Origin of the sequence: Methylomonas aurea, assembly GCF_024505045.1 — a bacterium.
GTDB classification, from domain to species: Bacteria; Pseudomonadota; Gammaproteobacteria; order Methylococcales; family Methylomonadaceae; genus Methylomonas; species Methylomonas aurea.
Genome location: NZ_JANIBM010000025.1, coordinates 1 through 57,671, shown reverse-complemented (window position 1 = coordinate 57,671; position 57,671 = coordinate 1). Strand labels below are relative to the sequence as shown.

At 55.5% G+C, this 57,671-nt stretch carries 50 protein-coding genes (1 of these 50 running past the window's edge); 8 read left to right on the top strand and 42 right to left on the bottom strand.

Annotated elements, in window-relative coordinates; translation table 11 throughout:
• From NP603_RS15915 to NP603_RS15860, 12 genes are all read right to left on the bottom strand, one after another.
• A protein-coding gene (locus NP603_RS15915) for an EAL domain-containing protein (RefSeq protein ID WP_256611935.1) crosses the window boundary here: on the bottom strand, positions 1 to 457 show its start. It extends 3,983 nt beyond the left edge of the window; the window shows 457 of its 4,440 coding nt (coding positions 1-457); its start codon is at positions 455 to 457; its stop codon lies off the left edge, out of view.
• A 5-nt stretch (positions 458 to 462) separates the two neighbouring features.
• A complete protein-coding gene (locus NP603_RS15910; protein ID WP_256611934.1) occupies positions 463 to 1,392 on the bottom strand; it encodes an ABC transporter substrate-binding protein in 930 nt (309 codons plus the stop codon).
• Between the two features lie 63 nt (positions 1,393 to 1,455).
• Complete coding sequence (locus NP603_RS15905) at positions 1,456 to 3,606, bottom strand: TonB-dependent receptor plug domain-containing protein (protein ID WP_256611933.1); 2,151 nt, start codon at positions 3,604 to 3,606, stop codon at positions 1,456 to 1,458.
• A gap of 275 nt (positions 3,607 to 3,881) precedes the next feature.
• Positions 3,882 to 4,553 (bottom strand): NAD(P)H-dependent oxidoreductase, encoded by a 672-nt coding sequence (locus tag NP603_RS15900; protein ID WP_256611932.1) that lies wholly within the window; start codon positions 4,551 to 4,553, stop codon positions 3,882 to 3,884.
• A gap of 3 nt (positions 4,554 to 4,556) precedes the next feature.
• Positions 4,557 to 5,309, bottom strand: a complete 753-nt coding sequence (locus tag NP603_RS15895; RefSeq protein ID WP_054763480.1) for a DUF5765 domain-containing protein — start codon at positions 5,307 to 5,309, stop codon at positions 4,557 to 4,559.
• A gap of 174 nt (positions 5,310 to 5,483) precedes the next feature.
• The gene (locus tag NP603_RS15890) at positions 5,484 to 7,685 is read right to left on the bottom strand and encodes a primosomal protein N' (protein WP_256611931.1); all 2,202 of its coding nucleotides are present in this window, start codon (positions 7,683 to 7,685) and stop codon (positions 5,484 to 5,486) included.
• Between the two features lie 353 nt (positions 7,686 to 8,038).
• A complete protein-coding gene (locus NP603_RS15885; protein ID WP_305891459.1) occupies positions 8,039 to 8,545 on the bottom strand; it encodes a disulfide bond formation protein B in 507 nt (168 codons plus the stop codon).
• On the bottom strand, positions 8,526 to 9,230 hold the full coding sequence (locus NP603_RS15880) for a potassium channel family protein (RefSeq protein ID WP_256611930.1): 705 nt from the start codon (positions 9,228 to 9,230) through the stop codon (positions 8,526 to 8,528). The genes NP603_RS15885 and NP603_RS15880 overlap by 20 nt, the downstream gene beginning before the upstream one ends.
• On the bottom strand, positions 9,227 to 10,828 hold the full coding sequence (locus NP603_RS15875) for a potassium channel protein (RefSeq protein ID WP_256611929.1): 1,602 nt from the start codon (positions 10,826 to 10,828) through the stop codon (positions 9,227 to 9,229). Before NP603_RS15875 ends, NP603_RS15880 begins: the two co-directional genes overlap by 4 nt.
• Positions 10,829 to 10,830: 2 nt before the next feature.
• The gene (locus tag NP603_RS15870; RefSeq protein ID WP_256611928.1) at positions 10,831 to 11,544 is read right to left on the bottom strand and encodes an SDR family oxidoreductase; all 714 of its coding nucleotides are present in this window, start codon (positions 11,542 to 11,544) and stop codon (positions 10,831 to 10,833) included.
• Positions 11,532 to 12,524, bottom strand: coding sequence for an SPL family radical SAM protein (locus tag NP603_RS15865; protein WP_256611940.1), 993 nt, complete (start codon positions 12,522 to 12,524; stop codon positions 11,532 to 11,534). The genes NP603_RS15870 and NP603_RS15865 overlap by 13 nt, the downstream gene beginning before the upstream one ends.
• 98 nt (positions 12,525 to 12,622) lie before the next feature.
• A complete protein-coding gene (locus tag NP603_RS15860) occupies positions 12,623 to 12,910 on the bottom strand; it encodes a hypothetical protein (protein ID WP_256611927.1) in 288 nt (95 codons plus the stop codon).
• Positions 12,911 to 13,220: 310 nt separating this feature from the next.
• Here NP603_RS15860 and NP603_RS15855 point away from each other — a divergent pair, with 310 nt between their 5' ends.
• Positions 13,221 to 13,379, top strand: coding sequence for a hypothetical protein (locus tag NP603_RS15855; protein ID WP_256611926.1), 159 nt, complete (start codon positions 13,221 to 13,223; stop codon positions 13,377 to 13,379).
• A gap of 158 nt (positions 13,380 to 13,537) precedes the next feature.
• On the opposite strand, the gene NP603_RS15850 is transcribed toward NP603_RS15855, so the two are convergent.
• The 5 genes from NP603_RS15850 to NP603_RS15830 all read right to left on the bottom strand — a co-directional run bounded on the left by NP603_RS15850 (position 13,538) and on the right by NP603_RS15830 (position 19,969).
• The gene (locus tag NP603_RS15850; RefSeq protein WP_256611925.1) at positions 13,538 to 16,171 is read right to left on the bottom strand and encodes a sensor domain-containing protein; all 2,634 of its coding nucleotides are present in this window, start codon (positions 16,169 to 16,171) and stop codon (positions 13,538 to 13,540) included.
• Positions 16,164 to 16,622, bottom strand: a complete 459-nt coding sequence (locus NP603_RS15845) for a hydrogenase maturation protease (protein WP_256611924.1) — start codon at positions 16,620 to 16,622, stop codon at positions 16,164 to 16,166. The genes NP603_RS15850 and NP603_RS15845 overlap by 8 nt, the downstream gene beginning before the upstream one ends.
• Positions 16,623 to 16,640: 18 nt before the next feature.
• Positions 16,641 to 18,158 (bottom strand): nickel-dependent hydrogenase large subunit, encoded by a 1,518-nt coding sequence (locus tag NP603_RS15840; protein ID WP_256611923.1) that lies wholly within the window; start codon positions 18,156 to 18,158, stop codon positions 16,641 to 16,643.
• Complete coding sequence (locus NP603_RS15835; RefSeq protein ID WP_256611922.1) at positions 18,158 to 19,099, bottom strand: NADH-quinone oxidoreductase subunit B family protein; 942 nt, start codon at positions 19,097 to 19,099, stop codon at positions 18,158 to 18,160. Before NP603_RS15835 ends, NP603_RS15840 begins: the two co-directional genes overlap by 1 nt.
• A gap of 252 nt (positions 19,100 to 19,351) precedes the next feature.
• On the bottom strand, positions 19,352 to 19,969 hold the full coding sequence (locus NP603_RS15830) for a hypothetical protein (protein ID WP_256611920.1): 618 nt from the start codon (positions 19,967 to 19,969) through the stop codon (positions 19,352 to 19,354).
• Between the two features lie 259 nt (positions 19,970 to 20,228).
• Here NP603_RS15830 and ribF point away from each other — a divergent pair, with 259 nt between their 5' ends.
• From ribF to NP603_RS15815, 3 genes are read left to right on the top strand one after another with little or no spacing between them, the layout of a single operon-like run.
• Positions 20,229 to 21,155, top strand: a complete 927-nt coding sequence (gene ribF / locus NP603_RS15825) for a bifunctional riboflavin kinase/FAD synthetase (RefSeq protein ID WP_256611919.1) — start codon at positions 20,229 to 20,231, stop codon at positions 21,153 to 21,155.
• Positions 21,156 to 21,169: 14 nt separating this feature from the next.
• On the top strand, positions 21,170 to 21,370 hold the full coding sequence (locus tag NP603_RS15820) for a DUF1289 domain-containing protein (protein WP_256611918.1): 201 nt from the start codon (positions 21,170 to 21,172) through the stop codon (positions 21,368 to 21,370).
• Between the two features lie 16 nt (positions 21,371 to 21,386).
• Positions 21,387 to 22,250, top strand: coding sequence for an HDOD domain-containing protein (locus NP603_RS15815; RefSeq protein ID WP_256611917.1), 864 nt, complete (start codon positions 21,387 to 21,389; stop codon positions 22,248 to 22,250).
• Here NP603_RS15815 and NP603_RS15810 read toward each other — a convergent pair.
• The gene (locus NP603_RS15810) at positions 22,247 to 23,722 is read right to left on the bottom strand and encodes an MATE family efflux transporter (RefSeq protein WP_256611916.1); all 1,476 of its coding nucleotides are present in this window, start codon (positions 23,720 to 23,722) and stop codon (positions 22,247 to 22,249) included. The genes NP603_RS15815 and NP603_RS15810 overlap by 4 nt on opposite strands.
• 55 nt (positions 23,723 to 23,777) lie before the next feature.
• Positions 23,778 to 24,365 carry a TetR/AcrR family transcriptional regulator gene (locus tag NP603_RS15805; RefSeq protein WP_256611915.1) on the bottom strand — a complete coding sequence of 196 codons (588 nt, stop codon included), beginning with the start codon at positions 24,363 to 24,365 and terminating at the stop codon, positions 23,778 to 23,780.
• A gap of 109 nt (positions 24,366 to 24,474) precedes the next feature.
• Here NP603_RS15805 and NP603_RS15800 point away from each other — a divergent pair, with 109 nt between their 5' ends.
• The 3 genes from NP603_RS15800 to NP603_RS15790 all read left to right on the top strand — a co-directional run bounded on the left by NP603_RS15800 (position 24,475) and on the right by NP603_RS15790 (position 27,025).
• Positions 24,475 to 25,125 (top strand): glutathione S-transferase family protein, encoded by a 651-nt coding sequence (locus NP603_RS15800; protein ID WP_256611913.1) that lies wholly within the window; start codon positions 24,475 to 24,477, stop codon positions 25,123 to 25,125.
• A gap of 360 nt (positions 25,126 to 25,485) precedes the next feature.
• Positions 25,486 to 25,992, top strand: a complete 507-nt coding sequence (locus tag NP603_RS15795; protein WP_256611911.1) for a hypothetical protein — start codon at positions 25,486 to 25,488, stop codon at positions 25,990 to 25,992.
• A gap of 241 nt (positions 25,993 to 26,233) precedes the next feature.
• Complete coding sequence (locus NP603_RS15790) at positions 26,234 to 27,025, top strand: C40 family peptidase (protein WP_256611909.1); 792 nt, start codon at positions 26,234 to 26,236, stop codon at positions 27,023 to 27,025.
• 110 nt (positions 27,026 to 27,135) lie between these two features.
• Here the strand turns inward: NP603_RS15790 and sodB are convergent, their stop codons facing one another.
• The 23 genes from sodB to amoC all read right to left on the bottom strand — a co-directional run bounded on the left by sodB (position 27,136) and on the right by amoC (position 56,668).
• On the bottom strand, positions 27,136 to 27,717 hold the full coding sequence (sodB, locus tag NP603_RS15785; RefSeq protein ID WP_256611908.1) for a superoxide dismutase [Fe]: 582 nt from the start codon (positions 27,715 to 27,717) through the stop codon (positions 27,136 to 27,138).
• Between the two features lie 238 nt (positions 27,718 to 27,955).
• Complete coding sequence (locus NP603_RS15780) at positions 27,956 to 29,950, bottom strand: type VI secretion system Vgr family protein (RefSeq protein ID WP_256611907.1); 1,995 nt, start codon at positions 29,948 to 29,950, stop codon at positions 27,956 to 27,958.
• A gap of 46 nt (positions 29,951 to 29,996) precedes the next feature.
• Positions 29,997 to 30,287 (bottom strand): PAAR domain-containing protein, encoded by a 291-nt coding sequence (locus NP603_RS15775; RefSeq protein ID WP_256611906.1) that lies wholly within the window; start codon positions 30,285 to 30,287, stop codon positions 29,997 to 29,999.
• A 13-nt stretch (positions 30,288 to 30,300) separates the two neighbouring features.
• The gene (locus tag NP603_RS15770; RefSeq protein WP_256611905.1) at positions 30,301 to 30,894 is read right to left on the bottom strand and encodes a DUF6931 family protein; all 594 of its coding nucleotides are present in this window, start codon (positions 30,892 to 30,894) and stop codon (positions 30,301 to 30,303) included.
• A 645-nt stretch (positions 30,895 to 31,539) separates the two neighbouring features.
• The gene (locus tag NP603_RS15765; RefSeq protein WP_256611904.1) at positions 31,540 to 32,157 is read right to left on the bottom strand and encodes a YopT-type cysteine protease domain-containing protein; all 618 of its coding nucleotides are present in this window, start codon (positions 32,155 to 32,157) and stop codon (positions 31,540 to 31,542) included.
• A gap of 106 nt (positions 32,158 to 32,263) precedes the next feature.
• Complete coding sequence (gene tssH / locus NP603_RS15760; protein ID WP_256611903.1) at positions 32,264 to 34,957, bottom strand: type VI secretion system ATPase TssH; 2,694 nt, start codon at positions 34,955 to 34,957, stop codon at positions 32,264 to 32,266.
• Between the two features lie 33 nt (positions 34,958 to 34,990).
• Positions 34,991 to 36,046 (bottom strand): type VI secretion system baseplate subunit TssG, encoded by a 1,056-nt coding sequence (tssG, locus tag NP603_RS15755; protein ID WP_256611902.1) that lies wholly within the window; start codon positions 36,044 to 36,046, stop codon positions 34,991 to 34,993.
• Positions 36,028 to 37,914, bottom strand: a complete 1,887-nt coding sequence (tssF, locus tag NP603_RS15750) for a type VI secretion system baseplate subunit TssF (RefSeq protein WP_256611901.1) — start codon at positions 37,912 to 37,914, stop codon at positions 36,028 to 36,030. The genes tssG and tssF overlap by 19 nt, the downstream gene beginning before the upstream one ends.
• 6 nt (positions 37,915 to 37,920) lie before the next feature.
• Positions 37,921 to 38,421, bottom strand: a complete 501-nt coding sequence (gene tssE, locus NP603_RS15745; RefSeq protein ID WP_256611900.1) for a type VI secretion system baseplate subunit TssE — start codon at positions 38,419 to 38,421, stop codon at positions 37,921 to 37,923.
• Positions 38,421 to 39,230, bottom strand: a complete 810-nt coding sequence (locus NP603_RS15740; protein WP_256611899.1) for a type VI secretion system accessory protein TagJ — start codon at positions 39,228 to 39,230, stop codon at positions 38,421 to 38,423. Before NP603_RS15740 ends, tssE begins: the two co-directional genes overlap by 1 nt.
• A gap of 57 nt (positions 39,231 to 39,287) precedes the next feature.
• The gene (locus NP603_RS15735; protein WP_256611897.1) at positions 39,288 to 39,770 is read right to left on the bottom strand and encodes an Hcp family type VI secretion system effector; all 483 of its coding nucleotides are present in this window, start codon (positions 39,768 to 39,770) and stop codon (positions 39,288 to 39,290) included.
• A 165-nt stretch (positions 39,771 to 39,935) separates the two neighbouring features.
• Positions 39,936 to 41,423 carry a type VI secretion system contractile sheath large subunit gene (gene tssC, locus NP603_RS15730; protein WP_256611895.1) on the bottom strand — a complete coding sequence of 496 codons (1,488 nt, stop codon included), beginning with the start codon at positions 41,421 to 41,423 and terminating at the stop codon, positions 39,936 to 39,938.
• 3 nt (positions 41,424 to 41,426) lie between these two features.
• Positions 41,427 to 41,957 carry a type VI secretion system contractile sheath small subunit gene (gene tssB, locus NP603_RS15725; RefSeq protein ID WP_256611893.1) on the bottom strand — a complete coding sequence of 177 codons (531 nt, stop codon included), beginning with the start codon at positions 41,955 to 41,957 and terminating at the stop codon, positions 41,427 to 41,429.
• A 38-nt stretch (positions 41,958 to 41,995) separates the two neighbouring features.
• The gene (tssA, locus tag NP603_RS15720) at positions 41,996 to 43,030 is read right to left on the bottom strand and encodes a type VI secretion system protein TssA (protein WP_256611892.1); all 1,035 of its coding nucleotides are present in this window, start codon (positions 43,028 to 43,030) and stop codon (positions 41,996 to 41,998) included.
• Positions 43,031 to 43,766: 736 nt separating this feature from the next.
• The gene (gene tagF, locus NP603_RS15715; RefSeq protein WP_256611890.1) at positions 43,767 to 45,299 is read right to left on the bottom strand and encodes a type VI secretion system-associated protein TagF; all 1,533 of its coding nucleotides are present in this window, start codon (positions 45,297 to 45,299) and stop codon (positions 43,767 to 43,769) included.
• Entirely contained in the window at positions 45,296 to 48,853 is a 3,558-nt protein-coding gene (tssM, locus tag NP603_RS15710; RefSeq protein ID WP_256611889.1) for a type VI secretion system membrane subunit TssM, read from the bottom strand. The genes tagF and tssM overlap by 4 nt, the downstream gene beginning before the upstream one ends.
• 9 nt (positions 48,854 to 48,862) lie before the next feature.
• Entirely contained in the window at positions 48,863 to 50,029 is a 1,167-nt protein-coding gene (icmH, locus tag NP603_RS15705) for a type IVB secretion system protein IcmH/DotU (RefSeq protein ID WP_256611888.1), read from the bottom strand.
• 162 nt (positions 50,030 to 50,191) lie between these two features.
• Positions 50,192 to 51,532, bottom strand: a complete 1,341-nt coding sequence (gene tssK / locus NP603_RS15700; protein ID WP_256611887.1) for a type VI secretion system baseplate subunit TssK — start codon at positions 51,530 to 51,532, stop codon at positions 50,192 to 50,194.
• Between the two features lie 54 nt (positions 51,533 to 51,586).
• A complete protein-coding gene (tagH, locus tag NP603_RS15695) occupies positions 51,587 to 52,972 on the bottom strand; it encodes a type VI secretion system-associated FHA domain protein TagH (RefSeq protein WP_256611886.1) in 1,386 nt (461 codons plus the stop codon).
• A 188-nt stretch (positions 52,973 to 53,160) separates the two neighbouring features.
• A complete protein-coding gene (locus NP603_RS15690) occupies positions 53,161 to 53,559 on the bottom strand; it encodes a hypothetical protein (RefSeq protein WP_256611885.1) in 399 nt (132 codons plus the stop codon).
• Positions 53,560 to 53,716: 157 nt separating this feature from the next.
• Positions 53,717 to 54,961 carry a bacterial ammonia monooxygenase, subunit AmoB gene (gene amoB, locus NP603_RS15685; RefSeq protein WP_256611884.1) on the bottom strand — a complete coding sequence of 415 codons (1,245 nt, stop codon included), beginning with the start codon at positions 54,959 to 54,961 and terminating at the stop codon, positions 53,717 to 53,719.
• 88 nt (positions 54,962 to 55,049) lie between these two features.
• Entirely contained in the window at positions 55,050 to 55,799 is a 750-nt protein-coding gene (gene amoA / locus NP603_RS15680; protein WP_256611882.1) for a bacterial ammonia monooxygenase, subunit AmoA, read from the bottom strand.
• A 116-nt stretch (positions 55,800 to 55,915) separates the two neighbouring features.
• On the bottom strand, positions 55,916 to 56,668 hold the full coding sequence (gene amoC, locus NP603_RS15675; RefSeq protein ID WP_256611881.1) for a bacterial ammonia monooxygenase, subunit AmoC: 753 nt from the start codon (positions 56,666 to 56,668) through the stop codon (positions 55,916 to 55,918).
• A 752-nt stretch (positions 56,669 to 57,420) separates the two neighbouring features.
• On the opposite strand from amoC, the gene NP603_RS15670 reads away from it, so the two are divergent.
• Positions 57,421 to 57,671: hypothetical protein (locus NP603_RS15670; RefSeq protein WP_256611880.1), on the top strand; the 251-nt coding region annotated here is incomplete at its 3' end.

Here is a 57,671-nt window from a genome sequence, read left to right as displayed (position 1 = left end):
CCTCGAACGGCGAAGCCCGTTCGCCACCGCTGCGGGCAAAAACCGGCGCGGCAAAAAACCAAGCCTGCTCGGTTTCCTCGACCAATTGCAACGTTTCCGGCCAAACCGCAGCGGTCGCGCCGACCGGCTGGGTCGATTCGCCCAGTTCGAGCAAGGCTTCCCGGTTGGTGTTGTAAATCGCCACCCCCAATACGTCGGGCGAGTCCAGAAAGCGCCTGGCCGGCTCGTCGGCGTTCTCGCGGCTGGCGTAGAGCAAGGCCAATGCGCTTTGCGCGGCGAAGACCTCGGTCGACTGCCGGCCCTGCGCCAGCCACTTGTCGCGGACCACGCCGTACGACAACTCCGAGATGCCGAACGAGGACACCAACGAGATCACCAACAGACCGCAGGTAAACGTTACGGTCAATTGTTGCAGAAAACTCGTCCGCCCGAGGCGGAACCGCGCTAACGACGCCATCGGCTCTACGGGGCGGGGAAAACCATCGCGAACTCCCGCCGCGTCTGATTCGAAAACTGCAGGCCCAGATGCTCGGCCGTGCGTAAATTGACGGCCACCAGCAAATCGCGCAGCAATTTGACCGGCTCCAGCTTGCCGCCGGGCTGGACTTGTTGCACGGCCAAACTGGCCAGACTGCGGCCCATGCCAAAATTATCCGGGTATAACGAAAACAACGCGCCCTTGCGCACGTGGTCCAGGTTGCTGGAAAACACCACGAAGTTCTTTTCCCAGGCCTCGCGCAGCACTTCCGGGAACAAGGATTGTTCGTCCAGCGCCGCATTTTCCCGCGGCAGCCACAATGCAATCGAGTTGTCCTTGATGTCGATCAGGATCTGGCGGAAGGAATCCGACGCGTCGCGCAAACTGGCGGTGGGTTGCGCCTGCAACACCAAACCGCGTTCCTGCGCGGCGCGCTCGGCGTGGCGAATCTCCCAGGCGGTTTGGCGAGGATCGTAAATCACGGTGATTTTCTTGACGTTGGGCACCAGTTTTTTCAGTTGGTCGAACATCGCTTCCGGCGCCGGCGTCAGGCTGATTCCGGTCAGACCTTGCGGCGCCTCCTCCGGCCGGACGATAGTCGCGCCTATCACCACCGGCAACACGCCAACCAGGCCCTTGGCCATTGCCAACCCGGCCCGGCCCAGCGTGACCACCACATCGATGCGGTCGTTCTTCAAGTCGGCGATCAGCCGTTCCGGCGAGGTATCGCGCTCGCTCAGCAAATAATGGGCAACCGGCCTGCCCAGTTCCTGCTCCATGCCGCGGGCGATTTCCAAGAACACCGAACGGTAAGGTTCGCGCACTTCCGGATAGACGATGCCCACCGTCGGCGTTTGCGCCAACGCATTCGCGTAGCTGCACGTCAAAACCAGCGTCAGCCAAATCGGTAACATTAGTCGGTCGAACAAATTCACTCCTGGGTTGTACGTCTGCAGGCCGGGGCGCCGGCCGGCCGCTTAAAAGTTCACGCTGATTTCGCCGTAGAAACTGCGCGGCGCCAACGGCAAGTCGTTGGGGATGCCGGGCTGCGGACTGCCGGCCAAACTCGGCTCGCGGGCGCTGACGTCGAATAAATTGCGCACCGAAAACGCCAGTTCCACATGCTTGGCCAGGTTTTGCCGGCGCAGGGTCAAATCGACCCAGGTATAGTCGGCAACCGGCTCGCGGCTGTCGCCGAAACTGCGGCTGCGGCCGACGATCCATTTGGCCTGCGGGCTGAAACTCCAGTCGGGTAAAAACTGCCAGTTCATCCGCAGATAAAGCTGATGCTGAGGCCCGTAGCCGGCATCGTGGTGCAAAGTTTCGTCGCGGCTGCGCTGGTAGGCGTAGTTGCCGACCAATTTCAGGCTATCGGCCGCCTGCCATTCCGCTTCGAATTCGCCGCCGTAACCCTGTTGCGCGCCCCGGTTCTGGGCCGTGGCGGTGGTGGCATTGCTATCCGGCACGAAGCGGATGATGTCTTTCCACCAGTAGCCGAAAAAATTCAGGCCAAAACGCAAACCGTCGGCCGGGCGGTAATCGAAGCCCAATTCCAGATTCTCCATGGTCTCCGGCTTTAGTTGCGGATTCCCGATCTGGGCCGGATTGTTCAGGATATACATTTCCTGGAACGACGGCGCCCGAAACGCCGAACCGTACATCAATTTTGCGGTCAGGTCGTAACCGGCCTCCCAGATCAAGGCCGCCCTGGGATTGAAGGTATTGCCGAAATCGGAATAGCGGTCGTAGCGGGCGCCGGCGGTCAGGGTCCAGTCGTTGGCGAAATTCCACTGGTCCTGAAAAAAAAGGTAGGCGATTTTACGGTCCACCTCCGGAATGAAGGTCGACGCAGTCCCGGACACGTCGATTAGCGGAATGCCCGGCAACGACGGTATCGGCAGCCCGGACCCCGGATCGATGCCGAAGTTCTGGCTGACGCGGGCCTGGAACAGGCTGTCGTAATTGAATCCGATCCCGCTGCGGATCTGGTGCCGGCGAAAACCGCTATAGGCCAGCATCTGGCTGACCCGGACGTGGCGCTCCCAGACTTCCGGATTGCCGATATAGCCGTTCGGAAACGTGACCGGTGCGCCGGCGCCGATTTGGCCATTGGCGCCGATCGGCAACGTGGAGCCGGGCGGGAATAAGGTCAGGTTGCGTTCGATTTCCTGGCTGGTTTCGAAATAGCTGGCCTGGCTGGTCCATTCCCAATTCTCGATATCGGTATTTTGGTAGGTGATATCGGCGTTCCAGCGGTCGCTGCCGTAGCGGGCCGTCGAATCCAGCGCCTGGGCCACGCCGGAACCGACACCGAAATTGCCGCGGTGTTGCAGGCCGCCGCGAAAACGCCAATGGCCGCGCGCCAAATCGATACGGGCGTCCAGATTCTCGCGCGACAAACTCAGCGGCCCCGGCGCCAGCGAGGCGCTAGTACCGAACAGCCGGTCGAACTGGCTTTGCAAATCGGCATCGACCACCGCGTTTTGTCCGGCGGTATTGTGGTATTCCACCGCCAGAGCCACGTCGAAGCCAGCCCACTCGGCGCCGTGCAAGGCCCAACCATCGTAGCTATCGAAACTGCCGACGCGGCCGCCGATCTCGCTACCGTCGATGTCCCGGCGGGTTTTGGTGATGACGTTGATCACGCCGGCGAAGGCGTCGGCGCCGTAAACCGCGGAGCCCGGCCCACGCACCACCTCGATCCGGGCGATATCGCGGATCGGCATGCCGCCCCAGACTTCGCTGCGGCTGCCGGTGTAGGAATTGGTGATCGGGATGCCGTTGACCATCATCAGCACCTGTTGATTGAACTGCGAGAAGATCCCGCGGAAGGTGTAGATCGGGTTGTAACCGATAGTATTGCGCTGCACGTGCAAACCGGGCACGGTTTCCAAGACTTCGTCGATATCGGTGGCGCCGATGGCTTTGATATCGGCGGCGGTAACCACCGTGGCGATCGACGGCGCTTGCGAAATCGGCTGTTTGTAGCCGGAGGCGATACTGACCATTTCCTCGCCGCCGTAGATCTGCGACAACGCCCGCTCTTCCTCTTCGGTCGAAACCGGCTGCGCCGTAGCGGCCGTGCCAAAACATGCGGCGCAGGCGGCGAAAAACAGAAAGCGGAACATGGCTAACTCCTGGGTGAAATCTTTTTTAGATTAATTGTTATCGATCACCACAGCCAGCGAGGATACAACAAAGATCCCGCCGAGTGTAACTGCGGGCAATATTAGACCAAATCGGCCGAGCCCGAGGCCGGCGGCATCGGTGGCCGGATGCCGGCTGCTATCGGAGAACCGGCGGATTTGCCGGCTGCGCCGCCATCGGCGGCGCTGGAGGGGAGTTAAACGCCCGGCGCAGGTTGGCGGCCGGGCGGGAAAGCAATGCGTTCGGCTAGCTCAAGCTACGCTAGCCATTCGACCACTTGCTCCAGGCATTGCCGGGTTTTCGGCCGCGGCGGCGGATTTTTCCGGTAACCGAAAGCCACCATATACGCCGCCGCCCACTGGTCGAGATCGACACCGGCCTGTTCGGCCAGAATCCGCTCGACTTCGGCACGCTCGAAGCCCTCGATCGGACAGGAATCGATACCGATCAGCGCCGCCGCCGTCATCATATTGGCCAACGGCAGATAGGTTTGCCGGGTGGCCCAATCGGTCAGCGTGCGCTCCGACCCTAGCAGATCGAAATCGCTGCGCTGGAATTTTTCGATCAGGCCGCTGCGCAACTGAATGATGTCTTCCGGATAGTGCTGGACTTCGCGCATCATGTATTGCAGATAGGCACTGTCGTAACGCATGAAGTGGCTCTTGCGCACCAGGGTCAGTACCACGTGGCTGGCCGTGGGCAATTGCTTTTGTCCGCCCCAGGTGAATTGGCGCAGCTTTTCGCGCAATTGCGGATTTTGCACGACCAGAAACCGCCACGGTTCCAGCCCGAACGAACTCGGCGACAGCCGAGCCGTTTCCAGGATGAACTCGAAGTCGGCGCCGGGGATTTTGCGTTCGGCGTCGAACTCCTTGCAGGCGTGGCGGAATTGGAAGGCGTCGAGAATGTCCTGTTTGCTGGTCGCCATGGCTTACAAGCTATCGCCCACTTCGCGTTGGTAGAACGGCCATTTGGTCACATGCAGATGTTTGCGGATCGGCGTCTTGATTACCGACACGCACAACGCAATCGAAAACAGGCACCAGACCGCACAATACTCGTTGGGATCGTCGGTGGTAATGTCGGAAATCCACGGCCCGATCAGGTAGTGGAAGGCGACGAAACGCCAGGAACCGTAAATGATCGGCAAATAAAACGCCGCCAGGATATAGGCAAACGCATGCAAGCCCCAGTTGAAACCGAGCAGCCATTCCACCGGCTGCGACATCAACCCGTTCAGCGGCATTTGCCAGGCGATGTGCCAGGCGCCGGATACCGAGCAGGTTTGGGTGCCGCAGAAGCCTTCGGTGCCCGGTACGCAATCGCCGGCCCAGGCGAACGGGTACATTTTGATCAGCATCGCCAACGAACTGATCGCACACAGCGTATACACCGTAGTTTTGATCTTCAACTTGACGCTTTCAGGCACGAAGTACATCGCCACCATATTCACGAAGAACGGCTGAAACGCGATATGCAGATAGCCGAGCAGCGTCAACACCTGGTTGTTCGGGTTATCGCATAAATCGATATAAACGTATGTCGCCGCCTGCAACAGCTCCATCAATGCAAAATAAGTCAAAGGAATCCACAGCTCCTTGGATTCGCCCTTGTACGCCACGTAAACGGCGGTTGCCAAACCCGCGGCAGCCAAAACGCCTGACGCCTCTCCACTCCAGCACATCGGAAAATACCCCTTTTTTATACTTTATAGTTATAGGTATGGCTACCTGCGCCAACTCGGCGCCTTACGGCGCCGCAACGGCCAAGATAGCCATGGCTTTAATTGCGACCGGGTCACAAAGGGGCGAAATTATTACATAAAACCGTAGCCGTTAAGCCGGATTTTGCCGGCGGCTCAGTACAAATCCAGCGGGTCGACGTCCAAAGACCAACGCACTTTTTTTGCCTCCGGGAGCTGGTAGAACCTGGGTAGCAGAGCGTCCAACAAGCGGTGCAAATCCTTGCGCCGCGGACTTTGCAACAGCAATTGGTAACGGTAGGCGCCGGCGCGGCGCGCCATCGGCGCCGCAACCGGCCCCAAGACTTGGGTGCTGCCGGCACCCAGCTCGGCGATTGCCGCGCAGACGGCCTGCAGAAACCGGCGCGGCGCATCGCTGCCGCCCGCTTGCGCCCGCAACAGGGCCTGGTGGCTGAACGGCGGCAAGCCGGCCTGGCGCCGCTCCTGCAAGGCGCTGTCGGCAAAGGCGCGGTAACCCTGTCGCAACAACGTGTTCAACAGCGGATGTTGTGGCTGGCGGGTCTGCAAAATCACCCGGCCCGGCCGCTCGGCCCGCCCGGCCCGCCCGGCGACTTGCACGATCAACTGCGCCAGACGCTCCGCACCGTGAAAGTCGATGCTGAACAGACCGCTGTCGATGTCCAGAATCGCCACCAACGTCACGCCCGGAAAATGGTGGCCCTTGGCCAGCATCTGGGTACCGAGGATGATTTCGGCCCGGCCGGCGTGGATTTGCTCCAGGTAACCCTCCAATGCGCCTTTGCGCTGGGTCGTGTCCTTGTCCAGCCGCACCAGGTTTCGTTCCGGAAACAATTCGGCCAAGGTCTGCTCGATACGTTCGGTACCGAGCCCCAGCGCCTGCAATTCGCCGGTGCCGCAAGCCGGGCAGAGTTTGATCAACGGATGTTCGGCGCCGCAATGGTGGCAGCGCAACAGGCGCTCGCCGGCATGGATCACGAGGTTGGCGTCGCAACGCCTGCAGCGCGATACCCAGCCGCAACCGTGGCAGATCTGTACCGGAGCGTAACCGCGCCGATTCAGAAACAGCAACACCTGCTGCCCGTCGTCCAATGCCGCGCGGATTTCCGCCAACAGCGGTTCGGACAGGCCGGATTGCAGCCGCTTGTTGCGGATATCCAGTAACTGAAAGCTGGGCGCCACCGCCGTGCCGGCCCGGTTCGGCAAATGCAGCAGGCGGTAGCGACCGTCGGCGCCATTGGCCAGACTTTCCAGCGACGGCGTGGCCGAACCCAGCAATACCGGAATATTCAGCATCTTGGCGCGGGCCACGGCCACGTCGCGGGCGGAGAAGCGGAAGCCCTCCTGCTGTTTGAACGAGCTGTCGTGTTCTTCGTCGAGAATGATCAGGCCCGGCCGTTGCAACGGCGTGAACAGCGCAGAACGGGTACCGAGCATGATCGCCGCCCGCCCCTGCTGCATACTCAACCAGGCCTGCAACCGCTGGCTGTCGGTGAGTTTGGAGTGGGTCGCCACCATAGCTACGGCGAAGCGGCGGCGAAAGCGCTGTTCGAGTTGCGGCGTCAGGCTGATTTCCGGCAACAGCACCAAGACCTGCTTGCCCTGCGCCAACACGCTGGCAATGATCTGCATATAAACTTCGGTCTTGCCGCTGCCGGTCACGCCCTCCAACAGCGACACCGAAAACCGGCCGAGCCCGGCCACCACCCCCGCTATCGCCGCCTGCTGCTCGGCGTTGGCGGCCAACGCCGGCTCGGCAACCGCAGCTGCCGCGCTCGGCGGCAGCTCGCGGCGTTCGGCCAGGCCTTTGTCCAATAAGGCCTTCAACGCCGGCCGGCAATCGGCCAGGTCAGCCTCCGGCAAAACCCCGGCCTGCAACCGTTGCAGCAAGGCCTGTTGCTTGGGCGCACGGCTCAAAGCCTGCAAATCGGTTTCTCGTCCCGCCGGGCTGAGCCCGTAACCGTAAGGCAGGTCCAACACGGCCGGCTTGCCCTGGCGCAGCGCCACCGGAAACGCGGCGGCCATCACTTCGCCGAGCGGATGGTGGTAATAGCGGGCAGCCCAATGCAACAGCTTCAGATCGGTCTCGGCAAGCAGGGGAGTTTGGTCCAGAACCGCAATCGCCGGTTTCAAGCGTTCGACGGCCACTTCCGAGTCGGCTGCCACAGCCAACAGCACGCCGACCTGGCGCCGGTTGCCGAACGGCACCAGGACCCTGCTGCCTGGGCGCAAACTTCTCCCGTCGCAATCTTGCGGAGGCAGGTAATCGAAAATGCGTTCTAACGGAACCGGGGCTGCAACTTTCAGAATTAATTTGCCGGAAACGTCACAGTTGGACATATTTGATGAGGCGTTTTTGATATTGCACCGCTAAGTGTTTAACGACATTGGAAAAAACCGAGTTACCCACAAAATCTGTGGATAACTCTGTGGATTAGGTTTATCCGCCGTCGCTTAGTGTCGGTTTTTATTACAGATTCTTTAAATTGGGCAAATTTCAGCCAACTTTATTTGACACGAATAATCAATAACTTACGTCAAAAACTAATCTATGTTATGTCTCGGCGGGTCCAAAATACGCCGGCTGCGGCACCTGCCCCGATTTTGTGCATAACCTGTTGAGAGACTGTATCGATACGACGCAATCGAGTGACGGTTACCGCTCGCCTCAGCCCTGGGCCGGCACAACGCGTCTATTCGTTTTCCGGCTGCTCCTCGCCGTTAACGAATTGCAATCCGCCCCATGTCGCCAACAACAAAAATGCGAGCAAGGTCCAGGCCGGGATGCTGAAGCCCAATAAGGTCCAATCCACTTTCGCACACTCGCCGGTACCGGTCAGCATCAGTTTGATCGTGTCGGCCAACGGAAAATGCTGAAACACGTACTCCAAACCGGGACTGCATTCCGGCACTTCTTCCGGCGGCAAGTGCTGCAACCAAACGTGGCGAGCCGAAATACTGGCACCGCTCAAGGCAGTAACGGCACTCACCACTGCATAAACCTTACGGCCGCGATTGTGCAGGCCGGCCAGCAAAAACACGACGCCGGTGGCCAAGATTGCCAAGCGCTGGGAAATGCACAGCGGGCAAGGCTCCAGTTCCTCCACGAATTGCAAATAAGCGCCGACACCCAATAAAGAGGCGCAGGCGACAAACCCCAACAAAAAGCAGATACGCGGATTAAATTTTGCAATATTCATTTTCGACGTCTTTCTTGAATGCTCTAATTTCCCGAGACGGGCCCAAAATTACCAAAATGTCGCCGACGTTGAGTCGGCGGTCGATCTCCTCGCCGACAAAATGCAAACGGTCGCTGACCTTTTTATTGACGATGCCGATCAGCAGCAAATTGTATTGCGACCTCAGCTCCAACTGGCTGACGTGCATGTTTTCCAGAAAGCTGTTATCCGGTATCGCCACTTCGGCCAGATGCAAATCGTGGCGGCCGAACACAGTATGATCAAAAATCTCGGTGATGTCCGGCCTTTTCAACATATCGTGAATCTTGCGGCCGCAGATTTCGTAAGGGTCGATAATTTTATTGGCGCCGGCCGCCAACAACTTCTCGGCCGACTCCGGGCTGTCGACAATCGCAATGATGTTCAAACTCGGGTCCAGTGCCCGCGCCGACAGGGTCAGGAACACATTTTCCGAATCGGTATCGAAAAAACAGAACAAAGTATCGATGTGTCCGCCGATGCCGGCCAGCCGCAGATCGTCGTCGCTGCGAAAATCGATGTTGGCGGTCTCGAAGCCGTTTTCCCGCGCCAGGGCGACCTTGACCGGGTCGTGGTCGATTACGACGATCCGGTAAAACTCCTTATCCAAACGGCTGATCGCTTCGAACGACAGCCGGTTATAACCGAACACGGCGATCTGCTTCATGCCGACCTCCGGGCGAACAGCCGACGTTGTTCGACTTGGTCGCGAAAGTGGTCGATGCCGTATTTACGTCCCAGCAGCACCAGGATGTCGCCGCGGCGCAAAATGAACTGGCAGGCCGGATTGAAATAAAAATGCTGCTGGTTCACCGGATACTTGTTCTTGTGTTTCAAATGAATCGGGTTGGCGCTGATCACGCCGAGCAGGGTTAATTTGCGCTGTTCCAGATCGAGTTGGCCGATATTCCGATCCTCCAACGCCGATTTCTCGCTGACCAGGACAGATTCCATGACGATATCGCTCTGGCTTTGCAGAATGCCGGAAATGGCTTCGAACGCCACCGGCTGGCCGACGAACTCGGCGGCCAGCATGCCGGCGATTTCGAACGGCCGGATTACCTGGTTGGCGCCGGCCTGGTACAACTTGTTGACGTTGTCGTGGCGGTTGGCGCGGGAAATGATCCGCAGGCCCTTATTCAAATGCCGGCTGGTCAGCGTGATATAGACGTTGACCACGTCGTCGCCGGTAATGCACAAAATCGCCGAGGCGCCGCGGCAGATGCCGGCATTCAACAAGACTGCGTTATTGCTGGCATCGTTTTCAATGGCCAAGTAACCGCGCGATTTCGCCGCTGCCACTTTCTCCGGCGATTTGTCGATGACCACGAATCGGCTCTGCTCCTCCTGCAAATGGCGGGCGATTTCCTGGCCCACCCGGCCGAAACCGCAAATGATGATGAAATTATCGTAATGCTCCAACGCCGCATAGGTGCGGCTTTCCCGCACCGACAACATTTTCTCGCTGAAGGCGGCAATCAGAATCGAGGTAAAGAACGACAATACGCCCAGACTGGCCAGAATCAGAAAAATCGTCACCCAGCGCCCGCCGGCGGTTTGCGGGGTAATGTCACCGAAACCGACCGTGGCCAGCGTGACGATGGTCCAATAAAACGCATCGAACAAAGTGTTGATGCTAGCGTTGTTCTGGTATTCGAACATGTAGATCGATACGCTGGCGATGAACACCAAAAAGCAGGTGAAGATCAGCAGCGTGGTCAATTCGAAGCGCTTGCTGGCCAAGGCGTCGGCGAACAGTTTGGCGCTGTCCGAGTAACGGAACAGCTTGAACAGACGGAAGATGATGAAAATCCGCAGTATGTCCAACGGCCGGTAGCTGGGCAGTATCGCCAACACATCGATCACGGCAAATACCGAGCTAATGTATTCCAGATCCTTGGCGATCAGTTTTTTATATATCCCTGACAGTTTGAACGGTAAATTCAGATACAGGGCTTTTTCGTATTCTTCGATAACGATTTTGTAGGTATCGGAATAAATCCAGCCTCTGAGCAAATACTCGACGATGAACACCATCAAAATCGCTAGCTCGAAATAGCCTCCCATCTTGCTGTCCGTGTGCTCGATGTCGTAAATCAAAAAAATCACGCTGAGCACCAGCAACATGATCATCGTCGCATCGAAGTATTTCTTGCGCCGGCTCTGCCGGTTTTCCAACAGGTCGAAAAAGAAGGCTTTGCTGGCCTTGTACCAATCGGCGGCTTTCAGGTAATACGCGCAATAAACGACGAGTTTGGCAAACATGTTTATTTCTTGAATTCGATGACTTTGCTGGCAGGATTCAGGTTGATTTCGTCGACCACGCAATGCGAGCCGGCCTGCAGAATGTAGAGCACCGCATCGGCCACATCGTCGGCTTGCAGGGCTTGACCGGCCTGCTTGCCGGGCATGAAGCTCAGACACTCGAAAAACTCGGTATCGACCATGCCCGGGTTGACCAGCGAGACCCGCACCGAACTCTTGCCGCATTCGTCGCGCAAAGCCTGGCTGAAGCCGCGCAACGCGAATTTGCTGGCGCAATAAATGCTGCCGTTACGGCTGCCTTTCAGGGCCGCTTCGGAACCGATGTAGACCAAATTGGCGAACGGCCGCTGTTTCAGCTTGGGTAGCAACAAGCGGCTCAGACAGGCTTGGGCAGTAAAGTTGACCGTCATCATCCGTTCGATCTGCGCGGCGGAAAATTGCTCCAAGCCGCCGAACTGGCCGTAGCCGGCGGCAAATATCGCCGTATCCAGCTGCGGCGCCAGTTCTTGTATTTGCTTGGCGGCGGCCGGTAATCGTTCCAGATCCGCCAAATCCAGTTCGACCGCGGCAAAACCGGGATGCTCGGTCTGGAACCGCCGACCATCGCGCGACACACCGAGCACGCGATGGCCCTGGGCCAACAAACGCCGGGCTATCGCCCGGCCGATACCGGAGCTGGCGCCGGTGACCAGCACGTTGCGCTTCACAGCGTGCATGGAAAAAACGCATCTTGCGGTATGTATTCCAGCAGCATCCGGCTGCAGTCCGCCGTCATGGCCTGCTCCAGATCGGCCCGGTAGCTCACCATGCCCGCCGCGGTTTGAAACGGGCTGGCAAACAATTTTTCGTCCGGGTACAACTTATGGATTTTCTTGAAGTACTGTTCCGGTAAGCGAAACACGCCCAGACTGACCGAATGCAGTTTGGACCCATCGACCACGGCAAACACCTGGTCGAATAGCTCGCGGTAAATCTGCCGGTAGTCGTGTTGGTAGATCACCGGATCGAAACGCAAACCGATCGGCCAGCCCTGCCGCTGCAGTTTGGCCGCCGCTTCGATGCGCTTGGCGACAGGAGGCGCCTTGGCCTCGACTTTTCCGGCCACCGCGTCCGGCGCCAAACTGAATGCCACCACGCAGCGCGCCACTGGCTGCCGGTTCAGCAAGGTTCTGATCTGGGTACTCTTGGTGCGCAGTTCCAACCAGGCGTTCGGCAAATCGGCGAAGAGCGGCAAGAACTGTTCGGCAAAACCGGTGACCGGCTCGAAGGCCAGGCTGTCGCAATCGTAGCCGGAGAAAAAATACACGTCGTCTTCCGGCGTCTCGGCGCAAATCTCGCGAATCCGGGCCTGAAAATCCTCGTAATTGACAAATAACACGTAATTGGCCGACTGGTACATGCCCTGCAGGAAGCAATAACGGCAGTCGTACAGGCAGTTCAGCATGTGGGAAAAGTAGTAATTGCGGCGGCCGCCGATGCCGTAGCCGACTGGCGCCGGCAACACGAACTTCTGGAATTTCTCGGCCAGAATCAGCGCCGGATGTTGCTTTTGCAGGCGAAAATTCTGCGCCTTGGGATTGAACACCTCGCCGAAGCGCTCGCAAAACACGATCCGCGCCTTCGGAAAACGGGCCCGAATCGTCTGAGTACGCGGATGGCATTCGACGGCGGATTCGATGTACAAGGTGTCTATCATCGCTAGCGGCAAGGAGGGGGATTGGCTGGGCATTATAAGGGATGCACGGCCCGCGGGAGCGGAACTTGCCGCCTGTTGGCAGCGGCAGTGCGGCAAGCTTAGCTGCCGGCTTGGCCGTCGTCTTCAGCTGATAGCCCGGACAAACCGGATGCGCTTGCCCGTGCGGCCGTTTGCTTCCGGAAGCGGCGTTTCTGCCATTGCGCGATGAAATATGCGGCACCTGACAAGGTGCCGGTTGCAGTCGCCAGCCAACCGAATATCGGCGCCAGCCTGACGATCAACGGCTCGTCCACCAAGCCCAGCCAAACTCCGAATGCGCTCAGTCCGGTAGGTTCCGCCATCGCTGCCGCCGCGGCAGACAAGCCGGCGACGATACCGGTTGCCATAGAGACGTGTTCTATCCGGGCGGCGATACGCTCGTGATCCATCGCTGAAAAAAGGAGACTGAAGAAAAATAGATGGGTTTGAGTTCAAACCGTCGGCAACGGCAACCCCGGCCAAAACGCTAAGGCCCGGCCGGACGAATGCCGGCTAACTTCTTAATCTTACTCCAAATAATCGGATCTGCAATAGCGCATTTGTTTTATATAAAGAAATAATAAATGAATTATTTGCACCATTGTAAACCGAATCAACAAGACATAAAGTTAAGCCAACGCCAACATTTACCGATCCCGCCGATCGAAGGAGCCCAAAATGAACGCATCGACTTTGTATCGCGACATTGCTACCGGCCTGTTCGTTATCAGCGGTGTGCTGAGTTTCGTTTCCGGACAATTCATCTTGTCCACCATGCTGTTCGGCACCGCGTCGTTGACAGCCAACCTGCAAGCGGCCAAGCCGGTACGCATCTGATTTAGTTGTGCCTCCTCGTTGTGAAGAAGTAACCTCGACGGCCCCCACTTTTGCTCAGAGTGGGGGCTCTTTTTGTCGTTTCCGCCAGGCACCAGCGAAAGCCATTCCTGGCTCGATCCGCACTCCCGAAAATAACGGTTTCACGGACCAAATCGACTTTATCTCACGCCCCCATACAACAACTCGCTAAAACTTGCCGCATCCAGCGGCCGGCTGAAGTAATAGCCTTGAGCTTCGTCGCAGGCCAGTTCCTTCAAGAACGCCAGTTGCTCGGCGGTTTCGACGCCTTCCGCCAATACCGTCAACCGCAGGCTGTGGCCCAGAGCCAGTATCGAGCGGGTGATGGCGCTATCGTTGGCGTCTTGCGGAATGTCCATCACAAAGGAGCGGTCGATTTTCAGCTTGTCGACCGGCAAGCGTTTCAAATAACTCAAGGAAGACTGGCCGGTACCGAAATCGTCGATGGCCAGCGTCACGCCGAGGTCGCGCAGCGCCTCCATGACCCGAATATTGCGCTCGGCTTGGCGCATGATGTAGGTCTCGGTTATTTCCAGCTCCAGATGTTGCGGCGCCAGGCCGGTTTCCGCCAAAATCCGGTCGACCGCAGCCAATACGTCGCTGCGTTCGATCTGTGCCCCCGACAGATTGACCGCCATGCGCCGGAAACTCTTGCCGGCTTCCGCCCAAATCCTGGCCTGGCGGCAGGCGTTGCGCAACACCCATTCGCCGATTGGTACGATCAAGCCGGAATCTTCGGCGATCGCGATAAATTTGTCCGGCGGGATCATGCCTTTGTCCGGATGGCACCAACGCAGCAAAGCTTCGGCCCCAATCAAACTGCCGTCCGCCAGCGAAAACTGGGGCTGGTAGTGGACTTGCAATTCGCCGCGATGCAATGCCTCGCGCAATTCGCCTTCTAAAAACAGTCGTTCCCTGGCCCGCTCCGTCAAGTGCGCTTCAAAAAACTGAAAATTGCCGCGTCCGCGCTCTTTCGCCTGGTACATCGCCAGATCGGCATGCTTGATCAGCGTCGTATAATCCTCGCCGTCGTCGGGATAAAGGCTGATCCCGATCGAAGTGCCGATTTCCAGCTTATGGCCATGCACCGAAAACGGCTGCGCCAGCGCCTGCAAAATCTTGGCGGCGACTTTTTCGGTATCGCTAATGCTGGGATGGTTTTCCAACAGAATGATGAACTCGTCGCCGCCCAGACGCGCCACGGTGTCGCCGTGGCGCAAACTGTCCTTCAAGCGTTGCGCGGCCATCCGCAGCAGTTCGTCACCGACCGGGTGCCCCAGGCTGTCATTGACGTGTTTGAACCGGTCCAAATCCAGGAATAGCAAAGCCAGGGTTTGTTGGTCGCGGCGCGCCCGTTCCAAGCTATGTTCGCAACGCTCCTGGAAATGCTGACGGTTGGGCAAATCGGTCAATGCATCGTAATAAGCCAGATAATGGATGTGTTCGGCATTTTGTTTCTGTTCGCTCAGGTCGTAAAACACGCTGATATAGCGAATCACCCGGCCCTCGCTGTCTCGCACCGCGGAAATATTCTGCCACAGCGGCACCAGTTCGCCGTCCTTGCGTCGATCCCAGATCTCGCCTTGCCATTTGCCCTCGCGTTTCAACGAACTCCATAGATCCTGGTAAAAGCGCTTGCCGTGGTGGCCGGATTTGAACACGTTGGGCTTGCGGCCAATCACTTCGTCCGGCTTGTAGCCCATCACCTCGCTGAAAACCCGGTTGATTTTCAGTATCTGGGCCTTAGCGTCGGTGATCAGAATCGCGTTCAGGCTGTTGTCGAACACGCTGGCGGCCAAACGCAATTGTTCGTCGACGATGTGTTGCTCGGTAATATCCTGCACCGTACCGACCGAACGCAGCGGCCGGCCGTCGGCTGCGTAATAGTTCTGCGAGCGTTCATGCACCCATTTGATGCGGCCGTCGGCAAATTGCAGACGGTGTTCGATATCGTATGGCTGCCGGTTATCGAGCGCTGCCTTGTATGCGCGATCGACCTGCTCCCGATCATCCGGGTGCACCAGCGCCAGAAACGCTTCGTAACTGTGGGGCGGTTCGGTGCGATGCAGTTCGAAAATCCGGTATATCTCTTCGGACCAGGTCAAGCGGCCGTTCGTCAAATCCAGCTCCCAATGGCCCAGTTGGGCGATATGCTGAGCTTCTTTCAACAGGCTCTCGCTGCGGCGCAAGCGTTCCTGCTGTTGTTTCAACGCGGTGATGTCTGTTGCGCAGATCACGGCGCCTTCTTCTTTGCCCTGCGGACTGTGCTGCATGCTGGCCTTGACCCAATAGTAGCGGTAACGCCCGTCGCGGCCGCGCAATCGGTGCTCGGCCGCATAATCGCCCTGCTTCCGCACCGTCTCAAACAACGGCGAATATACCGTCCAAGGCAGGCTGCCCAGATCTGCGGCCAGGCGTTGGCGCTCCGCCGGATGCAACCAGGCATCGGCGACACCCGGTTCCTGCTCGATGTCGGCGGCGGCCAGTTCCTGCGCGCACTGCTGGTTGATCCTGAGCAAGCGCCCGTCCGGGTCGAGTACGATCATCAGGGCGCCAGTACTATCCATCACCCTTTGAATGAAATTACTTTGATTCTGGTAACGCTGGTTGGCTTCGCGTAACGCATTGCCGTGCGATTCCAACGCCCGCAACATCGCGTCGGTACGCTCCGCATCCCGGCTCATCTGCTGTTCCAACGCCGCGTTGGCCAGCCGCAAAGCCTCCACTTCGGTCCGCAACCGCGCCAGTTCCTGCTTCAATTCCGCTTCATTCATGGTGTTGCGGAGCGAAATAAATGCTAAGCAATGCCACGGCGCGTTCCACCGCGGCAGCGACAGGCTCCGACAGGCCCGGCCGGTAAGGCTCTATTACAGCGGCTTCGGCAGCGACGATGCGTACCGCCGGCGCCGGTTCCGGCAACACCGCCAACGCCGCGAGCAGATAGCCGACTCCGTAGCCGTGGCCGGCTGCCGCTTGCTCCAGGGGAATAGCTTCCGGCGGCAGTTCCACCAGTCTGCCGGGTTGGCCGGCAGGAGCCAACGCATCGACGACGACTGCCTCGCAACATTCTTGAAACAGCGCCAGCGCCGCAAGGCCGGGGGTGCCGGCATCGAACAGGCGCACGCCGTCCGCCAACGGTAACTGCGCCAAGCGGCGGTAAACGGCCGGTCCGAAACCGTCGTCACCGTGCAAGGGATTACCGAAACACAGGATATGGCGCATCATCGCGGCAACCGGCGGCAATCAGGGCGCAAAACGCAGCCTTTTTCCGCTGTCCAGCATGTGCACGGTACAGACCAGACAGGGATCGTGGGAACGGATGATATGGCCGATTTCTATCGGATCGTCGGGATCTTGCACCGCCACGCCGACCAGGCTTTGCTCCCAGTGGCCGGGTAAGCCGTTGCTGTCGCGCGGCGACGCGTTCCAGGCGGTGGGGGTAACGATTTGGTATTGGGCTATGGCGCCGTCTTTGATTTTCAGCCAGTGCCCCAGGGCGCCGCGAGCGGCCATGATTAAACCGAAACCCTCGCCGTCGATCTCGGCGGATTTCGCCGGATTCAGGATATGCGGCTGGCCGATAGCGGCACTCAATTCGTCCAACATACGCCGGGCGCAGGCCAATTCGTAGCCGATGCGGCGCACTCTGGCAAACTGGCGCAGCCAGGCATTGCCGCCTTCCGCCGCGTGCAGAGACCGAATCAGCGCATCGCCGCCGATCATCAGTTCCGCCAGCGGCCCGGTCTGCACCGCCTTATCGCCGTAGCGCGGCGCCTTGGCCCAGGTATAGCGGTCGCTGTTGGGCTGGAAATCCGGCACCGTTTCGCCGTTCAGCGGATGCCGCCCGCCCGGGTAAGGCCGAAACCAGGAGTGGCGTACGTGTTCGTTGACCAATTGCTGGTCGAAGGAGCTCAGCGTGGCGCTGTCGCCGTCGTAGAAACCGCCCGGCAGCAGCCGGCCTGACGCCTGCTGCGGATCGCACCAGGCGCCGAAACTCAACATGTGCGGGGTACCGGCGGCCATGGCGTGCAATCCGAGCGAGCGGGCACTGCGGCTCAACAGCCCGAGCGCACTATCGGCATGGGCCGGCGTTTCCAGCCAGCCGAAATAGGCATCGGCATTGTCCAACGCCAACCATTCGTCGAGTCCGGCACCGACGATAACCTGTTCGTACCAACGCTGGATATCGTCCAATACCGAGCGGCAGGCCAAAATCCGCCGCAGATCCGGTGGGGTCGTGACGCCGCCCGGCAGCATGTAGGACGAGTGCGGCCATTGCCCGCCGAATTGGGCGACGATCTCGACCGCCTGCCTACTCTGAGCCAAGGTCTGCCGATAAACCGAGCCGCGGAACGGTTCGAAACGCGCCATCAACTCGTCAAACCAGGGCCGATCCCGGTAACGCGGATTGCAAAAATCCGGCGTGAAAAACAGAAAAGTCTGGCGCAGGTCGTTTTGTATGCCTTCGGCGATCAGGCACAGGTTGCGGATCCGCACCGCATTCGGCGGAACCGGCAATTGCCAGATCTGCTCCAGCGCCAACACCGACGCATAGAGATGCGCGGTACCGCAAATGCCGCAAACCCGCGGCGTAATCACCAAACCGTCGCGCGGCGCCCGGCCCAGCATAATTTGTTCGAAACCGCGGTACAACGTGCCTACGGTCCTGGCCTCCGCGACGACGCCGTCTTCCAACACCACGGCAATTTCCAGATCGCCTTCGACCCGGTTCAGATTCAGGTTGAGCTCGACCCTCGCCATCAGACGTCCATCTCTTTGTCGCGCACCCGGGCCGGTGCCGCGGCCCGGGCCAGGTTTTTGTAGGCCATGTAGCGGGCGCGCTCTACTCCGAGCGGGAGCCGCACCGGAATGTCGCCGATTTTCGGGGTACTGAACAAATCGGCGTCGCGCGGAAAGGTCGGCGAGGTACAGCCGAAGCAGGGCACGCCAGCCCGGGTCTTGCTGCTGACGCCGTTCCACAGATCGCTGTTGCACACCGCTTGCGTCATCGGTCCCTGGCAACCCAAATTAAAAAACAGGCAGGCGCGGCCGCCGGGCTCCAATTCTTCGATATCGTATTCGTGGTACTCGTTGCGGGTGCAACCTTGGTGGACGACGGTATTGAAAAACGCCTGCGGCCGGTTCAACCCATCCAACGGCAGCGGCCAGCCGGCGGCCAGACCGGCCAACGTTTGCGTCATCGAATGCGGATGGGCCGGGCAACCGGAGACGTTGACCACCGGCAAGCCGCGCCGGGACCGCCATTCCGGCGGCAACAAACCGCCCGGCCGGTCGCGGTCGAATTGCAGCCCGAGGCAGTCGCCGGGATTGGGCGCCGCCGCATGTACGCCGCCGAACGCGGCACAGGTGCCCATCGCCACCACGACGCCGGCCTGTTGCGCCAATTCGCGCACCATTTCCATTTTCGCCCGCCCGCGGTAACTGTCGTACAGTCCGGTGCCGCGCGGCGCCGTAACGATACTGCCTTCCACACATAAAATATCCAGCGTTTGCTCGCCGCTGACGATGCGCTGGTAGATCGCATCGTGCTGGCGCATCGGCTGGTGGGACAGGGAGGGATGCCACAGGATTTCGACGCCGTGGTCGGACAACAACTGCTCCAGACTTGGAGCTTCGGCCGACAAAATAGCCAACGAATCGCCGCCGCAAGCGCCGGTTTGCAACCAGAATAATGTAGCCATCGTTCGCCTCGAGCACGGATTCAAAGCCACATCTTAATAAATCGGGCATTTGAGTGCCAACGGAAACGCAACTAGGCTTTATAACGCCCGTTGAACGCGGCAACGCGAAACACGCCGCCGGCTCGGCCCGGCCGTCACAAGCCGGACCATGCCGAGGCCAACGCTGTCAAATCGAGAACGGCGCAGCCCAAACAGGGAAAGCCCGCGGGCAGTCACCGCGGAAGGCAAGGGCCTTCGCCGTTGCCGCCGGCGCTAGCCTTTCAGCACCCAAGGGAAATAGGTCAGCACTAGTTCGGCAATGGTCTTGTTCAATTCGGCATTCTGGGCGTTGACGTATTCCACTTTCTCGTAGAGTTTCAACGAATCGCCAACCGCCGGCATGCTGAATTCGCACATCGTAAACAGCGAATAACACCAGGCATAAATTACCGGGATATTCGACTTTAAATGTTTTTGGGTTTCTTCTTGCAACCACTTAACCTGGTCGGTTTTGCTTTGTTGGGTATCGATAATGTCGATCGTGATATCGGTAAACTCTTTCAGCGCCTTGGCCCTGACTTTGTTGTCTTCGTCGATGTGCTCTTTCGCAAACACATTCAGCGTCATGCCCTTTCTATCGACGATATTCGGGATGTCGCCGTGGCGCCCGGAAAAGACTTTGAAATTTTTATGACCTTGAGAGCGCAACAACGCGACCAGCGGCAGCCAGGAGTTTTCGCCGGTAATCGTCACCGACAGGTAAAGCTGGCCGACCTGGACCCAGGGGCAATCTTCGTCTTTGACCGGGCCCGACAATAGATTTTTACTGACCACGCTCGGCTTTGCGGTGGAGTTGTGGTTGTACAAGGTATTGGTCGGTTTCGTAGCCATACGGCAGCCCCCTGAAAATTGATTAAAGTTATTGAAGTCTAGCCGGAAGCTTCCGAAAAGCTATCCCGACGCCAACGGCAGCCGGTGACCGCAGATTAGCTGCGAAACCCAGTGCCGCGCTGCGCCTGACCGGCCTTGCTGCCGCAGAATTGAACACGGCGCGCTCGCAACCGGCGCCCGGGCTTTGCACACGCCTTAGCGATATAGGCCAGTACCGACGCATGCTGGTAGAATTGCGGTTTTTGACTCGTTTGCGATCATGCGTCTAATCCGAGGGCTGAACCATCTCGACCCATTGCGCAACGGCTGCGTGTTGACGATCGGCAATTTCGACGGCCTGCACCTGGGCCACCGGCTGGTAATCGAAAAACTAGCCGAACACGGCCGTCGGCTGAATCTGCCGACCGTGGCGATGGTGTTCGAACCGCAGCCGCTGGAATATTTTCTGGGCGACCACGCGCCTTCCCGCCTGACCCGTTTGCGCGAAAAAGCCATCCAGTTCGCCAAACTGCCGATCGACGAATTATTGGTCATGCCGTTCAACCGCGCCCTAGCCGATTGCGACGCCGAGCAATTTATCGCCGACATCCTGGTGCGGCGGCTGAACGTCAAACATCTGGTGGTCGGCGACGATTTCCATTTCGGCAAGGCGCGGCGCGGAAACTTCGCACTTCTGCAGCACCGCGGCGCAACTCATGGCTTTAGCGTGGAAGACAGCCATTCCTTCGAGTTGGCAGGGCTGCGGGTCAGCAGCACCTTGATTCGCGACGCGCTGGGCGAAGGCGATCTGGCTCAGGCCAAATTGATGCTGGGCCGGGATTATTCGGTCTGCGGCCGGGTCGCGCACGGCGACAAACGCGGCCGCGAGCTGGGCTTTCCGACCGCGAACGTACGCATGCAACGCAAGAATACGCCGATCGTCGGCGTCTATGCGGTGACGATGACCGGGCTGGACGGCAACGAGTACCAGGGCGTCGCCAACGTCGGCTCGCGGCCAACCGTGGACGGCGGCGCCAAAGTGGTGTTGGAGACGCATTTGTTCAACTTCAATAAAGACATTTACGGCCATTACGTCGAAGTGCATTTCAAACATAAACTGCGCGACGAAACCCGCTTCGACTCGCTGGACGCGCTGAAACGGCAAATCGGTCTGGATGTGGCGCAAGCCAAACGGTTTTTCGGCTGAAGGCGGAGACGATGATGGCCGACGACACCCCGATCCCGTCCCCTTGCATCCGCAATTGCTGCCTGGACGACAGCGATATCTGCCTGGGCTGTTTTCGTTCGCTGGACGAAATCCGTATCTGGAGCAACGCCGATAACGCCAGCCGCGAACAGATATTGCGCCGGGCGACGGAACGACGCCAATCCCGCTCCAATCCTACTTTTTTATCGAAATAAGGCCCCCAACGCCGCCATGACCCAGGACGCCGAAGACGAATTGGTCCGCAAGGCCTTGAGAAACATTAAAATTCCGGCGGCGCCGCACGTGCTGGATAAGTTGCACAAAGAATTGCAGCAAGACGAGCCCGAGTTGGAGACGGTCGCCGAAATTCTGGCACAGGACCTCGGCTTGTCGGCCCTGGTGCTGCGCTGCGTCAATTCCCCCTATTTCGGTTTGCGCACCAAAGCCGTGTCGATTCAGCATGCCACGTCGCTGTTCGGGCTGCGCAATATCGTCAATATCGTGGCCGGCTTGGCTTTGCGCCGGGCATTCGAAGAAACGGAAGGCGCCAATCCGCCGAATTTTTGGGATTCCCCGCTGAATGTGGCGATGTCGGCTACCGCAATCGCCCGCGCGGTGTTTTATTCACGGCCGGACGAAGCCTACATGCTGGGATTGTTCCATAACGCCGGCCACCCGTTGCTGACCCAGCACTTCCCCGGCTACGCCGAGTTCATGGCGCGATACATCAACACGCCGGAGCTCTCGATCTGCGCCGCCGAAGACCGCCAATACCGAGTCGAGCATGCCGTACTCGGCTATTACCTGGCCCGAGCCTGGGGACTGGACAAACGCATCGCCAATGTGATCCGCGACCACCATCAGGTCAAGGAGCGTTTTGCCGCGCGCGACCGCGGCGACCCAAGCGAGCTTAGCCTGCTAGCCATCCTGAAAATGGCCGAGCATATCGATAAATTGTTTTGGGGCTACCAGCCGGACTACGAATGGCTGGAAATCCAAGATCTGGTTTTGAACTTCGTCGGCCTAAGCGAGCAGGATTTCGCGGAACTGCACCAGGACATCGCCGACAACGTGCTGGGCGGTTTCACCCGCTAGATGCGACCTTTACGGAACAACGGCCGCAGATCCAGCCAATATGTAAGTACCAGATAAACCAGCATGCCGAAGCCGCCGCAAAGCCAAACATCCCATTGGTAATGCGCCACTGCGTAACGGTCGGCACCATAGAGGCCCAAACCCAGCAGGAAGTAATACCCGATCTTGGCCAACGGGTAATCGACCGGATAATAAATCCGGCCCAAGCCCCAGGACAGCAATACCATAAACCCGTAACAAACCAGCGTGGCCCAGGCCGCGCCGACATAGCCATACTCCGGAATCAGCAAGATATTCAACGCCACTGTCACGCCGGCGCCGGCCAGCGCCACCCAGGCGCCAAGCCCGGTGCGGTCGCTCAGTTTGTACCAAACCGACAGATTGACGTAGATACCGAGCAACAAATTCGCGATCAACAAGATCGGCACAACAGTCAACCCCTCGCGAAATTCGGCGCCGATGAAATATTTGAACAGGTCGATGAACAAAGCCACCAACAAAAAGATCGACACGCCGGCGATAACGAAATACTGCATCACCAACGCATAAGCACGTTTGGCGTCGGCCCGGCCGGCGTAGGAGAAGAAAAACGGCTCGCCGGCATAACGGAAGGCTTGTACGAACAAGGTCATCAGAACCGATAATTTGTAACAGGCGCCGTAAATGCCCAACTGTTGCAGATTGGTTTGCAGATCGTACGGCAACAGCAGCTTCAAAATCGCCCGGTCCAGCATCTCGTTGACCATGCCGGCCAAGCCGATCACGATCATCGGCAGCGAGTAGCGCAGCACCGGCGCCAATACCGCCCGCTCCAAAACAAACGGCACGGCACGGAACTGCGGCAGCAGCAGCAGCAACTTAGCGGCGCTGGCCGCCAGATTGGCAATAAAGATGTAACCGACGCCGACTTGCGGGTCGTAGTAACGGGCGATCGCGCTATCCGGCCAAATTGCCGCCAGTTTGGGCCAGAGCAGTAACAACAATAAATTCAAACCGATGGCGATCAGAATCTCGGCCATTTTGATGCCGGCAAAGCGCCAAGCCCGATTCTCGGCGCGCAGCTTGGCGAACGGCAAAGCCGACAACGCATCCAGCGCCAGTATCCAGGCAAACCAGAGCGGATATTCCGGATGTCGCGGGTATTGCAGCCAGGCCGCCAAATCTTCCTGCCAGAACCAAACGCCGCCGGCAAAAGCCAAATTGGCGAGCAGCAGCAGGCTCAGCACGTTGCAGTAAACCCGTTCGCCGTCGAATTCCGGCCGCTGCCGAAAGCGGAAATAGCCGGTTTCCAGGCCCAATACCAGCAACACGGCAACAAAGCCGGCGTAGGCGTAGAACTCCGAGACGACGCCATATTCGCCGGTACTGAAGGTATAGGTATAAAGCGGCACCAGCAGGTAATTCAGGAAGCGGCCGACGATACTGCTCAGGCCGTAGACGGCGGTTTGGGATACGAGTTGGCGTAATGACATGGATCGCTTGTGTCGACGAAAGCCGCGGTGCGGCCGGTGCGGCTATTGTATGCGGTTACGCCGGTTCGGCGGCACGGGCCTGCGCGCAGGCATGGCCGATCAAGATCTCGGCGGCTTCGCGGGCGGCGCGCATCGGCGCCGAACCGCGCTGCATCTGCTCCCGCACCAGTGCACCGGCAATCAGCATCGATAAATGTTTGGACAAATTATCCGGGTCGCGGACGCCGGCCTCGGCGGCCAGCGTCGCCAGCAAGCGGCGAAAACCTTCGGAAAATTCGGCCGCCGCCTGCTGTACCGGGCTGCCGATCTCGGCGAATTCGGCCGAGGCATTGATGAACGGACAACCGCGAAAGGCCGGGCTGGCTTGCAGCCGTTCGAACACGTCGAATACTGCCAGCAGCTTCCGTTGCGGGTCGTCAGTGGCTTGGGCCAATTCCGCTTCGATAATGCCCTGCAATTTGGCCCGGCTTTTATTCAAATGCGCGACCACCAAGTCGTCCTTGGACGGAAAATATTTATACAGACTCATCTTGGTCGTGCCGGCAGCCTTGACGATGGCATCGACGCCGGTGGTCTTAATCCCTTGGCTGTAAAACAGTTCCGAAGCGACGTCGAGGATATGTTGCTGAAGATTACGGGCCATACGCGGATATTTGCAAAATCGGAGTTGCAACTATACCGACCGGTCTGTATTATTGCAACAGACTGACCGGTCTGTTCTGAAAACACTTTTACTTGATGGAGATCATTCGATGATTACTTTATACGGCATAGCAATCAGCAACTATTACAACAAAGTCAAACTGGCGTTGATGGAAAAGGAAATCGCCTTCGTCGAGGAAGCGGTGCGCCCGAGTCAAAACGAAGCGGTGTTGAAACGCTCGCCGCTGGGCAAGGTTCCGTTCATCAAAACTCCAGAGGGCTATTTGTCGGAATCGCAAGCGATTTTGGAGTATCTGGAAGATGCGTTTCCGCAACAGCCGCTGTATCCGGCCGATGCGTTCGAACGCGGTAAATGCCGCGAGTTTATCCAGCACATCGAACTGAACGTGGAACTGATTGCCCGCCGTCTGTATGCGGAAGCGATTTTCGGCGGCAGCGTGTCGCAAGAAACCAAAGATGAAGTCCGACAAAAACTCGATACCGGTTTGACCGGTTTGGCAAAACTGTTGAAGCTGGCGCCTTACGCGCTGGGCGATTCGTTCACCGCCGCCGACGTCGTGGCCTGGCCTCATCTGCAACTGGTCGGCTTCGCCACCCAAAAGATTTACGGCGAAAACCTGGTTAACAGCCACATTCCGGGTATCGAAAGCTATATGCAACTGATCGAAAGCCGGCCTCACGCGCAAACCGTAGCGGCCGACCGCGCCGCAGCGCTGGCAGCGTTTTTCGGCAATCAGTAAATATTCCATTCAACCCGCCGGGTTCGAGAGCGTCCGTCCCGGCGGCGCATGTCAACCGCCTTATCCGATATCCAAAGGTTCGAAGCTTCTTTCCGGTCACTGCCGATCAGGAATTGCGCGATAACCCATCCAGCCCGGCATCGACCGGGTATTTGTGCTTATTGCACCCCTACAGTTTCCCTGGTATTTGTGACGCAAGCTTCTCGTTGCTAGTCGAACAATAATAACCAACAAGATTAGGAGGTTAACGAAACAGCCATCGCCAAACAAATGGTACGCACAATACGACAACAAATAAGTCGCCAACTCATTTGACTTTTTGTTGAACGGCTAGACCTTTTGATCAGTTTGGAGACAACCATGAACCACAAAAACAGATCGGCAATCCGCTGCGTATTTGCATACATGATCGCCGCCGCGCTCGGATACAGCAATTCTGCCGCCGCAGCCACCCCGGACTTCACGCTAGAGCTCCCGACCGGAACTGCGTGTAACTTCGATCTAAAAATTGAAGGCTGGGGCGGCAAACGAAACGTCAGGGAGTTCAAAGACGCAAACGGCAACCTGGTACGCAGCCTTGATACAGGTACCGGTGCAGCGCTGCGTTTCACGAATCTGTCGAATGGAAAAACGCTCTCGACGAAATCGAACGGAGCGGTATCGGCAAAACGGTACAACCCGGACGGCTCTTATACCGAGACAGACACCGGACACAACCTCCTGATTTTATTCCCGACCGACGTGCCAGCCGGGCCGTCCACGACGCTGATTGCGGGTCGCGTCGTCTTCACCGTCGACACCAGCGAAGTCTTTACAGTGCTAAGTACCAGCGGAAAGACAACCGACATCTGCGCCGCGCTGCTCTAATCTCACTCGCCCGCTGCGGAGACCGGTTAACGGCCGTAGCGGGTTTCCTGGGCAGTGCGTGTCGGAACGAGACATTAGCGCCACCGTTATCGTCACCGCACATTTCGCTGATGCAGTAGCGACATCCTGTTGCATCGCGATCGAACTACCCCCTCAAGCCCAACAGCCTTGCATTGCCTCTCCGGCCGGAGGAAGATAACAATGCATCCGCTTCGATATAACAACAATAAGGAGACCCGGCATGACTACACTCGAGAAAACCCGCGAAAAGAATCTATGGGAAAAGTTTTTGACTTTTTTCGGCGACATCAAGATTTATCCTCACCCGCTGTTCATTGTCTACGACCCTGGTTCTTACCGGATCAAGGGTCCGGATTTGCGAGAGATTCTCGAGATTCTGCAACCCGGCGATATCCTGCTGCGCGGCTATGATAATTATCTGGACGGCAAATTCATCGGCGGCACCTTCAGCCATGCCGGTTTCTACTTCGGCGAAGCTACCGAGGCCGACCGACCAGCAGCGCGGGCAGGAACCCAGGAAAACGGCAAGGACTGGTTCACGCCCGGCAAGCAAATGGTGGTGCACTCCATGGCTGAGGGCGTGTTCATGGAAGACATTCTGACCTTCACCCGGTGCGACAAAATTGCCGTCCTGCGTTTACCGGGACGCATCAGTAAAAATACCGAACACAAACTGCATGTGGTCAGCAGCGAGATGCCTGACTTCAGTCCGGCGGAAGAGCGTATATACCAAGCCTTGAAAAACGGCAAAACGGTTGCGAGCGCGGAAGCGGTGGTCCAGGCCAAACGGCTAGCTCTCGCCCACCTGGGTTATGCCTACGATTTCGGTTTCGATTTTGAAACCCACAAAAGCTTTAGCTGCACGGAATTCGTTTATTTCATTTACCGTTGCGTCTGTCCGTTCGTCGATATCAAACTGGTGGAACAGCGCCTACTGTTTTTGACGAAAAAAGTACTGCGTCCGGACGATTTTCTACAGACCGGTTTAGAGCAGGTTTGGCTGAAGAAGTAAGCCGAAAAGGCTAAAGGTTATCGAAGGGAGAATTGGCACCAGTAAAGACCGGTCAGCCAAGGTCGGCGCGGGCGGGCCTGTGAGGACGCCGGTCCGCGCCGGGTTAAAGCTTAAGCTTCGTAATTGGCGCTGGCGAATTCCCAGTTAACCAGGGCCCAGAACGCTTCCAGATATTTAGGGCGCAAGTTGCGGAAATCGATGTAATAGGCGTGTTCCCAAACATCGCAGGTCAAAATCGGGGTTTTGCCTTCGGTCAATGGGCAGCCGGCGTTGCTGGTGCTGACCAATTCCAAGCCACCCTTGTCGTTTTTCACCAGCCATGCCCAACCGGAACCGAAGGTGGTGACGGCGCATTTGGTGAATTCTTCTTTGAATTTCTCGAACGAACCGAAGGTTCTTTCGATCGCGTTTGCCAAGCCGCCGGTCGGTTCGCCGCCGCCGTTGGGAGACAGGCAGTTCCAGTAGAAGGTGTGGTTCCAGACTTGCGCTGCGTTGTTGAACACGCCGCCGGAGGATTTTTTGACGATTTCTTCCAGAGACAAACCTTCGAACTCGGTGCCCGGAACCAGGTTGTTCAGGTTGGTGACGTAGGTTTGGTGGTGTTTGCCGTAGTGGTATTCGATGGTTTCGGCGGAAATGTGCGGCGCCAAAGCGTCTTTGGCGTACGGTAATGCAGGTAATTCAAAACTCATCTTTAATTCTCCAGATTGATTGAACAGCAGCAGTGACTAGGTGCGGACCGGGTCCGACCTAATTACCTAGCATTATAATAAAGAATTATTCCGAATTTAAAAGCACATTTAATTCAATGGCTTAGTATTTCTCGCCGCGGCACGGCCGCATCCCGATTTCCGGTCCCGCTACGCAAGCGAAAAACCTTAAAGAATCAAAGTGTTATAAGATTGCAACCCGTCGCTTGCGCTGATGCCGTCAGTTGATCATCACCATGCCGCCTTTCAGTGTCAGCATGCCGTCGCCGCTAACGGTAGTCTGCAGACCTTTCAGTTCGGCCTGGGTATCGGCTTGGATTTTGACAGTCATGCCCTTGATCGTCACGCCGCTCTGGTCGATCTTGATGCTGTTGGAACCGACTTTGAGTTCTATCGATTGCGCGGCTTCTTCCGAAATGGCGCCGGCATCGAGTTTCACCGTCAGATTGCCCGATCCCAAACTGACCGTGCGGTTGCCGGAACTGACGGTCAATTCGTCATTGCCTTGTTGGATTTCCACAGTGCGATTGCCGGTCTTGACCGTCAGTTTATCGTTACCCTGATCCAGGGTCACGGTGCGGTGGTTATAGATATCTATGGTTTGATCGCCGGCATCTTGTTTATCGAACCCGATTTTCTGCACGTCGTTGTTCTCGACGATACGGGTAAAGTTTTTTTCCGCGTGCAGATAGATTTCCTCTTCGTCTTTCTTATCCTCGAAACGCAATTCGTTGAAGTTCTCGGCGGCACCGTTTGGCGTGCTGCGGCTCTTGATACCACTTTGAGTTTTATTGGCATCCAACGTGTAAGGCGGCATGTTGACGCTGTTATAGACCCGGCCGGTGATAATCGGATTGTCCGGATTGCCTTCCAGAAAATCGACCACAACCTCCTGGCCGACTCGGGGTATGAACATGCTGCCCCAGTTCTTGCCGGCCCAAATCTGCGCGACCCGCACCCAACAGGAGCTATTCTCGTTTTTGGTGCCGAGCCGGTCCCAATGGAACTGGACTTTGACCCGGCCGTATTGGTCGGTCAGGATTTCGTCGTCCTGCGCCCCCACCACCACGGCAGTTTGCACGCCTTGTACCACCGGCACTCGGGTCAATCGGGGCGGGCGGTAGACGTAGGACGTGTTGATCACCGAATAGGTACACAGATATTCTTCTTCGCCGCCGGTGCCGGAGTCGAAACCGTTGTTGCGGATACTGATATCGGTCGACAACACCATGTACTGGCAATTCTGGTCGGCGCGGGGATATTCCGACAGCGTGAAAGTCAGGCCGGTAGCCAAGCCCCTTACGTTGCCGCCGGCGAAAACCTGTTCGTGCTCGGAACGGGCCTGTTCCATCCGTAACCGGGCGTAGCGCTCGCCTTCCGTAGCGGTTTTATACTCGCCCGGATAATCGTAAATTTCCTTGCCGGATTCCGCATGTTCGCCGGCAATCAACGACGCCACCTTCAAATCGGCAGTGGCGGCTTCGAAATCGTACTCGTTCAAGCGGTAACCGCCGCTTTGAATTTGCCGACTGAAAGTCCAGTCGAAGATATGCTCTTCGTCGCGCACGCCCTGATTGTCGGGCGGGTAATACTTGACCGTGGCATTGCCGGCAAGCGCCTGGTGCGCCTGCATGTTGTCGCACAACACCATGGTGTGGCTGCCGTTCTGGTGTTGGAAGTAGTAATAGATCCCCTCCTCTTCCATCAAGCGACTGACCAAATTGAAGTCGGTTTCCCGGTATTGCACGCAAAACTCGCGTTCCGGGTAGGTTTCGTTCAGATTCAGGGTCGGCACGATGCCGTATTCGCCAAGTATGCTCTTGACGATCTCGGACGCGGTCGTCGGCGCGGCTTGGTTGCTTTCGCCGACAGAAGGCGACAAAACTCGGCAATTGCTGGCCCTGGTCAGCAACCAGGCTTTCGGATGCAGCCACAGCCGGTAGTTGTACAAGTCGCCCAGCATGCCGAGTTGATTGACCCGGGTGACGATCCCGTTAAACCAACGGCTGCCGCCGTTCTCCAGGGCCAGTTCGACGGTCAGGCTGGTGCCCAACAAGGCTTTCAAATCGACGGTTCCGCTTTCGCTCAACAATTCCAATTCGTATTCGAACAAGCGGCTGACGGCCTCGCTACCGGTCATCCGATACAGCACGAAAACACCGTCGCCCAGTGCCGTGGTCACCTTGGCTACCCGCTGATCTTGAGAGAGGGACATGTCGATATCCTAAATGAAACTGTTGAAGAACTGGGCCCGGCCGGTGTCAACCGATCAATACCGTCGGATAGCCGACAACTATGGTTCCGCCGTGGGCGCAACTGTCGCCCATGCGGGCGGCGGGCATATTGCCGATTAATACGGTCGCGGATCCCATGGCGATGGTATCGGGAGGCCCGACGCAGACCGCCATATCGGTGGCTCGCGCCGCAGGCATGTTGCCGATCAAAACCGTCGGCGCGCCGGGGCCCGAGATCGGACCGCCGACATGAGGCACCGGTCCGTTGAACATCGGGCAAACATGCATGTCGGTCAAGCGTGCAGCGGGCTGTCCCATAGCGATCCCTCTCTCAAGCCGCTTGCCAAACTCGGCCGTTGCCGCCGTTGGCAATATCGATGCCTTGCTCCAGGAAAAATTGGTATTTTTCCTGGGATTTTTCCGGCAGTGTCAGTACTGCCGCCAACATCACGGCGCCCGCCGCGGCCTTACCGGTCAAGTTATCGGCCGGCGGCACGGCCGGTGCATTTTCCGGCGCCATGCTGCCGTCGCTCCAGAACGCCGCCATCGCCGCCCAAGCGGCGGGGTTTTCGAACGACGCCTCGTGCGCGGCGCTATTCGCCAATCGGCGATTGGGCTCGGTGGGTTTGAACACCCACAATTCTGCTGCTTCCAGCGCTTTGACTACTTCCGGCTTGGTTTCCGGCCCGACCACGCTTCGGGCGCTAATGCAGGCCCACCAGGTCGCTTCGCGCTTGGGCAGCGCCCGCGCCAGAAAACGCACGGCGTCGGGGAACAATTTGAGCTCGATCAAGTTGCGCAAAAATGCCGCCGGCGCCAGATCGTCCGCCAAACAGCGCAGCGCATCGGGCTCCAACTGAATGTCCCGGCAAATTTGCGCCGCCGTAGGCATCGTCACCTTGCGTAAACTTACCGCGCTTGTCATGCTGTCTCCCATCTCCAACGTGTCTGATTTCGGATTTGCTCTATCGTGATTACGCGTCTTCCAAGTAAAAATCTTAACCGTTGAACGCCGAGTTAGCTACCGGATTCACAACGCTTCGAACAGGTTTATATTGGCCCAATCCGTTTGCAAGACAGCCTGCCAACAATTACCCTCACCGGTGCGCGTACCGCCACCTAAGGAATGTCCGGTCACCGATATTCTTCTGCCATTGGAAATTTGGCGGCCTTCAGCATTTTGCCGCGCCGACGAGCATTGGTTGGGCAATTAGACTCATGCTGTTTTCCAAACAACAGTTCGCTGAACCGAGAGCCGTCAGGCTTTTGGAGGTTTTTTAAAACCCTAGCCGTTAGCTCTCATTCAGGCAGGTCGACGCAGAGGCTAAACGCCTGCGCCGCAGCCGCGTTTTGTGCAATTGGCACTAATGTATGGCTACGGCTCAACAATGTTGATCCCGCATTTACCGCAAACATGTTTATAAGCCATACTTAATTGAGCGCCCCCTACTTTAGAAATTTTCCCCATACGGAACGAATGCCTTCAATTCTTTCGCCTACATACACCTGAGACATTCGAACTGAAGACATTAAATTCTCCAAATTTACCCACCACAAACATAAAGTTTCGTTAGTCAGGATTAAATCCCTGAACGTAAAACCCCGTATAAGTTGCCCAATATCCTTGCCCGGTAAGGTACCATTTTAGCCATTCAGTAAATTCCCCGATACTATCTCGACGAAATGCGAACTCCCCCGCGTTAGGATCGAAAAATGACAAGTAAAGCTGGGAATAATGCACCCCTAAGGCATGAGCACCATCACCTGCGATAGTGAGAATGAAGTAAGTCGCCTTATTGCACTGTAGCTCTGTCACAATTGAACTGGCGCTTTGCTTCAATATTTCTTCGGAAAAAAACTCCTGCTTCAAACCATACGGCTTTAGAAGCAGTGCTGAATCTTTGTATTTATCGGCCACTCCTCCAAGTTTACCGCCACTGACCGGTTTTTTTGCTAACGCCTGAAAAGCCATCGGGTAGCGAATCTTGGCTTCAGCATCAGCCGTATTGACCCAGGACCAAAAATCTACAGCCTGTCGTTTGCATCGCAACCATTGGAGGACGATACCGTAGCACCAACCTTCCTCCGTTAAAGCGTCCTTTCTGGTTCTCGCATCCTCAGATTGGTTATATTCATGCACAATTTCGACATTATGCCGAACACAAAGCCTAGCCAACCAGTCTTCCATCTTTTTCTCCTAAAGTTACTCGGACAAAGCGAAACAAAAGCGGAGTCCGATAAGTTTGTTTTGATATTAGTCTCGATTCCGCAGCGCTCCACCGAGATTAAACCACTTAGTCAAATCCATACCCAAACTCCCCACCCTCAACCTTCACTTGTACCCGCTGGATCGGCGCACCGTCCATCATCCGGGTCAAAAACTCCTCGCTGATTTTCGGTAACACGGTGTTGGTCAGGATCGCGTCTATCATCCGGCCGCCGCTTTCCAGTTCGGTGCAGCGGCTGGCGATTAGTTTGATCACCTCGTCGTCGTAGCTGAACGGCACTTTGTGGGTTTCTTCGACGCGTTTCTTGATCCGGTTCAGTTGCAATCTGGCTATAGCGCCTATCATTTCGTCACTGAGCGGGTAATAAGGAATCACGACCAGACGGCCCAGCAAGGCCGGCGGAAACACTTTCAGCAACGGTTCGCGTAGCGCTTTGGCAATGCCTTCCGGTTCCGGCATCAGATCCGGGTCCTTGCACAGATTGGCGATCAGGTCGGTACCGGCGTTGGTGGTCAACAAAATCAGCGTATTTTTGAAGTCGATGACCCGGCCTTCGCCGTCTTCCATCCAGCCCTTGTCGAACACCTGGAAGAAGATTTCATGCACGTCGGGATGAGCTTTTTCGACCTCGTCCAGCAACACGACACTGTAAGGCCGGCGCCGGACCGCTTCGGTCAACACCCCACCCTCGCCGTAACCAACGTAGCCGGGAGGCGCACCTTTCAATGTCGACACGGTATGCGCTTCCTGGTATTCGCTCATGTTGATGGTAATGACGTTCTGCTCGCCGCCGTACAAGGCTTCGGCCAAGGCCAGCGCGGTTTCGGTCTTACCGACGCCGGAGGTACCGGCCAACATGAACACGCCGATCGGTTTGTTCGGATTGTCCAATCCGGCGCGCGAAGTCTGAATACGTTTGGCGATCATCTCCAACGCATGGCGCTGGCCGATGATGCGCTGTTCCAGATTGTCGGCCAATTTCAGCACGGTTTCGATTTCGTTCTTGACCATCCGCCCGACCGGAATGCCGGTCCAATCCTGCACCACCGCAGCGACAGCCTGATGGTCGACGGTTGGCAAGATCAACGGCGACTCGCCTTGTTGCTCATGCAATTGCGTTTGCAAGTCTTTCAATTCGGCCAACAACGCACCGCGGTCTACCTGCGCGGGAGTCGAATCGGTTGCCGGTTCGGCTGCGCCGTCCACCGCATGTCCGGCCGAACGCAATTTGCTGCGCAGGGCCAGAATCTTACCGACCAATTCTTTCTCGGCGTTCCAACGCTCCTCCAAACCCACTAGGCGCTCGCGTTCGGCCGCCAATTTTTCGTTGGCCAACTCTTCGCGGCCAACCACTTCGACACCGACCGCTTTTTCGCGGCCGATGATCGCCAATTCGGTTTCCAACGCCTCGATACGCTTGCGGCAGTCGTCGACCTCGGCCGGCACGGCGTGCTGGCTGACGCCGACGCGGGCACAGGCGGTATCCAACAGGCTGACCGCCTTGTCCGGCAGTTGTCGGGCCGGAATGTAGCGGTGCGACAATTTCACAGCCGCTTCCAGCGCTTCATCCAGAATCAGCACCTGATGGTGTTTTTCCTGCACCGAGACCACGCCGCGCATCATGCGGATAGCCTTGGCTTCGTCCGGTTCGTGGACTTGCACGACTTGAAAGCGGCGGGTCAAGGCCGGGTCTTTTTCGATATGTTTTTTATACTCGGCCCAGGTGGTCGCTGCGACGGTACGCAATTGGCCGCGCGCCAACGCCGGCTTCAACAGATTGGCGGCATCGCCGGTGCCGGCTGCGCCGCCGGCGCCGACCAGCGTGTGAGCTTCGTCGATGAACAAAATGATCGGTTTCGGCGAAGCTTGGACTTCTTCGATGACTTGGCGCAGACGGTTTTCGAATTCGCCCTTCATGCTGGCGCCGGCTTGCAGCAAGCCGACATCCAACGTGCGTAAACTGACGTCGCGCAAAGAGGGCGGTACGTCGCCGGCGACAATTTTCAACGCAAAGCCTTCGACAACCGCCGTTTTGCCGACGCCGGCCTCGCCGGTCAGGATGGGATTGTTCTGGCGGCGGCGCATCAGGATGTCGATGACCTGGCGGATTTCCTCGTCGCGGCCGACAATCGGATCGATCTTGCCTTGGCGGGCCTGTTCGGTGAGGTCGACGGTGAATTGTTTCAGGGCCTCCTGCTTGCCCATCGCCGCCGGCGCCAGCGCACCGCTGGCCTCGCCCGGCGTCGCGGCGATATGGCTGCCGTCGGTTGCCGCCAGGCCGTCTTCCGGCGAACCGGCAACGACATTAGGCAATTCGTCGGAGACGCTATCGGGTTTCAGTTTCTCGAATTCGCGGGAAATGCCGATCAGCTCGTTGCGCAGACCTTTGGTTTTCAACATGCCGACCAGCAAATGGCCGCTACGCACTTGGTTTTCGCCGAATAACAGCGTGCCGTAGACCCAGCCACGTTCGACGCTGTCCTCGATATGCGGCGAGAAATCGGAAATCGAAGTCGAGCCGCGCGGCAGCTTGTCCAGCGCTTCGGTGACTTCTTTCGCGATCCGCGACATGTCCAGGCCGTAATGCTTGATCGCCCGATGCAAGTCGGAATCGGGCAATTGCAGCAATTGGCTCAACCAATGCACCAATTCGACATAGGGGTTACCCCGCAGCTTGCAGAACACCGTCGCGCTCTCGACGGCTTTGTAACAAACCCGGTTTAATTTCCCAAACAGCTTGACTCGGCTAATTTCTGCCATCGCTACATTTCCTGTTCAAAAGTTAAGGTTGGTTTAACAGTTCGCCCCAACGGCGATAAATGGGTCGAGCAATAAATCGTCGGCATCGCGTTCGCTGTGGCGCGGTCCCAGCCACATACTCCAGCCCAGTTGCGCATAACCGTTCATACTGCGTTTATCCTGTTGCTGCGGCACACCCAAGGCCAATTCCGCCGGCACTTCGGAGTGTTTCAAAACCAATTGCGCATCCCACACATATTCGTCGCCGACATAATTGCGCACGCTGGCTTTCAATTGTTCGAACAACACCGCGCCCGGTAACAGCGCCAGATAGTCGGCCAGCGCCATCGGCCCCAGCACGACCTTGAATTTGTGCTGGCAGCCCCACACCGACGCGCCCAATAAGGCCGTCTGGCCCAAACTAGCGATATCGGCACTCACGCCCAAGCGGGTTTGTTCCGCCGGTTGGATATCCATCCATTCGCCGACGAACTCCTCGATTCTGACTCCCAGCCTCAGCACATCGGCAATTACGGCGCGCAATCCGTCCGGATGTTTGGTTTGTGCCGAAAAATGGCCGGCATAAAACAGTTTCGCCCGATCCGCCAGCGCATCCCGCTGCTGGAACGCCTCTCCGGCAACGCCCGCCAAGCTACCGACGTAGAAAGCGAAGCGGTCGGTTTGCGGCCGATCGTAATGCACCTCCGGCCGGGCGTTGGCCCATGCCCGGTAAAACAGGCTGATCATGCGATGGTGAAACACATCGGCAAATCGGGCCAGGGTCGGGTCGTGATGGTGGCGGGCGCGTTGCCGGGCGTATTCGGTCAAATGCAACGGCAACGGACCATGCGGGCCGAACAGACCCATAAAGTTCACCGCCAGCCGCGGCGTCGCGGATTTGGCGCCCGCCGCGACGTAGGCCGAGACGGCCGAGGCCGGGAACTCCAGTTCCGGTTCCTGGGACAAGCGAATCGCATCGTCCCCGGCTTTCAGGCTTTCGCCCAAGCGCGGTTTGTCCGGATGCAGGGTTTCGATCAAGCGCAAGGCTTCGAAAAAATCGAAGCGGTAAGCAGCCCGCTGCAATTCGTCTATCAGAACGTGTGTCGGCATCCCATCCTCACCGGCCATCTGGCCACTTCGCCGCGGTCGGTAGTCCGAATCGCGGTTTCGACGAAGGAATTGATCGACACGTAGCGGGCGAAAAACTGCTCCAGCACGGTACCCATCAAGAAGTAACCGCCGCCTTCGAAGGCCGATTCGTCGAGCAATACCGATATTTCCAGGCCGCGGCCGAACACCATCGGCCCTTTGGAATCGATGCGCCTGACTACATTCTTGGAACCCACCGAAATCACGCCCTCGATCTGTTTTTTGATCGCCGGCTCGCGGCTATCCGCATACAGGCCCAATAATTCCCGCAATGCGGCGGCGCCGGTTTTCCGGTCGCTGTCGATCAAGGACAAGTAATTCAGCGATAAATGGTTAATCAAACGCCACACCGTATCCGACTCGTAGGCTGCCGGTAGCGGCCGGGTCGGCCCGGCAATACAGCGGATCGATTTAACCGGCGCACTGATCTGGAGCGTAAAGTCGGTCTCGCCCAAGCCAACCGGCATGACCAAAGGCAAATCGCGGTTGGTGCATAGCGTCTCGACGCCCAACTGCGCCAATTTGGTGGAATAGGGTGCCTCGGCCGCGTCGACCAAGGCGATAAACACTTCACTGCCGATATAACTGGAACGCACGCCTTTGCGGCGCTGTTTGGACGACAACACCCGTTTCGTCCGTCTTAACGCATAAAACGCGGTTTCAGTGTGGTTCTGGTAAGCCGATTTGGAACCGTAGAACGGCAGAAATGGCTGCTCGCCGGCCTGGTCGTTACCGTAACCGCAAACCTCGTTAACGCTGTACACCTCGTAGTCCATCGGCCGGCTACGGTCGACTACCAAATGGTATTCGGACTGGCGGTGGTCGACGTGAATCCGGTCGGCGCGCTTAGGGAACAAATTGATGGCCGGCGCGCAAAACAAAGCCAAATTGTTCTGGTCCAGCGCGTTGACCAGTTGCAAATCGCTGCGGTCCAACAACACGAACAGTTCCAGTTCCTCGCTGTCGCAAGCAGCGGTCAACTGGTTCAGCCGCTCCAATTCGACAAACAGGTAGCGGTCCGGGAACGCGAAATATTCCTGCAAGATCCGGTAACCGTCAAACGATCGCGGCGTTTGCCTGAGCAGCGCCTCGTCCTGATTGAAGCCCATGCCACGCGCCACCCGGCCGTTGGCATATTCGAAAACATGGGACGCGCCGGCTTTGAATTTGCCGGCCAAGCCCACCGCGTTGGCCAGAAACTGCTCGTACAAGCGGTAAGGAATATTGCCGGAACCGCGCAAGAACAGCGGCAAGCTTTGCAGCGGCATCTTGCTGAATTTAATGCCGCCGACCGTACGCAACACGATGCGAAATGCCGCCTTGACCGTCGGCGGATACCGCCCCGGCGCCAACCCGCTGCTGGAAATCGCCGCCAAACTGGGCAAATATTCCAATTGCGCCAGTTGCAGCGGCCAAAGTTGCACTGGTTGCGAAGTCCGGTATTCGCAGGCGGTTTGCTCGCCTTTCGCAATCAGGCTGCGCAGCACAGTATCCTTCGGAATGGTCAATCCTTCCGCCAATGCCGCTTCGGCCAGATCCGGCTTGAATTCCACTACCGCCATCGAAGGCGTCGCCGACAAATAATGCGGATAGACGATTTGCAGCAGTTGCTGGGTAAAATTCGGAAACTCGGCGTCGACTTTAAGCTGTACCCGTGCCGCCATGAAGGCAAAGCCTTCGAACAGCCGTTCGACGTAAGGATCGGAACATTCGAAGGTATCGAGGCCCAGGCGGCCGGCAATCTTCGGAAATTCGGCGGCAAACTCGGCGCCGACTTCCCGGACGTATTGCAATTCGCGGTTGTAATATTTCAGCAGTTTCGGGTCCATCGCCGCTCAATCCAATTCCTGAATGGTCATTTCCCCGGTCTCCAGATCGAGGTCGCTACGGATAAACAAATGAATCGGCAACGGCTGTGCCCATAAATCGCCTTCGATGGTAAAAGACAGGGCTTTGTTACTCATCTGCTCGTCGTCTTTCACCAGTTCAACCGACAGCGAATCCGGCAAAATGCGCGGTTCGAAACTGGCTATCGCCTGTTTAACCTTTTTCTGGATCTGTTTGGCATCGATTCCGGTTACCGAAACGCCGGAAAACACCGGCGAACCGAAGTTCAAAACCGAATTAGCCACGAACGGGTAATCGCCGAGATCGGTCATGCTTTCCAGGGCTGCCGTGTTCAGCAGCCAGCTTAAATCGCGCAGCACGCTTTGCCTGAGCTGGCGCATCGACATGACGCGCTGTTCCCGGCTTTCTTTTTGATTCTCCGGCGCATCGTCGGTCAGGCGGTCCAACAAGGACGGCTGCAAACGCTCGGAGTGAAGCAAATCGGCCATTACTGCGATTCCGTCGCGCCAGTCGTCAGTTCGATAGCGCGCACATCCAATAACGCATAATCGTCGGCATCGGTTGCGAATAAGCGCTGACCAAGACCGTGAACCGTTTCATCGGCAACCGGCAGCCAATCGGTCAGCCGCGACAGGCGAATTCGTGTATCGGCCGCCAATTCCGAACCGGGATAACGCGTTGGGATAAAGCCTTCGGCTTCGCCGCCATTGATCCAGGTAAAATGCGCGGGGAGCCAGACCAAATCGCGCAAGTCGGTCGGCTTTTCCAACTGAATCTTGCTGATTTGCATGAAGGGAATCCAATAATAACGGCCGTTGATAACGGCCTCCAGGCAGGGGCCGAGCCGAACGTCGGCGTCCGCGATCCAGGCGAACGGGGTACCGTCGATGGAACCGGGCGTAGCCGGCGCCTGTTGCATGGCTTGGCTGCGCAATTCGGCGGCGTGGGAGTGATTGCCGTCGCTTTCGAGTTTCAACGCTTCCAGCATCAGAGCCATCCATTCCTGCGGTTGGCCGAAAACCAAAGGTGTCTTGCGGGCGGCAAACACTTCCTTGCGCAAGGCCTCGCACTGTAAAACCTGTTCGTAGGTACTGACCATCAGCAGAGTGGATGCATCCAGATCGCGCAACACATTGAGTTGGTTGAGGGCTTTGTCCCACAAGCCCGATATGCAATACAACTGGAACAATAAAACCCGCAGCTTGGCGTCCGCCGGACTCTGGCGGATCTGTTGCTGGGTTTGCTGCAAAGCGGGCTCCAATTCTCCGTTTGCGATCAGTTGCGAAACAGTGAGCATGACTTCTCCAATAGGTCGGAAAGATATCCCCGGCAGCCCCGCCGCCGGGGACGGCGATTAAAGCGCTTGGTTTTTCTTCAAATCCCAGCCTTTGAATGCACCGGCGGTGGCCGACTTGCCTTCGCCGAAGGTGCTGTACTTCATTTTGGCCTGGTTGAAATTGATGGAAATCGATTCGTTTGGACGTTCGCCGCCGCTGCTTTGGCTGTAGCTGCTGACGATGGCTTCCGACAGCTCGATTTCCAAAAAGACTTGCTGTTTGGTATCGGCGCCGGCGGTTTGAATGAAATGAATCGTCGCGGTGCCCAAGCTTTTGCCGCAAATGGCTTGCATCCACAGATCGACGGACGCAACGTCCATGCTCTTGGACATGGTCACTTCCGAAAAAGACGGATTGCTGGTATCCCGGTCTTTACCGGCACCGCTGGTGCTGATCGCGCGGCCGACACCCCATTGCAGAGAATCGATCGTGATCCAGTCCGCATGGCCCTCGACGGTGCTGTCGCCTTTAATTTCGGTTGCAAATTTCAATAAAATCATACTGCTCTCCTTTCCACTTTAGTCATTAAAACAAACGGGTATGCCACCCGGGATTTATAGGTCCCGGCGATCCGGGATTTATAAAATTTCTTGCCGCTAGCCGCGGCGGGCCGAATGCCCGGCATTACCAACCGAACAGCATCCGGCACGATCGAATAACGCTAGTTACCCTTTCTGTGACGGTAATTTGGACGTCAGACGCAAAGACACGGTCAGACCTTCCAATTGATAGTGCGGCCGCAGGAAAAACTTGGATTGGTAATAGCCGGGATTGCCTTCCACTTCCTCCACCACCACTTCGGCACCGGCCAACGGCCGTCTGGCTTTGTCTTTCTCGGTGGCGACCGCCGGGTTGGTCAGCACGTATTGGCTGATCCAGGTGTTCAACCAGGACTCCATGTCCTCCCTTTCCTTGAAAGAGCCGATTTTGTCGCGGACGATACACTTCAAATAATGAGCGAAGCGGCAGGTCGCGAACAGATACGGCAGGCGTGCGGCCAAGTTGGCGTTGGCGGTTGCGTCCGGATCTTCGTATTCGGCCGGCTTTTGTAAGGATTGCGCCCCGATAAACGCGGCAAAGTCGGTATTCTTCTTATGCAACAACGGCATGAAACCGCTTTTCGCCAGTTCCGCTTCGCGGCGGTCGGTAATCGCGATCTCGGTCGGGCATTTCATATCGACGCCGCCGTCGTCGGTCGGAAACGAGTGCACCGGCAAACCTTCCACCGCACCGCCGGACTCGACGCCGCGAATCTGCGAACACCAGCCGTAATATTTAAACGAACGGTTGATGTTGACCGCCATCGCATAGGCCGCGTTAGACCAGGTATATTTGCTGCTATCGGCTCCGGAAGTATCTTCTTCGAAATCGAATTCTTCGACCGGATCGGTTTTGGAGCCGTAAGGCAAGCGGCTCAGGAAGCGCGGCATTGCCAAACCGATGTAGCGCGAATCTTCCGATTCGCGTAGCGACCGCCACGCGGCGTATTCCGGAGTCTGGAAGATTTTGGTCAAATCGCGCGGATTGGCCAATTCCGACCAGCTTTCCATTTGCAGAACCGACGGCGCCACGCCGGAGATAAAAGGCGTGTGCGCCGAAGCGCTGATTTTGGCCATCTCGCCTAACAATTCGACGTCTTGCGGACTGTGGTCGAAATGGTAGTCGCCGACCAAACAACCGAAAGGTTCGCCGCCGAAGGTGCCGTATTCTTCTTCGTACAGCTTTTTGAACAGCGGACTTTGGTCCCAGGCGGTACCCTTGAATTTTTTCAGAGTTTTGCCCAGTTCGTTTTTCGAAATATTCAACACCTTGATTTTCAACATCTCGTCGGTTTCGGTGTTGTTAACCAAGTAGTGCAAGCCGCGCCAGGCACCTTCCAGTTTTTGGAAATCGGGGTGGTGCAAGACCAGATTCAACTGCTCGGTTATTTTTTGGTCCAGGCTGGCGATGATGGCCTGGATCGACTTGATGGCATCGTCAGAAACTTTTGTTACGTCCTTCAAGGCGTATTGGGCCAGGGTCGCTACCGCGGTGTTGACTTGATTCGCCGCCTCGGTGCCCGGTTTGAATTCCTTGGCCAGCAATGCGGAAAAATCGTCGAACTCCAGGGTTTGGGTTGCACCTTGCGCGCTTTGCGATTCTAATTCTGCCATGGCTTATTCCCCTTGCCCTTCGGTGGTTTCGGCGCCGGACTCGGCTGGCTTGGCGGATGCCGCCAAGGTTTGCAACAAGGCCGGATCGTTGATCAGCTTGGCAATCAGTTCTTCGGCGCCAGTCTTGCCGTCCATATAAGTAATCAGGTTGGACAACTGGGTTCTGGCCTCCAGGATTTTGTCCAAACCGGCAACCTTTTTCGCCACGGCGGCCGGCGAGAAATCGTCCATGCTTTCGAAGGTGATATCCACGCTCAAATTGCCTTCGCCGGTCAAGGTATTGGCGACCTGAAACGCAACGCGCGGCTTCATCGATTTCAGACGGTCGTTGAAATTGTCGACGTCGATTTCCAGCAATTTGCGGTCGGCCACGGGCGCCAGCGGTTCGGAGGGTTTTCCGGACAAGTCGGACATCACGCCCATCACGAACGGCAACTGCACTTTCTTTTCCGAGCCGTACAATTCGACATCGTATTCAATCTGCACCCGGGGCGCCCGGTTTCTCTGTATAAATTTCTGACTACTCTCAGCCATGTTTCTCTCCAGTTGAAATAGTTAACAACATTAAAACTTTAGTTCAGATCGGGACCTTTGATTAAATCTATTTGCGACAGCGCATCCGGCATCAGGTTGTTGACTATGCTCAGGAAATCCGCAGTGGCGAGATATTTGGCGCGTTGCAACAAAATAGGCACCGGACTGGACGGTTCGTATTCGGCGTAATATTTGCAGAGCAAATCCAAAGTTCTAACCACATCCGCCCGCGTCTCTATCGTCCCGGCCGCCTGTTTTACCTTGGTCGGCGCTTTAGTACCGGCTTCGGTTTCAGCGTCTTCGCCGGCGTCCTGTTCGGTGTCTTCGGCTTCGCCAGCCAGCCGACCACCGGCCAGTTGCTCGAATTGGTAACTGATTTCTTTCAACAACGAGCGGAGTGCGGATAAATTCGCCCCTTGCCCAACCCCGACTTTTTCGCTGACAAAGTTCTCAAGCTGAGCAACGCTGGCGATGCCGTCGCCTATCGCCCGGAATGTTGCTGCCAATTCCTCGCCGTCCACATCCAAAAACGCAGCCTTGATGGCATTGATATCCGGTTTGGCGACGCCTTCCGGCGGCTCCAATTTATCCGTGGCGTACTGAATGTCACGCAAACAGAAACGGCCCACGGCTTTGGATTCGACCAGCGGCGTCAAACTCAACGGCCGGATGATCCAGTCGAAATTCACCAATTCTTCGATGATGTTGATGCGCAAGGTCGGATCCAGGCCGTCGTCGGGATCGAGTTGCGGATGAATGCTATCCCAGTACCGATTCACCGACTCCTGCAATAAACCGAGGCCGTCGCGAAAGCCGGCCAAACCCTCCAGCGGAATCAAGGCCCGGATCAAGTACAAAATGACCTGCAGATCCCTGGATCTTTCCAACAGCGCCAGGGTTTGTTTTTGGATATCGCGCCAGTTGGGCGGCATCGCTTTTTCGCCGGTAAATTGGTTTTCCGGCGTACCTTGAATATCCGTGTCCAACGCAATCCGGGCGGCGTCGTATTCCAAATTGTCGCCGCACGGGTTATCCGGGCTTATCTCGTTCAACAAGCCTGATAAATCTGCCATGTTCTATTCTCCAATCTAAAAGTCCCGCCAACGGCACCGGCCAGTTGGCAAATGCGATTCCAGCGGCGAGCAGCAATGATAGGTGTGGCGGTCGATATCGACGTCACGGCGAAATCTACCGTTTCAACCACCCATACCGATAACCCAGTCGGGTTAAAGGTTTGTGTCTCCGAGCGGATTCTCGCCGCGTGATCCGCCCGGTGTGGCCGCGCATCCAGTGTAGCCGCTTTTGCGCCGCGTGCCGAAAATCGAAGTTACCAACTCGCCCCCTATTTATTACCGGTATTCCGTTAGGTAGAGCCTTTCCAACCCCGATACGGCAGCCCCTTTGAAACCCCCTTGGGGTGAACGGCATTGAAGGGCCGGGTGCATAGTAGCTGTATCCAAGCGCTGAGTTTGAGGTCAGGACTTCGGCTATCACGATAAGCATTAATCAATATGCGTGCCAGCCGCGCTGGCTTAACGGCTGATGGAGATCAAACCATTGATCGATATGAAAATATTTGAACTGACTCACGAATCGGCACCATCCAGCCAATCGAGTCAAACCGGCATGTTGGCACGATATTTCGTAGCTAATACGGAATTTAGTAAGTCGCGCCCGGGTTTCAGAGTTCTCTGCGGGACTATCCCGGCAAAAATCAACGAATATACGCGGCCGGCAGCATGGCAACGACGAGCCGGAATGACCGAAACCCGGATGATGAACACACCAAACTGGACAAGTTGCGGATCGTCAGCCGAATTGCACTACGACGACGGTAATGTTGTCGCGGCCGCTACGCGCCAATGCCTGATTGACCAGGCTATCCGTTGCTTCCCGGCAATCGCCGACCGCCATCAAACGGGCAATTTCCGCCTCGCTCAGTTCCTTGTCCAAGCCATCGCTACACAGCAAATAACGGTCGCCCTCTTCCGCACGGAAGCGCACCACGTCCAATACCAATTCTTGCTGGCCGCCCACGGCGCGGGTAATCACGTTGGCCCCAACCTGTTGCTCGGCCGCTTCCCGAGTCATCAGCCCGGACACCATCAATTCGTCCAACAGCGTGTGATCTCGGGTCAATTGCCGGAATTGCCCGCCCCGCATTTGGTACAGCCGGCTATCCCCGGCCCAAATCGCCGCGCATTCCTCCGCTCGGGCCAGAAGTACTACAACGGTGGAGCCGATAATGTCGCCCTGCTGCAAACCTGAGGCAAAACGGCGCAGATCATCGTTGATTTTTTGCAACCGAGCTAATGCGGCGGCAATTTGCCCGTCCAAACTCTCGGCGGCCGCCATGGCCGATAAGCTATCGACAACCAGACGACTGGCCAAGTCTCCTGATTGGTGTCCGCCCATGCCGTCGGCAACCACCCACAATCCTTGCGCCGGGCAATCCAACATTGCATCCTCGTTGTGTTTACGTTTGTTGCCGACCACGCTTATACCATGCGAACACCAAAGAGGCGCAGCCGAAACCGATTCGGCAGATTTTTCGGCGCCGTTTACCTGCTCAGGACCGACCTGGCGACATTCCAAAATTTGTTTGCGCCGTTGCAACTGCCAGGAGCGCGCGCTTTGCGGAACACCCTGTAAAAAATCGGCATAGGTATCGATAGGCGGCAGACCCTCGCAAATTAACAGATTGGCCGGGCCCGATTGAGTACCGGCCGAAGACCATACGCTGTAACTGCTTAAAAACCGAGCCATTAAAACTTGGCTCAAGCGCGGATACGCTAAGTGGCTCTGTGCCAAGTCCCGCATCTCAAAGCCTAACGCGAATTTACCCGAGTGTTGCCCCAAATCCGCGGCCGCCTCGGTTTGAAAATAATTGGCCGGGCCGTATCGATTCCAGGAAATCCCGGACACGGCGGCATCAAAACCCTCCAAATCGAAGGGCTCGCTCAATACCGATAACGCGGCGTCTTCCAGTTGCGCAAACCAAGCGGTTTCCGGCAGAAACAAGTCCATCAATGCATCGCTAGGCACCGGTTGGGCCAAGGTCAACGGGTAATAACGCCCAACTCGGTCGACACTTGGCATCATCACGCCGGCCCAAGCTGTGTTACCGCATATTCCGGGCCCGAGGGCAAAACGCCACAGAGGGCTGACCAAAAACGACGATAGCCACTTGTCGCCCAGCGAGTCCTGACTGGCGCGTAACGATGATTGCAGCCATTGGTCCCAGGGCTCGATAAATTGGCGGGGCAAGCGCCGACTAACAAAATCGCCCAAGGTGGGAACTTTGCCGAAAAAACCGACTGTTGCCGGTTCGATGTTGGTCACAATGCCTCCGGACAACGGAAGCTTTGGTATTCGCTAATGCCGAACGGATTGTTTACGCTCGCGGCATGCAGTTCGAAACGGGCGCTGAAACCTTCCACTTGCACCGTCAGATTGAAGCGGTCGGGCAAGCCGGTCGGCTCGATGTTGAATTCGTCGAACATACGAAACAGCGCCCAAGCGCCATCTTTGGCACGGCTGACTTGTTTGCCGTCCAAAGTTTCGAACACCACCCGAACCCCGGCGCTGTTATTGCTTCCCGGCCATTGAAATTTGGTGAGCTGTTCCGGCCCGTGGCGATAGACCAATTCCTGGCCTTCGATGTTGAGGCGAAAGGTGCCGACCCGGTCGTCCAACGCTAAGGGTTTCAATTCAAATTGCACTTGAGGCACGGCACCGCCGCCCGGAAAGAACGCATCGCGGATTTTGGCGGCGATCTGGAATTGGCGGATACTGGCCGGAGCCAATCCCAGAGCGTTGTCGGATTTGAGTTCTTGCCACTGCACCGCGGCAATATCGACGAACGGTTTTAAATTGGCGTTGAAAAACTGGTCGACAATTCCGTTCGCGGCAAATACCTTGCCGAAATCGGCCAGTAACACATCCTGAGGCGTATTTTTCGCAAACGGATAGCGGCCGGACAAGGCAGCCTTACATGGGATTGCCACGGCGGTTTTCAACATTTCGTTGAGCTGGTTTTTCGCTCCGCTCTTGATTTGTTGGCCGCCGGTGGCGGTCAAGGCATTTAAAGAGGCCGCAATAGGCCCCGGTAAGCGGGCGAATTCCATTTTCGCCGCCTGCAGCGGATCGATTCCGCCGCCGGCGGCTTTGGCCGCTTCGGTGGATAGCGCCTGGCCGCCGGCATTGCTAGCCGAGCCGATTTGCATCAAGTAGTCGTGCAGATTCTTAATGCTGGCCAACGCCGAAGCGATCGGCGCCGGACGGTCCGCCGCGCCGCGCACTTGGGCGTTAAAAGGCTCGAAATAAGCCTCTAAGGCTTTAACCGGATCTATGCCCTGTTCGCTCTGCTTGGCCACTGCCAGCAATTTTTGCGTGGCGGCTTCCGGCACGGCGATACCACCGGCCGCTTTGCTAAGGCTCTCCGCCAAGTCGGCGGAGAGTTTGCTCAATGAAGTATTTTTTTCCACCAACTCGAGCAACAATTTCAGCGGCGAGTCCGGTCTGGACAACAAATCCAGCGTGTCGACCAGTTGGCTCGTTCCGGCTTGCGGCCGGAATTTGACCCCGGCCAATACGCCATCCCAGGCTTTTTGGTAATCGGCCAGATACAACCGTTTGAAATCGCCGTACAAGCGGTCGATCTCGGTCAACGAATTGCCGGTTTCTACGCCCAATACCCAATTCTGCTCGCTGGCTTCCTTGACGTAAGACATACCTTTTTTCAAAAACAGCTCGGTATAACCATAAGCGGTGAACACCCCGGGTACCACGATAGAGTCCAGTTCTTTGCCGTTGGCCGCGACGAAAACCCGGCCGCCATTCGGCGCTAATTGGGCGGCAACGATCAAATCCCGGCTATGGTCGAATAAGGCCTCGCTTTTAAATCGGCTGTAAACTTGGTTGACCAACGGTATCTGGCTCAGTTTGTTGCGTACTGCGCCGACAAAGTTGTTGTCGATCGCCACCGGGTCTAACGGCAATGCCAGCAAATTGTCCAAATGGGTTTGCAGTTTCGCTTGAGTCTCCGGGTCGGTGGCGAACATTTGTTCCCAATCCAGCTTGATCCAGGGCTGCGCCACCTTGGAGTCCAGCCGTTGCGGTTCGCCGAACATCAGATAGACGCGCAGCAACTGGTACAGTACGTCCAGATTGGCGCCTTCGTCACCCTGCATGCGTTGTTGTAAGCGCTGTACGATCTGCACGGCAAAGCCTTCCCGCAACAAGCGCTGGTAAGCCATGTCCACTCCGGAGCCGATCTTATCGCCCTGATCCAGACCAAAACCGGTACTCCAGCCGGCTTGCCGGTAAACGTCGGCCGCGGCCTGTAATGCGTCCAGCTTAGGCAACAACGCCAAAAACCCGGTTCGCGCATCCCGAGCCACGATATTGCTGGCACGGTAGGCTTCTATCTGTTTATCGACTTCGGCAATCGCCATTTTGTTGGCAGTAAAACTGATCGACCAGACCAGCGCCGCAATCGCGACGAATGCAAAGGTTGCACCGTAAGCGGCAAGCGTCATCAACCGGTATCGGCGCTCGATGCGCGGATCGGTGCCGACCAATTCCGCTTCCGGAAACACGACCTGCTTCAACAACTTGGTCAGAAAATAACTTTTACCGCGGCCGCTCAACAACGGAACGGCTTGGCGATCCAGCCTGAAGTTGGCGGCCAGAACCGACATGATACGGTCGATCGGCGTACCATCCTGCGTACCGCTGCTGAAGTACACACCGCGCAATAAAAACGGTTCTTCATAACGATTGGTGGAAAACGTGGCCCGCAAAAAATCGGTTGCCACCGCTTTGAACAGCATCATTTGCTGCGGGAAATCGAAAATGGCCGCGCGGCGCTGAACATCGCGCTCTTCTTGCATCCGTTTCAAACGCCGCTGCACCAGACGTTCGACCAGTTCGTCGTAGCCGCGCCCGAATTGTTGGAGGTGCTCGGCCGAATTATCGTTAGCGGACTCGGTACGCAGAAAGGTTTCGCCCCAAACTTGGCTGCGCTCGTCTTCGGTCAAGTTTGCGAAAAAGTCGTTAAATCCGGCAATCAAGTCGGTTTTGGTAAACAACACGTAAACCGGCAACTGCACGCCCAAGCGGTCGTTCAGCTCCATGATCCGACGCCGGACCGCCGCGGCGTGCTGGCGTAACTCTTCTTCCGTTTGTTGCATCAAATCGCTGACGCTGACCGCAACGAATACGCCGTTCAATGGCCGGCGCGGCCGATATTTTTTCAATAGCTGCAAAAAACCTTGCCAAGCCGAAGCGTCGACCTCCTTGTGGCTGTCCTGAGTGGTATAGCGGCCGGCAGTATCCAACAATACCGCTTCGTCCGAAAACCACCAATCGCAATCGCGGGTGCCGCTGACACCTTTCACGGAGTGTTTGCCCAAGCGCTCTGCCAGCGGGAAATGCAATCCGGAATTGATCAATGCCGTGGTTTTCCCGGAACCCGGTGCACCTATAATCGCATACCACGGCATTTCATAGAGAAATTGCGTGCCGCGTTGCTGCTTGCGTCCGCTGGTTTTCAACAAAGCCAATGCTTCTTCGAAGCCGCGGTTCAATACATCCAACTCGGCCTCCGCGGCCGCTTCGGTACCGTGGACGCTATCGGCGGCATCGTTTCCCGCCAAATCTGCCATCAGTTTTTGGTCGCGCTGCCGCGAAAAACGGTAGGCCAATATTCGGTAAATCAACCATACCGATACCAACAGGCCAATCGTTATTCCTCTGGCCAACTCCGATTCCAGCGGCGCAACGCCGGCAATCGCAACCAATGGCCCGATAAACCATATCAGCAGTGCCAGGAACAGCACTCCGATCAGTTCCAACACCCATTTACGTTTGAAAAAATTGATTGTCCGTTCCACGCGCAATTCTCACTTAATCAGGATGTCGACACGGCGGTTAAAGGCTCGATGCTCCGGGGTGTCGTTAGGCTCCAACGGCTCGCCGTCCGCTCGCCCTTCGGCACGGACGCTCCCGCGCAATTGTGCGGAAGCGGTCAGGATTGCCAGCACATTCTTCGCCCGCGCAGTCGATAAATGCCAATTGGACGGGAAACGGGCTGACACGATAGGCCTATCGTCGGTGTGCCCGGTAACTAAAATAGAGTCTTGTTGGTTCTCCAGTTCCTTGGCGATCTTTTTCAACATCGGGATGAATTCGGGCTTTACCTGGTCGCTTCCTGACGGGAAGGAATTGCGAACCCGAATAATGCTGTCATCTACGACTTCCACCATGTTTTTGGCTATTTCGTCGCGTAATAACGGAATGAAGCGTTGCGCGCGATTGGGACTGGGCTGAGGACTAACCGGTGCAACCGGAGTTGCCGCTTCCACCGCGGCCAGCAAAATCGGCTCCTTGCTCAGTTTAAGCAACTCTTTGTAGGTGGGATCGGAAGCGGCATTGATAAAAAATGCGAAGCCCAAATAACACAGTAAGGCCAGACCTCCGGCTATGGTTGCAAATACCCACAGCGGTACTCGAGACATCAGCGGATGGATTACAGTTTTCTGGCCCTGCCAACGAGGCGACAATTCGACGGGAGCATCTCCGCGGACACGTTGGATCAACTGGTACAGTTCCACCCTTTGCTTTTCCAGTTCGTTCATGCCATTCGCCATGATCCGGAATTTACCTTCGAAGCCGAAGCTCAAAAGCGCATAACCGAGTTCAATCAGTGCCAGATTCTGAGCGGGTTGCTTCACCAATTGGTCGAGAATCTGGAAAAACCGCTCGCCACCCCACGCTTCCTTGTGAAAAACGATCAATAAGCTCTGGTGCCCCCAGTTACTTTGCGAGCCCCAAGGCGTATTCTGGATGATTTCGTCGAGAAAGGTACATAGCCCGTAGCTGGCGATACGGACGTGCTCTTGCTGTAAGCCGGCGGCAAGCGCCCGATTCTCGAATTCGCTAATCTCTTTAGCCAACTTTTGTTTCAATTCGTCCACCGCCGCATACGCGACCGTCGATCTTAATCTGGCGGCCAGCGAGAGCAATCCGGCTGCCAAATCCAATAAGGAGGCGGATGATGAAATTGTCAACGCACTTATTGGTGGAATATTTTGATAGCTGGCTGGCTGTGGCGTTATCGGCTTTTGCCCGACTCTGCTGATCGTGGCCGAGTCAGGCATGCGCCCCCCCGGAGAAGGCCTTAATACGGTTTTATCGTCATCACCGAATGGACCATTTTGCGTCATCGCCGCCTACCCTTTTTTTATTGCCCAAAACTCCAACTCCAAACCGGGAAAATTGCCGCCGATATGGAACGCAAAACCGCCAGATTCAGCCATTTTTTTCCAATAGGGACTCTGCTTGTCGAGTTCGAAATACGAACAGCCCGCGTGGTAAGGCAATTGCCTTGGCGCCACCGGCAACGGGTGTATCGCAATTCCGGGCAGAGCGGCAGTGACCAATTGCGTGATTTCTTCAACCGGGCCGATTTTTACTTGCGGCGGAAAATGCATACGTAACATTTCCGAAGATACTTGCGCACTGGCGGCCAGTATATAGATTGCGTTTTCCAATAGTTTTACATCCGGACGTCCCGAGTAGTAAACCGACTGGCTGTGCTTGGTGAGTGGAATTTGAATCGCATTTTGTTCCAACACCATGCTCAACAGACGACGCAATTCGTCGATCAACGGGATGAAACATCGGCGCAAATCATCGTGTTGGTAGGGCGGTATATCGACCGGGCGCTTGTTTGGCCGGTAAAAAGTTGCAAGATCTCCCATTATCTGCAGGCACAAGGAAAACAGGCTTTCAGGGTGCAAGGAATTGTCTTCAGCCAAATGTGCGAGCACGGGCTCGTAGCGATTAATCGATTGTAACAATAAGAAATCTGCGACTTCGGCGACAGCGGCGCCGTGCGATGCACCGGCAACGCGGTTCGCTAGAGCCTCGCCCCGGGTATGCAACAACCCTTGCAATTCGCGGACAAAACCAGCCAGAATTTGACTAGCCGAGGATTGCAATGATGCAGGAATGTATTTGTCGTCCAACACGACGGTTTTATCCGCTCGAACTTCAACGATATTGGCAACCCCCAAACACAAATAGCCTGAGCGTTCCTGCGAACTTAATAGTAGACGCGGCCTCATATGCGCAATTTGCACCGGATAACGGCCGTCATATCCGGCATTGTTGTCTCTGACCTCACGATGGTTTATTCGATAGCGTGCTAGCCCGTCCGGATTTTGTTCACTGTCGATCTCGACCCCATCCGGCCGCATTAATGGCAGTGCCAAGTAAACAATTTCATTGCTGGTTCCCGGCGGAACATCCAAGGGTAACGGCAGATCGTCTTCATGTGGCATATAAAACGGCGTACCGTCTTGGAATATACCTCTCGCTTCATTCAGACAAATTTTCCCGATCGGCAATTGGCTGATGTCGATTGCAAGTGTCGAAACCCCCCAATCATGCGCTCGGATTCCACGGCAGCGCCCATCTACCAGCCTTTCTAAATAGCGGTCATGTTGTTGGAAGTGCTGCGGCCGTAAAAACATGCCTTCAGTCCAAACAATCCTATTACTTATAGCCATACTCTGTTGATTTTTGATTTGTTAGCCTACTATCAGCTTCAGGTTTGTTAATATTCAGCGGCGGTTGAATAGATGCATCTGTTTCTCGTAGGCATCGGCAAATTCTTCTCCAAAAAACTCTTCGACGGCTAACGACTTTAATTCAGGGTATTTTTCACAATAAAGCTCCCAACACCTCGCCTTTTTCTGAAACACTAATCCTTCACCCAATGTTTTCTCGAAGGCTTCAGGCTCAAATCGTCGCAAGATCTCCGCCAACGATGCTTGTATGCCTGCTGTAACGGCCATTTGATGATATCTAAGATCTCTAAACGCTTCGGTTACCGCAACATCCGGTGCGATGAAAGCCGGATTATTTGGCGCCAACATAAGTTTAAGCACACTTTCCACATCAGGATTGAATTTTAGTGGGTTATTTTCTGTTGACCGGATTGTGGTAACTGAAACGCGAAACTCACTCTTCATCTCTGCGCGTACGCGTAATACATCCATCAATCCTTCTATCAAATCGCGGAATAACTTTCCTGCGGCAGTCATGGCATTTGACCGCTGAGATTCCGGCAAAAAATCCAAATCATTTATGCCAGCACCTTGCAAAAAGCACCTAAGTAACTCACTGTTATCTGGAGTTGTTCCTGGAGTAGCATTCGAATTTGTAGACGTCACGCACTCGCTTAAATCCTTGATCGCCCTAAGACTCGGAACCTGATCGTCATTTATTTGATCGTCACTGTAATAGGTTCCTTGGGACTTAGGTGCTGAATAAGTTTCTGGCGCAACTTCCAAAGCAGACGATTTCGGCGCATCTGCTGTGCCTGCAATTTCGGATGCACCAAAAGGCGGGGTTGGAGCTAATGAATCCAATCCTTTTAAAAGTTCCGCAATATCTCTTTCCTGGGTCTTAAAAGGAGATACGTTTGCCGATAAAACATCGGGCGGGGAAAAGCTATCTTGGTATGATTGATTGGGTGCTAGATCAAATAGCGGCTTTTCTATTTGGTGCCCAAAAACTGAGGAGTTAGAGGTAGATGCAATTGGCGAATTCGGTTCGATTTCAAAAGATTTTGAGAAAGGACCTCGATCAATTGCCGAAAAATCTAGAATTGGGCGTTCGGTGGATTCGTTATCAATTTCGACCTGTACCTCGTATTCACCTATGCGCAATATTTCGTTATTTTGTAACGTAACATCTTCGCCGGTTATACTAATATCTGCTTTAACGAGAAACGTCCCATTTTTACTAGTATCTTTTAGGCGATATCGTCCATTTTGGTAGAAAACTTCAGCGTGACGACCTGAAACAAAGTTTTCCGGATCGGTTAATACTAATGTATTTTCATTTTTCCTCCCAATAGTACCCCCGCGTTCATCGAACGTAGCCGACAAATCAGTGCTTGAAGGAATACCCTTATATGAGATAACTCTTAATCTTAGAGGCACAGTGACATTCCTGTATCAGATAGAATTATTAACATAGTATTTTATTGCAAATCAACCAACAAAATAACCACTAATTAAATTATCTGTTAATACCATAATCAACCAGCCTCCTAATACTTGTATAGAATACAATCTATAGAATCTTCCAATTCCGCTCCGAGAATTTATCTCGATGTCTTTTATTTAACTTATTTTTTTTGAGCCTCTTCAGTGGAAGATACTAAACTTGACATACAATCAACTACGCTTTCTACATAATTAGAATGTGCATCAGCTAGCTTTTTCGCATCACCAAAATCGCCCCTTAATTCCTCCAATGTTTTTTTTGGATCAGCCGACTTATTAAGCGCCAGCATTTTCGTATAATTCTTATATGCCTGCCTGCGCTGAGGGTCTAAAAAGAACAAACCAGGCATATTTGATGACGATTCGTTCACCACGCACTTTGTCATTTCTTCTGGCTCGATTTTATAGTCCTTAATATCTTTCTCCGTTTTCATCTGCTCCAATACCGCATTTTGATATTCATCCTTTTCTACACACCCCACAAATAAAAAGAGAGAACAAACCAACATTACCTTCTTCATTTCGATACTCTTAAATCCAAAACATTAATCCTGATTAAAATTTTTAAATATTGATTTTGACCAGTAGTTTACACCAAAAAAAACCCCCGCTATTTTTCAATAGCGAGGGTTTGTCTTTCAATTCTAGGCTTTTATCTACCTAGAATCCTTTCACATATTAGATGAAAGTTGGGATCAGCGGAGCGTCAACAGTTACCAATTGACGGTTGCCGTTAGCATCCCAGAAGAACAGCAAGCCAGCAAAGCGGCTGTCTGGGTCATAGATCAAGTCAGCCAGACGATATACTTCCCAAGCAGCATCAGAAGCGGTAACTTCGATAGTGCGGGTTTCACCTGGAGCCAGAGGGCTGTTATCGCTAACAGTCAAGCCTTCTTCAGCCAACAAGTCGTCAGGATAGTTGGTGTCATCTTCATGAACAGCAGGATCCAAGAAGCGAACGCCAGCAGTATTGAACTCACCCAAACGGATAGCAGAATCGCCATTGTTTGTTACGGTCAAGGTCATTTGCATTGCACGACCTGGCACACGGTAAGTAGCATCATCAACTTTCACAGAAACAGTTGACTCTGGCATTTGGTAAGTTTTCATACCACGCAACAAACCAGCTTGCAGCGGAGTAGTAACAGGGTATTTTTCGTTAGTAGAAGCCATAGAAGCAGCTACGATAACCATGGTACCAACACCGAACAACATACCAACTTTTTTATCACCAGCAGAGATCAAAGAATCTGCTTTGCCAGTGCTTACAGCGATATGACGTGGAACGAACAGAGGACGTTTGATCCAGAACAGCAACCATGCGAACGCAATTGCGAACCACACAGCGTGCCAGAAGTAAACGTTATCCAGAGCGTAGTTTTCCAAGTTGATGGTTTGACCAGTCAAAGTAGTTACTGGGTTTACGAATTGGCTCATAGAACCAGTTACAGTAACCCATTTACCAGGACCGATGATTGGACCACCGCCTTGTACGTTCATCATTGAGTGAACGTGCCAGTCACCAGGACGACGAGCTTTCAACAGAACTTTAAACTCATAAACTTCGCCCAGTTCCAAAGAAACAGAACGAGGAACCAGTTGACCGCCAATCCAAGAGCCAGCACGGATAAATACAGGTCCTGGGATACCAACGTTCAAAAATGAAACTTCTGGTTTATCAACAGTTTCCGGCCAGCCTGCAAACACCAGGAATTTGCCAGAAATAGTCATGGTTTCGTTGACAGCTACTTCTTCTTTTGACCAGTTCAAGTCAAACCAGTGAATAGTACGCATACGCATGAACGCAGCCTGTGACTTTTCACCATGAGCAGATGCTGCTGGAGCGTAGAACATCGCTGTTGCCATTGCTACCAACAGTGCGACAAAGGACAGTTTTGCAACTTTGTCTTTTATTATTTTCATATTTCCTCCTCTATCACTAGAGAAATTTAATTAAGACTTTTTGACGGCTTATTATTGTCCGCCAAGTTCATTTTCCTACTACTTCTAATTAAGAAGCGTCGTCTGCGATGAAGTCAGTTTTTGCGAACCAACGACCGAAGAAGTGCCACAAGAAGTAGATAATGATAGAAACGAAACCAGAGAAGAACGCTGATACAGGAGCAACGTCTTTACCGAAAGTTCTTAATGTACCTTTCTCAACCATACGGATGTACTCAGGTGTACCGGTACGTACGTAGTGGTAACCTTGCAAGTCAGCCAAAGTCATCATCATACCGTTGTATTCAACAGGAACGTGCAATGGCGCGATGACAGGCCAGTTGCCTGGGTAGAACAGCAAACCGTACGCCAAACCACCGATAACAGCAGTCAGAGTCATGCTATTGCCCAACATCAGAACCACGTCCAGAACGATAGCGCCTGGCAGTAGGTTAGATGGGAAGCAAATGTTTACTGGGAAGTATGTCCAGCCCCAGAAGTTCATGTAACGGTTGATCCACTCACCGATCATCAGAGCAACAACAGAAAGAGTTGCACCAACTGGCAAACGGTATCTCCACCACAAGCAAGCTTGAACAGCCGCAGGGAAAGTAATAGAAACGATAGGCGCTACGGTTACCCACAGACGTCTATCTTTCCAGTCGGTCCAGAAATCCCAGTCACCGCCAGTCAACATATAGTGAATGTGGTAACCGCCCAGAACCGCTGTGAACAGTGTAAAAAGAATCATCCAGTCAAACGTACGGGAAACTTGTACCGCTTCCGCACGTGAACGTACAGCTGATTGAGATGCGCTCATTAGCTTACCTCCTAAAGAATTAAAATTATATTTTTTGACTTCTCTTTATCCTACCGCCACTCAAACAAAGTAGCGGCAGGAAAGGAGATAGTATTTTTACTTTTAAAGATAAGCTATTAAGCCAGATCTTTTTTCAGCAATTTTGCAATTGCCATTACTTCGGTGTTCACAACACCCATTATAGCCAGAGCAGCCCAACCAAAGAATACGAAACCGTAGTGCAATGGAGCAACGAACAACTCTTCCATAAACCAGAATGTGTGACCCCATTCATTCAAACCAACGTTTGGCAGAATCATGAAAGGACCGATAACCGCAACCAAATACATCAGGTGCAGACCTTCGTGGTATGTAGGCAGTCTTGTTTTTGCATACATAAATGAAGCTGAACCAGTGATGATGTAGATTGGGTATGACAGGTAGAACTCGATGATATGACTTGGAGTGAAGTCAGTATCACGAACGATAGTTTGGTGCCAGGTACCGTCTTGTTCAGTGAAGTAAGAAGCACCCCAGTAGATAGCCCAACCGTAGCAAACCAACCAAGTCCAGTGAGTGAAGTGACGACGCAGTTCTTCACGCGGAGTGATTGACATTACTTTGCGATCACGAGTTTTCCAGATGTAACCATTGATACCAGCAAACAGCAGCACTTCAAGAACGATCTCGATGTACAGCATATTCATCCAGTATGTTTCAAACTCAGGCGCGAATGAGTCAAGACCAGCGGACCAGCCGTAAACACCTTCATACCAGCGAATGAATGAATAAAAAACCAAGTACAGAGCAACGCCTGCCCACAGGTTTCTTTGATTTAAAAGCGGTGCTTCCGCAGCATCAGCCTTAACTGATTCAGTTGTAGCAGCCATTTCTACCTCCTAAAAGATTATCTAAATCCCCGATCGTATCGGGAGTTCTTTGTTTTTCCCTATTACCAGACTTCTTACGAAGACACCCTCATCCCTTAAGGTGCGAGGCAGTCTACCACCTACTATTTTGTTGTCAAGACAATTTCAATTTTTTCCAAGTCCAACAACGTTACCGCGACTTGAGGCCGCGCACTGGCTAAAAGCACACTGCGCAAACGCGAATTGAGAAGAATAATGTGATGCCCCCCTAACGCCTCGAAAGACAGGCGTATTCAACAAAAAGAGGTCATCATCACCGAGAAAACACGTCATCCCGCCATAATTCAGCTAGGAAACCAAGCAAGAAGCCGTCAATCTATACGTGAAGTTTTAACCTATCTGGTGCTGGTATTGACAAAGTTCGCGTATTTACTGGCGTTTGAGGAATCGGCAAACAAAAACATTCAAACGCCAGCGGTCCGAATCAATAGCGTTGTAAGCTCGATGTGCATAACAGCAAATCGCGGGGCATCCAGACACCTCTCAATAAGTGCACTCGGTCGCTGGGTACGCGTAGAGCGCAAATCGGTAAAGATTGGACGATGTGAGAAAAGGGGTTACCTCAACTTGGCCGATCAGGAAAATTTGCGCTGGTTACGCTGGGAAAACGAGCAGTTGCGAATGGAGCGCGAGATCCTATGCCCTCTTTTATGCTTCGGAGGGTATTCTTGCGCCGAAACGCGCTATTTTTGCGAAAGATTTTTCGGAATCCATTGACCGAAAAGTCAGAAAAAATGCACGCAACCGCTCACGCCTTCGACGACCCCGATTTATCCGCGTCACCTAGTCTCGTCCCAACAAGGGTATCGAAACTTAGGCTTTCGCATGACTTCACGCCATTTCGCGAGGCCTTGCAGGCTTTCTCCGCTTCGCTACGAAAACCCGCCCGACGCGACGGCTATCGCGGGCTAAAAATCTTCACTTTGATTTCGACGACTATCTCGACTTATTGGCGATTGCCGAG

Bases quoted from the DNA above. Each gene is read 5' to 3' on its own strand.
- NP603_RS15910 (WP_256611934.1), bottom strand. From the start codon at position 1,392: ATGTTACCGATTTGGCTGACGCTGGTTTTGACGTGCAGCTACGCGAAT.
- NP603_RS15905 (WP_256611933.1), bottom strand. From the start codon at position 3,606: ATGTTCCGCTTTCTGTTTTTCGCCGCCTGCGCCGCATGTTTTGGCACG.
- NP603_RS15900 (WP_256611932.1), bottom strand. From the start codon at position 4,553: ATGGCGACCAGCAAACAGGACATTCTCGACGCCTTCCAATTCCGCCAC.
- NP603_RS15895 (WP_054763480.1), bottom strand. From the start codon at position 5,309: ATGTGCTGGAGTGGAGAGGCGTCAGGCGTTTTGGCTGCCGCGGGTTTG.
- NP603_RS15890 (WP_256611931.1), bottom strand. From the start codon at position 7,685: ATGTCCAACTGTGACGTTTCCGGCAAATTAATTCTGAAAGTTGCAGCC.
- NP603_RS15885 (WP_305891459.1), bottom strand. From the start codon at position 8,545: ATGAATATTGCAAAATTTAATCCGCGTATCTGCTTTTTGTTGGGGTTT.
- NP603_RS15880 (WP_256611930.1), bottom strand. From the start codon at position 9,230: ATGAAGCAGATCGCCGTGTTCGGTTATAACCGGCTGTCGTTCGAAGCG.
- NP603_RS15875 (WP_256611929.1), bottom strand. From the start codon at position 10,828: ATGTTTGCCAAACTCGTCGTTTATTGCGCGTATTACCTGAAAGCCGCC.
- NP603_RS15870 (WP_256611928.1), bottom strand. From the start codon at position 11,544: ATGCACGCTGTGAAGCGCAACGTGCTGGTCACCGGCGCCAGCTCCGGT.
- NP603_RS15865 (WP_256611940.1), bottom strand. From the start codon at position 12,524: ATGATAGACACCTTGTACATCGAATCCGCCGTCGAATGCCATCCGCGT.
- NP603_RS15860 (WP_256611927.1), bottom strand. From the start codon at position 12,910: ATGGCAACCGGTATCGTCGCCGGCTTGTCTGCCGCGGCGGCAGCGATG.
- NP603_RS15855 (WP_256611926.1), top strand. From the start codon at position 13,221: ATGAACGCATCGACTTTGTATCGCGACATTGCTACCGGCCTGTTCGTT.
- NP603_RS15850 (WP_256611925.1), bottom strand. From the start codon at position 16,171: ATGAATGAAGCGGAATTGAAGCAGGAACTGGCGCGGTTGCGGACCGAA.
- NP603_RS15845 (WP_256611924.1), bottom strand. From the start codon at position 16,622: ATGATGCGCCATATCCTGTGTTTCGGTAATCCCTTGCACGGTGACGAC.
- NP603_RS15840 (WP_256611923.1), bottom strand. From the start codon at position 18,158: ATGGCGAGGGTCGAGCTCAACCTGAATCTGAACCGGGTCGAAGGCGAT.
- NP603_RS15835 (WP_256611922.1), bottom strand. From the start codon at position 19,099: ATGGCTACATTATTCTGGTTGCAAACCGGCGCTTGCGGCGGCGATTCG.
- NP603_RS15830 (WP_256611920.1), bottom strand. From the start codon at position 19,969: ATGGCTACGAAACCGACCAATACCTTGTACAACCACAACTCCACCGCA.
- ribF (WP_256611919.1), top strand. From the start codon at position 20,229: ATGCGTCTAATCCGAGGGCTGAACCATCTCGACCCATTGCGCAACGGC.
- NP603_RS15820 (WP_256611918.1), top strand. From the start codon at position 21,170: ATGGCCGACGACACCCCGATCCCGTCCCCTTGCATCCGCAATTGCTGC.
- NP603_RS15815 (WP_256611917.1), top strand. From the start codon at position 21,387: ATGACCCAGGACGCCGAAGACGAATTGGTCCGCAAGGCCTTGAGAAAC.
- NP603_RS15810 (WP_256611916.1), bottom strand. From the start codon at position 23,722: ATGTCATTACGCCAACTCGTATCCCAAACCGCCGTCTACGGCCTGAGC.
- NP603_RS15805 (WP_256611915.1), bottom strand. From the start codon at position 24,365: ATGGCCCGTAATCTTCAGCAACATATCCTCGACGTCGCTTCGGAACTG.
- NP603_RS15800 (WP_256611913.1), top strand. From the start codon at position 24,475: ATGATTACTTTATACGGCATAGCAATCAGCAACTATTACAACAAAGTC.
- NP603_RS15795 (WP_256611911.1), top strand. From the start codon at position 25,486: ATGAACCACAAAAACAGATCGGCAATCCGCTGCGTATTTGCATACATG.
- NP603_RS15790 (WP_256611909.1), top strand. From the start codon at position 26,234: ATGACTACACTCGAGAAAACCCGCGAAAAGAATCTATGGGAAAAGTTT.
- sodB (WP_256611908.1), bottom strand. From the start codon at position 27,717: ATGAGTTTTGAATTACCTGCATTACCGTACGCCAAAGACGCTTTGGCG.
- NP603_RS15780 (WP_256611907.1), bottom strand. From the start codon at position 29,950: ATGTCCCTCTCTCAAGATCAGCGGGTAGCCAAGGTGACCACGGCACTG.
- NP603_RS15775 (WP_256611906.1), bottom strand. From the start codon at position 30,287: ATGGGACAGCCCGCTGCACGCTTGACCGACATGCATGTTTGCCCGATG.
- NP603_RS15770 (WP_256611905.1), bottom strand. From the start codon at position 30,894: ATGACAAGCGCGGTAAGTTTACGCAAGGTGACGATGCCTACGGCGGCG.
- NP603_RS15765 (WP_256611904.1), bottom strand. From the start codon at position 32,157: ATGGAAGACTGGTTGGCTAGGCTTTGTGTTCGGCATAATGTCGAAATT.
- tssH (WP_256611903.1), bottom strand. From the start codon at position 34,957: ATGGCAGAAATTAGCCGAGTCAAGCTGTTTGGGAAATTAAACCGGGTT.
- tssG (WP_256611902.1), bottom strand. From the start codon at position 36,046: ATGCCGACACACGTTCTGATAGACGAATTGCAGCGGGCTGCTTACCGC.
- tssF (WP_256611901.1), bottom strand. From the start codon at position 37,914: ATGGACCCGAAACTGCTGAAATATTACAACCGCGAATTGCAATACGTC.
- tssE (WP_256611900.1), bottom strand. From the start codon at position 38,421: ATGGCCGATTTGCTTCACTCCGAGCGTTTGCAGCCGTCCTTGTTGGAC.
- NP603_RS15740 (WP_256611899.1), bottom strand. From the start codon at position 39,230: ATGCTCACTGTTTCGCAACTGATCGCAAACGGAGAATTGGAGCCCGCT.
- NP603_RS15735 (WP_256611897.1), bottom strand. From the start codon at position 39,770: ATGATTTTATTGAAATTTGCAACCGAAATTAAAGGCGACAGCACCGTC.
- tssC (WP_256611895.1), bottom strand. From the start codon at position 41,423: ATGGCAGAATTAGAATCGCAAAGCGCGCAAGGTGCAACCCAAACCCTG.
- tssB (WP_256611893.1), bottom strand. From the start codon at position 41,957: ATGGCTGAGAGTAGTCAGAAATTTATACAGAGAAACCGGGCGCCCCGG.
- tssA (WP_256611892.1), bottom strand. From the start codon at position 43,030: ATGGCAGATTTATCAGGCTTGTTGAACGAGATAAGCCCGGATAACCCG.
- tssK (WP_256611887.1), bottom strand. From the start codon at position 51,532: ATGGCTATAAGTAATAGGATTGTTTGGACTGAAGGCATGTTTTTACGG.
- NP603_RS15690 (WP_256611885.1), bottom strand. From the start codon at position 53,559: ATGAAGAAGGTAATGTTGGTTTGTTCTCTCTTTTTATTTGTGGGGTGT.
- amoB (WP_256611884.1), bottom strand. From the start codon at position 54,961: ATGAAAATAATAAAAGACAAAGTTGCAAAACTGTCCTTTGTCGCACTG.
- amoA (WP_256611882.1), bottom strand. From the start codon at position 55,799: ATGAGCGCATCTCAATCAGCTGTACGTTCACGTGCGGAAGCGGTACAA.
- amoC (WP_256611881.1), bottom strand. From the start codon at position 56,668: ATGGCTGCTACAACTGAATCAGTTAAGGCTGATGCTGCGGAAGCACCG.